The following is a 53,948-nucleotide window of genomic DNA, read 5'->3' as shown; positions in this document are numbered from 1 at the left end:
TCGCAATGCCCTGTCCGCCGCCCACTGCCGCCTGGCACCCACCGGCGCCTGAGACATCTGCTTGTTGCTGTATCCCATTGCACACCTCCGTGATCGAGGTGTTGCATCGACCGGTTGAGCCCGCCCAATATACCTCACGGGTATTCGTCGACGGGCTGACCGAATCGGGCATCGCGGGCTCGATCGGCAGCGCCGGGGACGCCCTCGATAACGCGATGATGGAATCGACCATAGGGCTCTACAAGACCGAGTTGATCGACGGGACCGATTGTGGTCCGGGCGGGACGAGGTGGAGCGGGAGACTGCCGAGTGGGTTCGCTGGTTCAATGCGGACCGGTTGCATTCGTCGATCGACTACCTGTCGCCGATCGAGTACGAGACGCGCTACCGTGAACAGCGCCCCACCGCCGCCGCCTCGGTCCTCGAGGTGGCCTGAACGAAGTCTCCACTCGATCCAGGGCGGTTCAAACACTCCGAGGCCCCACCCACGCATCCGGTACCGCGAACGGGGCCATCTCGTGGAGATGCTGCGGCTGACCACGGGCATGTTCCGAGATGACCGGAGATCCGGCGGTCCGTGCTTCGAATCCATCACGCTTGGGCGTCGTCCCCGTGCTCCCGGTCCTGGAGACAACTCGGCGGGACCACATCTGCCGCGAATTGCCGCCATCACCGGCCCGACCGGAGGACAATGGAGTTCGCCGGAAACTTCACGCGTTGCCCGGGAAGGGAAACGGTCATGTCCGAGGAATCTGTGGTCAAACGCGGTGTGGCGCAAGGGTCCGCGATGGGTGGGGCGGTTCTGCTGGTCACCGTCGGTGTCCTCGAGCTACTCCAGGGCCTGTCCGCGATCTCCAAGGACGAGGTAATCGTCACCGGAGTCGACTACACCTACCAATTCGACCTCACCGCATGGGGGTGGACCCACCTGGTTCTCGGCGCGATCGTCACCGCCGCCGGAATCGCCCTGTTCACCGGTGCCACCTGGGCGCGAGGGGGCGCCATGGTGATCTGCGCAATCTCGATCATCGTCAACTTCCTCTGGTTGCCCTACTACCCCATGTGGGCGATCACGATCATCGCCCTCAACGCCGTGGTGATCTGGGCCGTCTCGACCTGGCACCCCGACAGAGACCGAGCCGCACGGCCATATCGACCGGCGAGATGAACGGCTAGCGACAACGAACAGTGCGACAGGCATTTCCGCAACCTATGAGGACGACGATGGGACAGGGGATTCATCATGCGAATCGAGGGTTGCGGCCTCACGACACGACCTCGCGCCACGGCGATATCGACCGGGTGTGAGGCGTGGCCGCCATGACGTGGGCGCTGCCCGCGATCGCCGTGGTCCTGCTCGGCTTCGCGGGGATCTCCCGGCGCGTTGCGGGCACGCCGATCACCGCCCCGATCGTCTTCACCGTCACCGGGCTCCTGCTCGGCGTGGAGGCGGCCGGCGTGGTCGACGTGCACGCCACCGCCGAGATCGTCAAACTGCTCGCCGAGGTGACCCTGGCGTTGGTGCTGTTCTCCGACGCTGCACACGTCGACCTGGCCGAACTCCGCACCGAGATCTCCTTACCTGCGCGACTTCTCGGTATCGGTCTGCCGCTGACCATCGCGGCCGGATTCGGTGCCGCCGCGATCGTGCTCGGCGATCTCGCCTGGCCCGAGGCGTTGCTGCTCGCGGTGATCCTCGCCCCCACCGACGCCGCGCTCGGTCAGGCCGTGGTCACCCTCCCCGTGCTGCCGATGCGGATACGCCAGGGCTTGAACGTCGAAAGCGGCCTCAATGACGGTATCTGTGTGCCATTGTTCCTGATCGTGCTCGCGATCGCGCAAGCCGAAGCGGGCGCGATCGGCGATGGTGCGGCCGCCCGTCTGGTCACCGAGCAGATCGGATACGGGGTCGTCGCCGGGGTCGTGGCAGGCGTACTCGCCGCCACGGTCCTGGTGACGGCCGGTCGGCGCCACGCCCTCGACCCACTGTGGGCGCACACCGTGCCGGTGACCGCAGCACTGCTCGCCTACACCGCCGCCGTGCCGCTGGGCGGTTCCGGATTCATCGCCGCGTTCGTCGGCGGACTGACCTTCGGCGCACTCCGGCGCCGCGCCGACGTCGACGACGACGCCGGGCACATGATCGACGAGACCGGTGACCTGTTCAGCGCCGTGACCTTCATCGTCTTCGGCGCCGTGCTGCTCGGTCCCGCACTCGGGAGTCTCTCCTGGGCCGTGCTCGGGTACGCCGTCGTGAGCCTGACCGTCGTCCGGATGATCCCCGTCGCACTGTCCCTTGTCGGCACCCACCCACGCGCCCCGACCCTGGCCTTTCTCGGCTGGTTCGGGCCCCGCGGCCTCGCCACCATCGTCTTCGCCATCCTCATCGTCGAAGAACCGGGCGAGCTACCCCACGAAGAACTACTCCTGACCACCGCGGTTATCACGATCGCACTCTCCGTCCTGGCGCACGGACTCACCGCCGCCCCCCTCGCCGCCCGCTACGCCGCCTGGGCCCGGGCCCACCCCCGCCCGGAGAACCGACCCGCCCCAGACACTCGAAGGTGATTCCCGCACCCGCGGCCGCGTGATGTGTCCCCTGTAGTCCAGCGGCCCCTCTGATTGCTCACCATGCACGTGAACGAATTGATCCATTATTCGGGTCAATATGGACGGTTGTTAAATTTCATCATGTGAGAATATTCGGGTTTGGTGAAACGTTCCGCGATCGCGAACGCGATGAATGGAGTAAGAGAAGACCCCGTGAATTTTCCTGAATTGGCTGAGTGTCACCTTCGGCGGCGGCATCGGCCTCGGCTGACCGACGGAGCAATTCGGGACAGCGGTGGCCCGGCGCGCCTGGGGGCAGCCGGGCCGCCGGTCTGATCAGTATGTATGTGCTTCGACCGCGGCTGCACGCCGTCGCGAGGACTCGGGCGCACCAGCTCGCAGCCTGGGCGAAGAGAGTCGACATCGTGACCTGGTGGAGGAACAGCTGACCCGAAATGCGCTAGTGAAGCGCGGAATGATTCGACCGCCACTGATATGCACATGCGAATTCGGGTGCGATCATCGGAATTGTCACGCACCAAGGGTGGCCAGTATTTTCATATTTTGTTGAAGAGTGCGTCTCCCGCATCGTCATCGACGAGGGATATGCGCGGTTCGAGACGGCGCCCGACGTTTCATGCCCCTCAATCACGATAGGTAGGTGGGGGCGGGCCCGCGACGGGTCCGAGCGGGGCCGCTAGCCACCGGTCGTAGATGCTCGTCCACGTGCCGTCTGCACGTAGTCGGTCGAGGGTGCCGTTGACGAACCGCACCAGATCTTCCCTGCCCTTGTTGACACCGATCGCCCAGTGCTCTTCTGCCTCCAGCCGTGGCCCCACGATCTGAAGATTCCGGTCCTGGGAAGCGAGTCCGGCGAGGATCGAGTCGGAGGTGCTGGTCGCGTCGGCCTGCTTCTTCTGCATGGTGACCAGGCAGTCGTCCCAGTCGGGGACCGCGATGATCGTGGCGTCCGGCGCGACCCGTTGGACGGTGCCAAGCGACGTGGTGTCGATGAAGGTGCAGACCCGCTTTCCGGCCAGGTCCGCCGGTCCGGCGATGTCGGAACCCCGAGGGACCAGAATGCGTTGAAAGGCGCGGACATACTCGGTGGAGAAGCCGACGAGTTGTGCACGTTCACACGTGATCGAAAAGCCATGGACGACGACGTCTACGTCATTGTTCTCGAGTGCGGAGAACCGGCCGGCGGAGGTGAGCAGCCGGAACTCGATTTTGGTCGGATCGCCGAAGATGTCCCGGGCGATCTCCTTCGCCACATCGATGTCGAACCCCTGCAGGGTGCCCGTGGTCGGGTCTCGGAAGCTGAACAGATTGGTGTTCTGGTCGACGCCGACGATCAACCGGCCCCGTCCCGCGATCTCGGCGAGTGATCCCCCGGGCGGCATCTGCCCGGGCGCGGGCTGCGGGCCGGGTCGCAGGCTCGCGAGCGACCCGCACGAATCGGGGAGCGGCGGTTCAGGCGGCGGACTGTTCGTGGGCGGGATGATCTGTGCGCCTTCCGTCATCGGTCGTGCGGTGTAGGTGCCCGTGATGGGCGGGGTGAGAGGGTCGGGTGCGGCGCAGCCGGCGAGGACAGCGACGGCAAGAACGCCGACGAGGTGCCGGGCGCACCGTCTTGCCACCGGTCTCGAAAGCCTCACCTGTGTCATCAGTGGTACTCGTTCAATCGCGGCCAGATTCCCCCGCCGACGGCGAATCCGCAGGACACGCCAATAATCATGCTACCGACTGCCAGTGCCGACATCGACCGGTAGACGTCCGTCACCGCGCTGGCCTCGTCGTTGCGGAGTCGCTCGATCGCGTTCCTGAGGGACTCGTCCAGGGCGGCGAACTGCGTCGACGATGTGCCCGAGCCGGATCCGGCGGCGATCGCCGCAGCTGTCGGGTAGTCACCGCGCTCGAGGGCGCCCTCGATGTCCCGGTGCGCGGCCAGCCAGCCGTCGCGAGCCGTCACGGCGTCGCGGAGGTGTTGCTCGGCGGCGCGACCATGCGAGCTCTCCAGCTGCCGGGTGAGCTCGTCGGACAAGGTCTGGGAGTGCCGCGCGTAGTCGACTTCCGACTGGGTGTCGGACCCGCGTTGCAGGATGGCGAGAGTTTCGTCGGCGCGGGCCTGCTGCGCCAGGATGCGAGCGCGGGCAACCGCGTTGATGGGTTGCGTTCCTTCGGTTCTCGCGTGTTCACTCGCCGATGTCGACACCAGGCTTCCGGCGATCAGCCACAACAGAAGCCCGGCCATCAGCAGGGTGGCGACAGCGAGGCCGGGGTTGAACCGGCGCTTGCTCTTCCGGATGAGGTACAGCTGGGCGAGAACGAGGGCGACGAGGGCGGCCACCGTCACCGTGAAGGCGGCCGCGGGCAGCTGGGCGGTGTGCGTCTGGGTCTCGGCGACCGCCTCGGCCTGATGGACGTAGAGTCGCTCCGCCAACGGGAGGATGGTGTCCTGCATGAGCGCGGACGCATCGGCCAGATACGCCACCCCGACCGGGTTGCCGGCCCGGTCGTTCGCCTGAGCCGTGGCCACGAGGTTGAAGTACTCGGCGAGGTCGCGCACCACGTCCGACAGCAGCGCCAGCGATTCGGCGTCCTGCGACGACACCCCGTTGGTCGCCGTGACCAGCGCGTTCGACGCGTCCCCGATCGCCTGGGTGAACTGCTCCGCGCCGGTAGACGACTCGACACCACCGCCACCGGAGATGAAGGACGTGATAGCGGCGGCATCGGCGATCGACAGCGAGCTGTAGAGGGCCTGGGCGGCGTTTGCCAGGGGCTCGGTGTGGGTGCGCAGTGTCTCGACGCGCTGTTGCCGCGCGCCGACCGCCGCCGAGGTGATCGCGCCCGCCGCGATGACCGCGGCGATGAGCGCGATCCCCAGCATGGACAGCCGTCCGGGCGTGGACGCGAAGAATTCGACCCACGGGCGGCGGCGGGCTACGGGCTCGACGAGCAGGTCCTCGTCGAGCGTGGGAGCGTCGGTGACGGCGTGCTCGCCGCGGTGGAACATCCGGTCCTCCTGCACCGCCTCCGCGGTTCCGGTAAGAGCACCGATCCGGGCCGCGGGGCTGAGTTCAGTGTGCACCGACGGTGCCGATCGGCGCACCGACTCGGGACACCGACACCGTAGGAACCAGATTTCCGGTGACCGGGACGGCTGAGCCCGGTGGAACCGGGTACTCGCGCGGTATGAACAGGTGGGTGTGTCGCTCCGCGCTGTCGCTGTTGGTAGCCGGGCTCGTCGCGTTCGCGTCCGGAATGACGGCTCACTCGGCGCCGACGCCCGACAGGATCGACGAGGTGCCGGGGCGGACCGCGCTGTCGTTCATGCACACCCCGAGCGGAACCCGCATCGGGACGGCGAATCAGGGGGAAGCCAGGCCGGGATTGTCCATCGTGAAACTATATGTAGCCGACTACCTGCTCCGGCACGGCGACGGCTCGCCCGAGGAGCTCGCGCTCGGGCAGCGGATGATCCGTGACAGCGACGACAACGCCGCCTCGCAGGCGTACGCCAAGTACCCGCAGTCGATCGATGTGATCGCCGCCGAGTATCGGCTCACCAGTACCCGGGGATCCGGATTCTGGGGCGACGCGGTGACCAGCACCGCGGACACCGTGACGTTTCTCGAGGCGAAGAAGACCATCGATCCGGACAGCCAGATTCTGGAGTGGATGGCCACCGCGGCCCCCGCCGCCGCCGACGGAACCCATCAGAACTGGGGCACCGGGCGGCTGCCGTCGGTGACCGGAACCAAATGGGGCTGGTCGGACTACGGGCCCAGTGTTGTCGCTTCTGCGTCGTTCGGGCCTGATTTCTCGGTATCGGCCAACACGTACGGCACCGCCGAACAGCACACCAGCGACGTGCTCGGTGCCTTCGCGCAGGACCCGGTGTCACCCCCGCCGCAGGTGGCGCCAGATCCCATCCAGGATTTGATCGACCGTTACCTGCCCCCGGCGATTACACCACGATGATCGACAACCCGACGCGCCCGAGGGAACAGCCCCGACCCGGTTGGTGGGGTGACGGCCTGGGTAATCGGGTCTCATGTTGCCGCCAACGGACGAAACACCGAACTCCGGATCCGGTCTCCCGACAGGACACCCGCCTGGTGGTGAGGTGCCGTCCTCCGACCCGCGTCCCCACGACGCGGGTTCCGGGGTGCCGTCGGACGTGGCGAGAGGCAAGGGGATCAAGCACACCCGTACCGGGGCGACCTGGACTGGTCTGGTCATCGGCATCCTCGTCCTGGTCCTGCTTCTCGTGTTCATCCTGCAGAACCTCGACAGTGTCGTCCTGGAACTGTTCGTCTGGGAGTTCACGGTCCCGCTCGGTGTCACCCTGCTGTTCGCGGCCATCGCGGGCGCGGTGATCATGGCGCTCGTCGGCGGTGTACGAATCCTTCAGATCCGGCGGGCAGCGAACCGGCAACGGAAACTGACCACCTGACCGTTGCTCGTTTCCGTGTTCGCTCGATCGATGCGTTGACCGGTCAGGCCCTCGGCCGAGAGATTTCGAGTAGTCGACTACTCGGTTCAACTGTCGAATCTCCTCATACGGTCGGTCCTGTATCGCATTCGTGATTCGACGAAAGGACACCGAAATGGCTTGGTCGACAACCCCTCAGGGGCTTTTTCTCGCCGCTGGGCAGGGCAGCATTCTCGCCGCTGTCCTGCGAACTGCGGACGTGGCGTCGGGCCCGGCATCGGGTGAGGACGTTCCGCCTCAGGTTTCGCTTGTTCCTTCGGAAGGCCAAGCGTTGCATGAACTCTCTGTTCCCGGTGGACCGTCGGGGGACGAGATGTTCGAGTCGCTGGATCAGTGGATGGTTAGGGTCGACGCCGGCGTACCGGCACTGGTGCGACGCGCGGGTGCGTAGCCGCTGACGGAAGTGCGCTGGTTGATCCGGGTGAGGGTCACCGGCTCACGGCAGGGGACCGCTGGTCGGGCTTTCAGCGGTCCCCTCCGCGCAGGGTGGTGTGAGGTTCGAGTAGGTCGGAAAGCCATCAAAATCACCTCGAGAGCCACTTTGTCAGCACAAATGATTGACTTCGCTCCCGGCGCGCAGCACTGTCGTAGAGACACACGCCGCCCGATCAGTTCCGGAGTCGATCTTGACCAACGTCAACCCCACCGAAATCGCAGTAGCCGTCGCCGGATTCGGCTGGATGGGCCGAGTGCACACGAACGCATATCTCCGTCAGCGCCACCACTTCCCGGAAGCGCCGCCGATCCGTCTGGGCGCCGTCGCCGACGAGGTACCCGGCCGCGCCGAGGAGGCCGCCGCCCAATTCGGGTTCGGCGTAGCGCTGACCGACTGGCGTGACATCGCCGCCGACCAGAACATCGACGCAGTCAGCATCACCGCACCGAACTTCCTACACCGCGAGATCGGTGTCGCGATGGCCGAGGCGGGCAAGCACATCTGGATCGAGAAGCCGGTCGGGCTGTCATCCGAGGATGCGAAGGCAGTGGCCGCCGCCGTCGAGAAGGCGGGCGTCCAGTCGACCGTCGGATTCAACTACCGCAACGCACCCGCCGTCGCGATGGCGCACGACCTCATCGCGTCGGGCGAACTGGGCACCATCACGCACTCGCGATTCCGCTTCCTCAGCGACTACGCCGCGCATCCGGACGGGGCGCTGAGCTGGCGTTACGAGAACGCGCGCGGTGGGTCGGGCGTTCTGGGAGACCTTGCCTCGCACGGTGTCGACCTGGTCCGGTACCTGCTCGGCGACATCGACGCAGTCGTGGCCGACACCGCGATCTTCATCCCCCAGCGCGCTGTCCCGACGGGTGCCACCAGCGGGCATGCGCGCGCGACGGGCGGCAAATTGGGGCCGGTGGAGAACGACGACTTCGTCAGCGCGCTGGTTCGCCTGTCGTCCGGCGGACGGGTAACGCTGGACGCGAGTCGCGTGGCCGTCGGCGAGCAGAACAACTACGGGTTCGAAATCCACGGCACCAAGGGTGCGGTGTACTGGGACTTCCGCCGGATGAACGAACTCGGAACGAGCCTCGGGAGCAAATACCAGGACCAGTCGATCACCACGGTGTGGGTGGGCCCCGACGCAGGAGCGTATGCCCGTTTCCAGCCGGGTTCCGCGTCCTCGATGAGCTACGACGACCTCAAGGTCATCGAGGGGAACAACTTCATCGCCTCGATCGTCGACGGAAAGCCCCGGGGCGCAACGATCGCCGACGCCGTGGCCGCGGCCGAAGCTCTCGACGCCATCACGGCATCGGTCGCATCCCGTGCGTGGGTCGACGTGCGCTGATCCGATCCGCAGAGCCAGGTCCCGGAGTTACGCTTTATCGGTTAGCGGGTCAATTCCCGTAGGCGCCTTTCTCCGCGGAGGTTGGTATGAATACCACACCGTTCGGCTTGGGCTTTGCGATTCTCGCGTTGGCAATTTCGGCGGTCGCCTGTTCCTCGGTCAGTTCCTCTGACTCCGAAGACAATTGCGTGCGCGCGACAGACAGTGAACTGGATGCGCTCTTCACGAGTTGGAATGACGCACTGGAAAGCGGTGACGCGAGCAGGGTCGCCGCGTTGTACCGGCCGGATGCGGTGCTGCTGCCGACCCTGTCGGTGCCTATCGCCGACACTCCGGAGAAGATAACGGAGTATTTCGTCAACCTGATCAAGGCCGATCCCATCGCCCGCATGGAAGAAAGTTTCAAGTATTCGGATTGCAACCTCGCCTACAACGTGGGCCGCTGGGTCATCAACGCCAACGGTCAAGATGTGGCGGCCAGGGTGACGTGGGTCTATCGGTACGAAGACGGAAAGTGGCTGATTGCCAACCACCATTCGTCGGTGAACCCCTAGCCGTGACCGCCGGTCGACCGTGAGGTCGTCCGGCGGTCGCGGGGTACCACCCGTCTAGGACGCCTTGGCTTTTCGGCCTGCGACGTAGACCTCGGAGATGGACGTGTCGCGTATCCCCATCAGCAACGCGAACAGGGTCTGATCGCGGGCCAGATCGGGATCGGCGGCGCGAACGGCGTTGCGCAGCAGGCCGTCGAGCGCAGGCGTGCCGGACGGGTCGACGACGACGAAGTCGGCTTCCTTACCCACGTCGAAATTGCCGAACCGGTTCTCCATGTCCAGTGCCCGGGCGCCGCCGAGGGTGCCGACGAACAGCATCTCGGCCGGATGCATCGACACCCCGTCGTCACCGGCCTCGGTGATGTGCACCTTGAACGCGTCGCCGAGCACCCGGGGAATCAGCCATTCGTCGCCGCCGCCGAAATCGGTTCCCACCGAGATATTGACGCCCGACGCGACGGTGCGCTTCCACGGCATCGTTCCGGATCCCAGGAACAGCTGCGAGATCGGGCAGTGCGAGACGGACGTGCCGGTCTCGGCCATCCGTTCGAGCTCGACATCCTGACAGTGCACGCAGTGCGCGAGGATGGTGCGTCGGCCCAGCAGGCTCTTCCCGCCCACTTCCGAGCCGGGCAGGAACTTCCCGTCGTACGTGTCCAGGTATGAATTCACCTGATAGGTCTCTTTGGTCGAGTCGACCTCGCCGGTGCCGGGCCGATTGTTCTCGTTGAGGTGCGAGTGCACGTACACCCCGCGGTCCCGGACCTCCTCGTAGAGTTCTCCGAGATTCTTCAGGGTCTCGGGGGTCACCGACAGCGAGAACCGCGGGATGATTGCCACGTGCAGCAACGCCGTGGCGACATCGCCGGTGTCGGCGCCGTGCCATTTCTCGATCTCCTCGCGGGTGAGCCGGATCGCGTCCTCTTCGGAGGTCATCAGCGGCTGAGCGGTTTCGCCGCCGACGGTCTGAATTCCGCGGCCGCTGACGATCCGCAGACCGGCCTTCTGCGTCTCGGTGAACAACGCGTCCTGCGCATGTGGGAACGCCGACCCGAACACCATGGCGGCCGTGGTGCCCGCCGAGATGCGCCGGTTGGTGAACTCGACGGCCGCCTGCTGCGCGAACTCCGGGTCGGCGAACTTCGTCTCCGACGGGAACATGCACAGGGTCAGCCATTCCAGCAGCTGACCGCCGCCGTAGGAGTCGCCGGCGTAGGTCTGCGGGAAGTGGATGTGGGTGTCGACGAACCCCGGCAGCAGAAAGCCGGGCCTGTGGTCGTGCACGGTGCCGGACTCGTAATCCGACGGGATCTCGGCTCGGTCACCGCAGAACACGATTCGCCCGCCGTCGTCCAGCACCAGGGCGCCGTCGGGAATCGATACCAGGGCGGCCGCGGCTTCGGTCACTTTCGGTGTGCCGGCGATGTGGAAGATGTGCCCGAGATGGGTGTGCGTGGCCATGCGATGAACTCCCGTCGAGTGGTAACGGATCATGCCTTCTGCAATGAACTTCGGCGGCTGGACGAAGCCCAGCCGAGTAGCACCTGTGCGGCCGTGCCGCACCCACGATGAGATAACAGCCCGTACTCACAATGCCACCGATCAGACCCGGGTCGCGGCCGAACAGGCCAAGCGCCCGCGGCAATCACGGCCGGCTCGGTGCTACTGCGGGGGTGTGCGGTCGTCGACGAATCGACGGATGACCTTGTCCCAGCCCAATGACTCGAGAAGTTCCGCGGCGGTGGCCCGCGACGTGAGCGGCCGGAGCACGTCGATGTCGAGGTCGCCGCTGGTGCCCAGGACGTCGTCGAGGCGCAGGCAGTCGACGTACCCGTAATCCGTCCAGGGTTCGACGTGGCCGTCCCAGTCCGCGGTGTCGGCGTACGGCCCGCCGAGACGCAGCTTCCCGCTGCGGTGGATCATCACGTACCGCGGAACCACCTGCATCGTCTCGTTGGCAGTCGCCAGGGTCACCTCGGGGTCGGCGGCGGGATCTGCGCCCGCGAGCCGGCGCTCGTAGGACGCCGTCTTGACCGTTGCGACCTCGACCAGCGCCCGCACGTAGACCCATCGTGCCCGCTCGATCGAGCCCGCCCACGCCGATTCCTCGTCCGCGCAGGAGAAGACGTTCTCGGCCGGGGTTCGTATCAGCAGCCGCGTCCCCACCCGTTCGTGATCGACAACCAGGTCTCCGTCGACGACGAGTTCGTCGTCGTACTCGCGGACCCCGGTGATCGTCGCCACCGCGAGCACCTCGTCGTCCGGCGCGGTGACGAACAGTTCACGCTCGGACCGGACGCTGTCGGCATCACCGGGAAACGGGCCACGGCCTCTGGCGAACGCTTCGGGCTGGGTCAAGTCGGCGCGAAACCCGGTCTCGGTCATCCCCAACGGATGATCGCGCACCTCTCGCAGGTTGCCGAGCCGAACCCTCGACGCCACAGGTCGATCCTCCCCGTTTCATCTCCGGCGCACCGCCGGGTGATCCTATGATCATAGCTGTTGACCTGCGGTGATGCCTCATCAGCGTAACCACGGCTTCCCCAGTAGGGTCGCAGTATCGATACGACCAACCGAGGGGGACCGGTGACGGGTTCTGCGTCCGAAAAAATCGTCTCGCCCGCATCACGCGCGTTCTGGGACCGAAGTTTCGCGGGCCGTCGCGCGATGTTCGAGGAGCTTCGTCAGCGAGCGCCGATCGAGTTCCACGCGGAAACAGCCGGTCCGGGCTTCTGGTCGGTCGTCGGATACGACGACGTGGTCGCGGTCAGCCGGAACCCGGATGTCTTCTCCTCGGCCAAGGGCTTCACCATCGACGACGTCCCGGCCGAGATCCTCGAGTTCGCCATGTCGATGATCGCCATGGACGACCCCCGGCACTGGCGTCTGCGCGGCATCGTGCAATCGGCGTTCACCGCGGCGTCGGTGCGGGGCATCGCCGAGCGGGTGCGCGGCTACGCTGCGCAGATCGCCGCGGACCTTCCCCGAGATGCCGAGTTCGACTTCGTTCCCGACGTTGCGACCCGGTTGCCGGTGCAGGTGATCTGCGAGTTGCTGGGGATCCCGGAGAGCGACCGGCCGATGATCCTGGCCGCGGCGGCCGACGTCATCGCCGGAGGTGGTGATCGGGAGTTCGTCACCGCACCCGGCGGCGCGGCCGGCCTGGGCCAGATCTACGGGTACGCCCTCGAACTGGGTGAGAGATGCAAGACGGATCCCGGCGAGGATCTGACGTCCCGGCTGGTGTCGACGGTGGTCGACGGCGAGACCCTCACACCGACCGAGTTCGGTTCGTTCGTCATCCTGCTGATCACGGCCGGTTTCGAGACCACCCGGCAAGCGTTGGCCTGGGCGCTGCATCTGCTCACCGAGCACCCCGACCAGAGAGAATTGCTGCTCGCCGATTTCGCCGGCCACATCGACAACACGATCGACGAGGTGATCCGCTTCGCCTCCCCGGTGCCCTACATGCGGCGCACCGCGACCGTCGACACCGAGCTCGGCGGCGCCCACATCGCGGCGGGGGACAAGGTCGTCATGTGGTACCTGTCCGCGAACCACGACGAACGCATCTTCGACGGTCCGGGCCGGTTCGACATCACCCGGGCGAACGCCGGCAAGCATCTCGGTTTCGGTGCGAAAGACATTCACCACTGCCTGGGTATGAACCTCGCACGGCTGGAGCTGCGCGTCATGCTCGAAGAACTCCTCACCGCCCACCCCGCACTCCACGCGGTGGGTGAACCGGCGCTGCTGCTCTCCGCGTTCATCAGCGGCATCGCCGCACTGCCCGCCCGGACACGTGACGGACGGTGAGGTTCACGCAGGCCGACGCCCGGAAATCATGACGAGTGGCATCTCGGTGATGCGGGAGACGTGCTCGTCGACGAGATCGAGTCGGCTCGCGAGATCACGCGCCTCGTCGAGACTGATGGAGCGACCGGCGATCCAGGTGTGGAAGATCGCGAGATTGATGCTGCCGAGGACGCGCGGCGCCTTGTAGTTCTCGACGAACTTTTCGGCGTCCTCGAAACTTGTGCTGCGGTCCGCATCGGTGATCAGCAGCGGGCCACCCGGTTTGAGGACACGCACGCACTCGGCGAGTCCGGCCTCGCGCGACGACCAGTGCTTGATGGAGCCGTAGCTGATCACACCGTCGAATGTCTGGTCGGGGAAGTCGAGCCGCGTGGCGTCGCCGACGTCGAACCGGACCCGGTGGCCGTAGTGACGCATGCGTTTGGTGGCGCGCTTGATCTGGGCTTCCGACAGATCGAGGCCGAGAATGTGCACGTCGGGGCGCTGGTCGGCGATGTAGTTCGTGAACAGTGCCCCGCCCGATCCGACGTCCAGAATGCGGGCGTTCGGTGGGAGATGCGGCAGAAAGTACTCGTCGATGACGTGGCGTGAGCGGTAGACGGCCGGGGCCACGATGGTCTCGTACATCCAGGCGTGAGCCGGCGTGTAGATCGCGGTGATGGGGTCGAACGGTGCCATCGGCATGGTCGCGCTCCTCGTTGATATCCGTGTTCCCACGGCCCTCGAACCGTGCGGGTCGACTTCCCGTTCTCGATTCGAGATTAACGGGCGTGCGGTCTGTTTTGCACGATCACAGCGTGCGTGAGGAGGCTGATCGGGGGTGATGACGGGGTCAGTCCCGGTGCAGTCCTTTCCTGCGAGCGTGAATCCGGAAAACGCGTCACTATTCCGGACTCCGAAAATCCAAACATAGACACAGCGTCCATTTATAGATACTGTCGCCAGCATTGGCTCCTGTGATCCGGACCACACGCATCGCAGGGTGACTCGTCGAGAGGACGCAGATGGCACTGGACGTCTCCACCACGCACACGCTGACGGCCGGCAGGCGGACCCGGGGGAAGAACCTGGGTCTGCTCACGGCCTCGACCGCGATGGACAACGCCGAGAACAGCATCACCACGGTGTTGTTCCCGTTGATGCGGGAGGCGTTGGGGCTCTCGTCGTCGGCGCTCGGCGTCATCGTGGCGGTGTCCAAGGCGGTGGGCATCTTCGCCGCGGTTCCGTGGGTGTTCCTCGCCAAACGGTTCTCGCGCCGGGCCGTGCTTGCGACGTGTTCGGGCTTCTGGGGTGTGTGGGTGATCCTGGCGGGCCTGTCGAGCAGTTTCACCCAGTTCGTCATCCTGTACGGCATCGCGGCTGCAGGCTTCGCGGGCGCGGGGCCCATCGCTCTCGAGATCATGGGCGATCTCTACGACGACAGACGGCGCGGCCGGGCCACCGGGATGCTGTACGGCGGCGTAGCCATCATCACCGGCGTGAGCGCCCCGCTGTTCGGTCAGCTGTCGGGGTTCGACGACGGCTGGCGGTACGGCTACGTCCTCTCCGGCTGTATTTGCATTCTGATCGGTGTTCTCGTCGTCGTGTTTCTCGACGACACACGGCCCGGCGGGGGCGAGAACGGGGCTGGCGGCGCGGCGGTGAAAGCGGAGGAGAAGGCGCAGAACGTCGTCGCCGGTGTGCGGGAGCTGCTGCGCATCAAGACGTTCCGTTACATCCTGGTGCAGCGGCTGTTCTCGGGGCAGAACGTGATCATGAGTTTCGGCGTCGTGTTCCTGGTGGAGGAGCGGGGATTCTCGACGGCCACCGCAGCGATCGTCGCTACGCCGTTCGCGATCGGGTACCTGCTCGGAACCGTGGTCGGCGGCCGTCTCAACGACGCCGTGCACCGCCGGTGGCCCGCGAGTGGACGGGTGATGATGCTGCAGGCCAGTCAGTTGGCCTTCGCGGCAGCGGTATTCGTCGAGCTGAAGATGGCGACGTCGTCGATCGGATTCTTCGTCGCGATCTTCGCGGTGGTCGGGTTCCTGCAAGGGCAGGTGCCGGTGGTCAACCGTCCGCTGATCATGGCGGTGGTGCGCCCGGAACAACGGGCCCTGGCCTTCGCGGTGTCGGTGTCGACGGTGGAGGCGCTCGCATACGCGGGATATGCGCTGCTGGTCGGCTATCTGGGCGAAGCGATCGGGTTGCAGGGAGCGCTCCTGCTCGTGACCGTGGCGCTCACCGTCGTCAACGGGTTGTGCTCCGGCCTGCTGTACCGGCCGTACGCACGAGACAGTGCCGCGGTGCGCGACTCTCCGGTGGCGCCGTCGTCCTACGAGGGTGAGCCGTCGAAGCCGGATGCCCAGTAGCGTCCACGCAGCGACAACTCCAGCAACATTTCGGTGACGGCTTCCGGTGTGAGCGGTGGTGGATCGGATTCGAGCCACCACTGCAGCACCGTCACCTGTTCGCCCACCCACGCCCGCGACAGCACTTCCATGTCGATGCGGGGTGTGACCCCGTTCGCGTCGGATCGGGCCGAGAAGATCTGGGCGGCAAGGGCGGTCCGTTCGTCGACGAATCGGCGCAGTGCGCGCCCGTCGCCCTCGCCGCGCAGTACGACGCGGTAGGCGTCGCGTTCCTCGGCGGCGTGCCGGAACATTTCGAGCACCGGCTTGCCGGTGAACCCCACCGAGGAGTCGGACACGAGGGGCCGCAACCGCTCCTTCAGGTCCTCGCCGAGGTCGGCGACGATCTGGCCGAGCAGTTCGTCCTTGTCCGTGTAGTGCGTGTAGAACGTCGCGCGGCCGACGTCGGCACGTTCGGTGACGTCTTCCACGGTGACTGCGGAATATCCCCGTTCGAGCACGAGCGAGACGAGTGCGTCACGCAGCAGCCGCTTGGTGCGGCGCACACGCCGGTCTTCGGTGGCCACGGTGACTTCCGCCCTTCGTCTCACGTCAGCAGTCCCGTCAGCATAGTGCACCCTTGACATCGCGCCCGATGCTGGACACTATGTCCAATAACGATCAACACGTCGATCTTGGAGACTGTATGAATCTCGGTACCTACCTCACCCGGAGTGCGAAGTTCCGGCCGGACAGCGAGGCCGTGGTGTGCGGCGACAGTCGCCTGACCTACCGGGAACTCGACGACTCGACCAACCGTCTCGCCTCCGCGCTGATGCGCACCGGCCTCGGGATCGGCGACGCGGTGGCCACTTTCGCCGGCAACTGCGGAGAACTCGTCGTGACCGAGATGGCCGTGTGCAAGGCGGGATTCGTGCGCGTTCCCGTCAACGCGCGCCTGGGAGCCGACGAACTCGGCCACGTCCTGCGCGACGCGAACGTCAAGACGCTCTTCGTCGACCCCGCGCACGCCGACGTCGCGTTGAAGGTCGTCGCGGATCTGGGCCTCGACATCGCCGTCTACGACTACGGGAACAGCGCACCCGGCGCGGACCGGTACGCGGATCTCCTCGCCGACGGACTCGGCGATCCCGTCGCCGTCGACGTCACCGAAGACGCGCCCGCCGTCCTCAACTACACGTCCGGGTCCACCGGAAAACTCAAGGCCGCCGTGCAGACGTACGGAAATCGACTCGCCAACATGCGCAAACGCTTGATGAACCCGACCGGCGCGCCCACCGACACGGACCGGTATCTCGCCCCGGGACCGATCACCCACGCCTCCGGAATGATGATGCTCGGCGTGCTCGCCCGCGGCGGCGCGGTCGTCGTCCTGCCTGCCTTCGACACCGAGTTGTTCCTGCGAACCATCGAGAAGGAACGCATCACCACCACCTTCGTCGTTCCGACGATGCTGAACATGCTGATGGACCATCCGGCCGCGAACGACGTCGACCTGTCGAGCCTGCGGTGCGTCGGCGTCGGCGGCGCCCCGGTCTCACCGCAACGGCTACGCGACGCCGTCGCGATGTTCGGCCCCGTCGTCATGCAGGGATACGGTCTCGGGGAGACGACGAGTGGCATCACCGTGCTCACCTACGACGACGTCGTGCGAGGCGTCGAATCCGATCCGGAACTGCTGAAGTCGTGCGGGCGACCGGTATTCGACACCGAGGTTCGCGTGGTGGACGACGCAGGGAACGAACTGCCGGCAGGCGGGATCGGCGAGATCGTCGCGCGCGGCCCCGACTGTGTGCGCGAGTACTGGCACGAGCCGGATCTGAGCGCGGAGACGTTCGTCGACGGCTGGGTCCACACCGGGGATGTCGGGTACTTCCGTCACGACGGTTATCTGTTCATCGTCGACCGCAAGAAGGACATGATCATCTCGGGCGGGTTCAACATCTACTGCAGCGAGGTGGAAGCAGCGCTGTACGAGCACCCGGCCGTGTCCGGCGCGTGCGTCGTCGGTGTTCCCGACGAGAAGTGGGGGGAGGCAGTCAAAGCCGTCGTGGTCACGCGGACCCCGGTGACCGAGGAGGAGCTGATCGAGCACTGCGCCGAACGCCTCGCGCGAATGAAGAAGCCGCGTTCGATCGACTTCGTCGACAGCCTTCCCGTCAACCGCAACGGCAAGATCGACCGCAAGTCGGTGCGCGAATGCTACTGGGCGCAGGCCGCCCGCCACGTCAACTGAAAGCGGAGCCTCCGATGACCTTCACCCTGAACCCCACTTACGACGACAATCCTCGCCTGCACGACCTCGTCGCACGGCTGCGTGACTACCTGGACGGCGAACTCGCCGACTACGAACGCGAACTCGGCCTCACCTCCGGGAGCGTGTACACCCGCGAGACGCTCGAGCCGGTGTGGCGACGCAGCCGCGAACTCGGCTTCTACGGTGTCAGCCTGCCCGCGGACCTCGGCGGCGCGGGACTGTCGTTCACCGAACTCGCCGCCCTGAAGGAAGAAGTGGGCGCGTCACCGCGGGTCCTGTCGACCTCGGTACTCGGCGACATGGGCGGACCGCTGCGGGTGGGCAGCATCTTCCAGTACGCCACCGAGTACCAGATCGAGAAGTACCTGCTCCCCGTCACGCGCGGCGAGCGCGCGTGCTGCTTCTCGCTCACGGAGAACGACGCCGGCTCCGACGTGCGCGGCATGCTCACCACCGCCACCCCGGACGGCGACGGGTGGCGCCTGACCGGTCACAAGGTGTTCTCCACCGCCGGACCGTTCGCGGACTTCTCCATCCTCATCGCGAAGATGGCAGACGACGGCGACGGCGGCCCGCGTTACTCCGCGTTCCTCGTCGACCTGGACACCCCGGGATGCACGGTGCAGCAGGGCGAGACCCCGATGTCGGGCCAGCACATCGAGGCCGACATCGTTCTCGACGACTGCTATGTCGGACCGGAACAGTTGCTCGGTGAGGTGGGGCAGGGTCTGAAGATCGGGCTCGGTCGCGTCACGGTCAACCGGCTCCTGCATTGCCCGACGGCGCTGGGCGGTGCACGCCGAGCCCTGGAGTTGTCCGTCGGCTACGCCCGCACCAGACAGGTGCAGGGCGCGCCGCTCGGCATGCTGCAGAGCATCCAGCACCGGCTGGCGGACATGGCAACCGACTACTACGCGGCTCGGTCGATGACCTACGACGCACTCGCCGCGCTCGACCGGGGCGAGCGGCCGCGGATCGAAGCCTTCATGTGCAAGCTGTTCGTGGCGGAGAAGGCGTTCGCGATCGCCGATGCCGCCGTGCAGATCCACGGTAAATCGGGTGTCGTCCGCGGCCGCGAGGTGGAATCGCTGTTCCAGCGTCTGCGGATGTTCCGGATCCTCACCGGATCCTCCGAGATCCAGAAGAACGGCATCGCCCGATTCCTTCTGCTCCCGTGAGCGCCGACACGGAGACGGAGCCCGACTACCGATTCACGCTCGCCAACGAGCGGACCTTCCTGGCCTGGATCCGTACCGCGCTCGCTCTTCTGGCGGGCGGGGTCGCGGTCAGCCAGTTCTATCTGCCGCGAGGCGGATCCGCGTTCCACGACACGCTGGGTGCGGTCTGCATCCTGCTGGCCGCGATCGTCGCGGTCGGTGCGCTGCTGCGGTGGCGGTCCGTGCAGTCCGCGATGCGCCGCGCCGTGCCGCTACCGGCATCGCGTCTGGCCCCGGCCGTGGTCGCGGGTGTGTGTCTCGCTGCCGCGCTCGGCGTCGTCTGGGCGGCGACGTGACCGCGCCGCCACCGGGGTTGCCGGCCGAACGTACGGTGCTGGCGTGGGGCCGCACGTTACCTGCGGTCTGCCTGTGCCTCGCCGCAGTCGTGCGTTCCGCGATCGTCCACCCGCACCTCGCGCACGTCGTTGCGGTGGCCGGAGCCTGCGGCGCTGCCGCGGCGGTGGGAGTAGGCGCCGTGACGCGGCACCGCCGATACCGCCGGCGCGCCGACGACCCCCGCCCACTCGGCCTCCTGATTCCCGCCGTCGTCAGCCTCGCCGTTTTCGCGACGGCAGGCGCCGCCCTTGCCGCACCGGCCTGAAACTCGATGTTCCCCAGCACGTATCCCGATCCGACAGAGGAGATCCGCTGTGTCGCAATTGCCACTCGCAGAACTGAAATGGACGCTCGGATTCACCGACCCGGTGCAAGTCCGCCGGCAGGCGACGGCCGTCGGCGAGACCGGTCCCACGCGTCGAGTGTGGCGCGGCGACGGTCCGCGCCGGGAACTGCCGGAGCAGTTGCAGGACCTCTCACGGCTCGCCGTCGAGTCCGGAGGCGGGGGAGCGAGCACGCTGTACCAGTTCCTCGTCGACTCGCATTCGGACGGGATGATCGTGCTGCACCGCGGCGCGGTTGTCTACGAGCAGTACCTGCACGGCCTCCGTCGTCAGGACCTGCACCTGACTGCGTCGATGGCCAAGGCGTTCATCGGCCTGCTCGCCGGGATGCTCGAGGACCAGGGCTTGTTCACGCGGGACGATCAGGTCTCCACATACGTTCCCGAGTTGGCGGGAACGGCGTTCGGTGACGCTACTATTCGTCATCTGCTCGACATGACGACACAGGTGGCCTACGGGGGACGAAAGTTCCATCGTGAGGTCGAGGCACACCGGTGGTGGGCAGTCGTGGCTCCCGGGATGCGGCCCGACGGATACGACGGCCCGACCACCCTGCTCGACCGATTGAAAACGGCCCGCGCGACCGGCCCGTACGGCGAGGTCTTCCACTACGAGAACGGAAGCTGCGAGGCGATGGGCGCGCTGATCAGCCGCGTCACCGGCGCGACCGTCTCGGACCTGATGAGCGAGTTGATCTGGTCGAAGATCGGTGCCGACGAGGACGCCCGGTACATCCTCGACGCCGCCGGCGTCGAAACCGCCTGCGGAGGCTCCGCGGCCACCCTCCGGGACATCGCCAAGGTGGGGGAGATGCTTCGCTGCGGCGGCGCTCTCGGCGACCGCCAGATCGTGCCGGCGTCGGTGGTGCGTGCGATCAGCACCGTCCCCGAGGGAGCGACCGCTCAGGTGCGGTTGCCGCGAGCGTCGGCGAATTCGCCTGCCACGATGAGCTACCGGGACTACTGGTGGATCCTCAACGACCCGTTCGACTCCTTCATGGCGAGTGGAATCCACGGCCAGCGGTTGTTCGTCTCCCGCGAACTCGACCTCGTCGTCGCACATTTCGGATCGCAGATCATCTCCCCGTGCGTCGCGACACCACCGTTCCCGGAGGTGTTCACCCGGCTCGGGACGCAATTGTCGATGGCGGGTGTCTGATGTAAACGAACACCCGTGCCACGACGCCCTCGACAACTCCCGCTGACGGATTGCGCACCTGACGGACGTGCCGGGGCGGCGGACGCAATTACTCTGGGCGGACAACGGCCTCGGACGGGCACTCTGCCGAGTGCCATTCCACGGCATGACATCTGGACTGTGGTCGGAGAGCGTCAGCCGTTATGACGGGATGACGTTCCAGATGATCGGGACTTGATCGGTGGGCATGTTCTCGGCCCTGCGTTCCTGACGCTGGTCGCGCTGCCGATCGCGGGTCCGATCGTCGTTGCCGGCGGGGATGTCGCGACCGGTGTCAGGGGCGGCCACTGCGGCGACCGGGTGTTCCGCGGCCGGGGCAACCGCGCCCGCGACGCCGACGGGAAGGACGCCGAGTGCGGCTGCAGCCACCACCACTGTCGCGATCCGCTTCCGCAGCGAGCCGCGGTGGGTGTGTCGGTCGTCTTGGTGCGAATGTGTGGCGTTCATGGTCTGAATTCCTGTCCGAGTGCCGCAAACCCGACGTTCACGGCTACTCGAATGGTGTCCGCCAGGGCGCGAAACGTTACACCCTGCCGGACATTATTTTGCGGTGAGTTCTCCGCCGCTAGCGCCAGTCGCGGAACGCGGCGAGCAGGCGGTCCCGCAACGCCGGATCGAGCTCGTCCGGCGGGAGCGCGCCGAGGGTGTGCACCGTCTGCTCGATCTGCTCGAGATAGGTGGCGCAGCCCGGGCATTCGCCCAGATGGGTTTCGAATCGGACCCGGGCATCGGGATCCATGTCATCCTCGAGGTAGGCCGTGACGAGTTCGACGAGGTCCTGGCAGTCCATATCTCACGCTCCCGTTCCAAGATAGTCCTCGAGGGCCTGGCGCACGTGTGCGCGACCCCGATGCAGCAGCACCCGCTGGTTCGCCGGGGTGATCGAGAGCATCGCGGACACTTCCTCGGCGTCGTAGCCGAGGACGTCACGCAGAACGACCACGATCCGCTGGCGGTCGGGTAGGTGCTCGAGTTCGCGGCCGGCGACGTCGAGGACCTCCGCACCCAGGACCGACCCTTCGGGGGTCTCCGGCCAGCTGGTCGGAGGAGTCGCCCAGTGGTGTGGATCCTCCGGGGAGGATGCAGGCAGGAACCGGGCCGGGTCCACGGAGGCGCTGCCCGTGTAGGCGGCCAGTGCGGCGTCGACATCGTGCCGGTCCCGCACTCCCCGTTTCTTGGCGATGTTGACGAGTATCCGGAACAGCCAGGTACGGAGGGTGGAGCGGCCTTCGAATCGGTCGATGCCCTGGAGCACGGCGATCCAGGTTTCCTGTACGACGTCCTCCGCGACTTCGGCGCTGGCCACGTACCCTCGCGCCACGCGCAGCATCATCGGTGTGTGCAGGTCGACCAGTTCGGCGAATGCCGACTCGTCCCGCGCACGCAAGGCGTCGACGAGGCACTGCTCGTGCGAGGTATCGATCTCGGTCATCCGCTCCTCCTCGGTGATCGAGGCGTTCCGGAAGCGTGGCCGCGTGAGACGGCCGGACGCCATCCAACATTACTGATCTCGGCGGCAGCCGTCGATCAGGCGGCTGCCGATCTCGTGGTGGTAGGGCCGAACGGCCCTGTCTCGGCTTCGCGGTGCGGGGAAGACTCGATGCGGAGGGGTGGCGGGCCGCGGCGACGCGGTAACGGTCGCGGCGGCCCGGGTGCCCCAGGAAACGACTGCACCTGGCAACCCAGGAAGGGCGACGCATGGATTTTCGGCGAACTCCGCTGGCGCGTTCGGAGAATTATTGGGAGCAGCTGGGTTCGGTGGAAGCTCGCCACCTGGACGGTGCGGAGCGGGACGGGCTCCCGGCCCCGGACGAACAGGTCTCGCTCGTCGACCACTGTCGAGGTGCAACGCCCGACCCGGCGTGAGGAGCGTGGGTGCGGCGAGAAACGCTAGGCAACTCCGGTGCGACGTGGCACGATTTCGTGTGTGACGAGCAGTACCGCTGAGAACCAGCGCCTACGCGACCTCGCGCTGCTGCGCCGAGTCCGTGACCGGATCGATCGAGAGCACGCGCAACCGCTGGACGTCGAGTCGCTCGCCCGTGGCGTGAACATGTCGGCCGGGCACCTCAGCCGCCAGTTCCGGCTCGCGTACGGCGAGTCTCCGTATTCGTACCTGATGACGCGGCGCATCGAGCGGGCGATGGCGCTGCTGCGTCGCGGCGACCTCAGCGTCACCGAGGTCTGTTTCGCGGTCGGCTGCTCGTCGCTGGGCACCTTCAGCACGCGGTTCACCGAGCTGACCGGAGTCCCGCCCAGCACCTACCGGCGCCAGGAGGCGGACGCGACGGCGGGCATTCCGTCGTGCGTGGCGAAACAGGTCACCAGACCGATCAGGAATCGAGAAGCGCAGGTCGCTGATTCGTAATTATCGTGATCCCATGGACATCACAATTCACCAGACCTACCTCCCGCAGGACGACCCGGACGCCGCGTTGGCCTTCTATCGCGACACTCTCGGCTTCGAGGTCCGCAACGACGTCGGCTACAACGGGATGCGCTGGATCACGGTCGGCCCGGCCGACCAGCCCGGCACATCCATCGTTCTGCATCCGCCGGCCGCCGACCCCGGCATCACCGACGACGAGCGCCGAACCATCACCGAGATGATGGCCAAGGGCACCTACGCAGCGATCAACCTGGCCACCAGGAATCTCGACGGCGTCTTCGAGAAACTGCAGGCCAGCGACTCCGCGGAGGTCGTCCAGGAGCCGACCGAGCAGCCGTACGGAGTCCGTGACTGCGCCTTCCGCGATCCCGCGGGCAACATGGTTCGCATCCAGGAACTGCGCTGATCGACGCCGACGGAGACCGCGAAGGCGGCTCCGCCCAACAGAGGGAGACACGATGAGCACGGCCACGAAGGCGGGCACGACGGGGCGAGCGAAGCGACGGGAAGATTCAGGGTCGCCGGATCTGCACCTTGCCGACAGTCACGATCTCATCCGCGTCCACGGCGCGCGCGAGAACAACCTCAAGGACATCAGTGTCGAGCTCCCGAAGCGCCGGCTGACGGTGTTCACCGGTGTCTCCGGCTCGGGCAAGAGCTCGCTGGTGTTCGCCACGATCGCCGCGGAGTCGCAGCGGATGATCAACGAGACCTACAGCGCCTTCGTGCAGGGCTTCATGCCGTCACTGGCGCGACCCGACGTCGACGTTCTCGACGGGCTGACGACGGCGATCATCGTCGACCAGGAGCGGATGGGCTCGAACCCCCGCTCCACCGTCGGCACCGCCACCGACGCCAACGCGATGCTCCGCATCCTGTTCAGCCGGCTCGGGAAGCCGCACATCGGCTCACCCCAGGCGTTCTCCTTCAATGTCGCGTCGATCTCCGGCGCGGGCGCGGTCACCATCGAGCGCGGTGGCCAGCAGACGAAGGAGCGGCGGAGCTTCAGCATCACCGGCGGCATGTGTCCGCGATGCGAAGGCCGGGGCGCGGTCACCGACTTCGACCTGACGGCGCTGTACGACGACAGCAAGTCGCTGAACGAGGGGGCGCTGACGATCCCCGGCTACAGCATGGAGGGCTGGTACGGCCGCATCTTCCGGGGCTGCGGCTACTTCGACCCGGACAAGCCGATCGCGAAGTTCACCAAGAAGCAGTTGCAGGACCTGCTCTACAAGGAGCCGACCAAGATCAAGGTCGAGGGCGTCAACGTGACGTACGAGGGTCTGATCCCGAAGATCCAGAAGTCGTTCCTGGCCAAGGACGTCGACGCCATGCAGCCGCACATCCGCGCGTTCGTGGAGCGGGCGATCACTTTCGCCACCTGCCCCGACTGCGACGGCACCCGACTCAGCGAGGGGGCGCGGTCGTCGAAGATCAAGGGGAAGAACATCGCCGACGTCTGCACGATGCAGATCAGCGACCTCGCCGACTGGGTCCGGGGTCTGGACGAACCGCCGGCGACAGGAGGACGACGGAGCATCGCAGCGACGAAGGAGCGAGGAGCGGACGGAGGACGGGTCGCCGTGGAAACGGTGGCGCCGCTGCTCAGCGGGCTGCAACATCTCCTCGACTCGTTCACGGAGATCGGGTTGGGGTACCTCTCACTCGACCGGCCGTCGGGCACCCTGTCCGGAGGAGAGGCGCAGCGCACGAAGATGATCAGGCATCTCGGTTCGTCGCTCACCGACGTCACCTACGTCTTCGACGAGCCGACCATCGGCCTGCACCCGCACGACATCCAGAGGATGAACGGCCTGCTGCTGCAGTTGCGCGACAAGGGCAACACGGTGCTGGTCGTGGAGCACAAGCCGGAGGCGATCGCGATCGCCGACCACGTCGTCGACCTCGGCCCGCGCGCCGGCACCGAGGGTGGTCAGGTGGTGTTCGAGGGCACCGTCGAGGGTCTGCGGTCCAGTGACACGCTCACCGGGCGGCACCTGGACGACCGCGCGTCGCTGAAGCAGTCGGTGCGCACACCGTCGGGCGCGCTCGAGGTGCGAGGCGCAGACAGCCACAACCTGCGCGGCGTCGACGTCGACATTCCACTCGGCATGCTGGTGGTCGTGACCGGTGTGGCGGGTTCGGGCAAGAGCTCGCTGATCCACGGTTCGGTGTCCGGGCGGGACGGCGTGGTGTCGATCGACCAGGGCGCGATCAAAGGCTCCCGGCGAAGCAACCCGGCCACCTACACCGGATTGCTCGAGCCGATCCGCAAGGCGTTCGCGAAGGCCAACGGCGTGAAGCCGGCACTTTTCAGCTCCAATTCCGAGGGTGCCTGCCCCACGTGCAACGGCGCCGGTGTCATCTACACCGACCTGGGCGTGATGGCCACCGTCGAATCCCCGTGCGAGGAGTGCGAGGGGAAGCGCTTCCAGGCCGAGGTGCTCGAGTACACGCTGGGCGGCCGGAATATCGCCGAAGTGCTCGCGATGCCGGTGGCCGAGGCCGAGGAGTTCTTCGGTTCCGGCGAGGCACGGATCCCGGCGGCTCACAAGATTCTGCAGCGGCTCGCCGACGTCGGGCTCGGCTACCTCAGCCTCGGACAGCCGCTGACCACACTGTCCGGCGGCGAACGGCAGCGGCTCAAGCTGGCCACCGCGATGGCCGACAAGGGCGACACCTACGTCCTCGACGAGCCGACCACCGGCCTGCACCTCGCCGACGTCGAACAGCTGCTCGGACTGCTCGACCGGCTCGTCGACTCCGGTAAATCGGTCATCGTCATCGAGCATCACCAGGCGGTCATGGCGCACGCCGACTGGATCATCGACCTCGGTCCGGGCGCCGGCCACGACGGCGGCCGGATCGTGTTCGAGGGCAGGCCGGAGGATCTGGTGTCCGCTCGCTCCACCCTCACCGGCGAGCACCTCGCGGCCTACGTCGGCACCTGATCGAGGCGAGCGTCGAGGTCGGCCCCCGGTTGCCACGGCAGCCGGGGGTTTCCTCGTTCGGTGGTCACACCTGGTCGCAGCGCAACTGTGACGCCCGCCACCCGGATTGTGCCGAACCGAGACGTGCTGTGCCGATCTGAGACGTCGCCACCCGCCACCCGGTCATAACGTCACGTTCGATCAGTGACCACAGACACGACAGGAGAGTGGGATGTCCGATCTCAACGCCGCGCTCGGCAAGGTTCTCGACAGCGTGACCGAGGATGATGCGCCGCGCGTGCCCGGAGTGGTGGCGATGGTGACCGATCGCGACCGCACGGTGTTCGAGGGTTCCGCCGGGGTGCGGTCCCTGGCCGATCGCGAGCCGATGACCGCCGACACCGTCTTCGCGATCTTCTCCACCACGAAGGCGATCACCGGGACCACTGTGCTGCAGTGCGCCGAGGAGGGTCTGCTCGACCTCGACGCGCCGGCCCGCGAATACGTTCCGGAGCTCGGTGACATTCAGGTCATCGAGGGATTCGACGCCCACGGCGATCCGGTGCTGAGGGCGCCGAAGCGGGACATCACCACGCGGATGCTGTTGTTGCACACCGCCGGGTTCGGGTACGACTTCTTCGACGAGACCTACAACCGGTTGGGTGTGGAGCACGACCAGCCCGGCGTGATCACCGCGACCCGGGCGTCGCTGACCACACCGTTGCTCTTCGACCCGGGCGAGAAGTGGCAGTACGGGACGAACATCGACTGGGCCGGTCAGGTGGTCGAGGCGATCCGCGGCAAGCGGCTCGGCGAGGTGATGGCCGAGCGGGTGTTCGCGCCCCTGGACATGCACGACACAGCCTTCGCCCTGACCGGATCGATGGCGGCCCGGCGCGCGACCATCCACCAGCGGGAGGAGGACGGCCGGCTCACTCCGTTGGATCTGGTGCTGCCGCAGGATCCCGAGATTCACATGGGCGGGCACGGCCTGTACTCCACCGTGGGCGACTACCTGAAGTTCCTGCGGATGTGGCTGAACGACGGAGACGCGCCCGGTGGGCGAGTCCTGCGGGCCGACACCGTGCAGGCGGCCGTGTGCAACGGCCTCGAGGGACAAGAGGTCGGGATGCTGCCGGCTGTGATACCCGCCCTCACCAACGACGCCGAATTCTTTCCCGGACAGCGAAAGTCGTGGGCGTACACGTTCATGGTGAACGAAGAGGACGCGCCCACCGGCCGGCCGCGGGGGTCGCTCGGGTGGGCCGGGCTCGCCAACTCGTACTACTGGATCGATCGCCGCAACGGAATCGCCGGGTACTGGGCCACCCAGATTCTGCCGTTCGCCGACCCCGTGTCGTTCGGCGGCTACCTGGACTTCGAGACGACGGCGTACCGTCACGCCGCGGTCGGCTCACCCGTCTAGGGCAACCGGTCGTTGCTCGTCAGCGGAGGTCGGCGAGCTTACGCCCCAGCACCGTCCGCTCGCGCTCGTTGCCGCACAGCCGGACGGCCGCCTCGAATTCGGTGCGCGCCTCGTCGGTGCGGCCGAGGCGGGTGAGCAGTTCGCCGCGAACGCTCGGCAGCAGGTGCGAGTTCGACAGCGCCTGGGTGGCCACCAGCTCGTCCACGATCGGCAGCGCCGCGGCCGGTCCCTGGGCCATGGACACCGCCACCGCCCGGTTGAGGTCCACCACCGGTGACGGCGCGAGGCGGCCGAGTGCCTCGTAGATGAGGACGATCCGCTCCCAGTTCGTCGCGTCGACCGACGGCGCGACGGCGTGGCATTCGGCGATCGCCGCCTGCAAGCCGTAGGCGCCCAGGCCCCGGCCGACCTGTTCCGCGCGGACGAGGGCGGCGCGTCCCCGCCGGATCGCGGTCCGGTCCCAGCGGCGGCGGTCCTGGTGCTCGAGCAGCACCGGCTCGCCGTCCGACCCGGTGCGGGCCGGGAACCGCGCGGAGGTCAGTTCGAGCAGCGCCAGCAGGCCGTGGACCTCGGGCTCGTCGGGCACCAGCCGGGTCAGCACACGAGCGAGGCGCTGCGCCTCGCTCGCGAGGTCGAGGCGGATCAGATCGTCACCGGAGCTGGCCGAAGACCCTTCGGTGAAGATCAGATAGATCACGCTGAGCACCGAGCCGAGTCGCTCGGTCCGCTCTCCGGCGAGCGGCACCTCGAACGGCACCCGGGCCGCCCCGAGGGTCTTCTTCGCCCGGGTGATCCGGGCCTGCACGGTCGCGGTCGGGACGAGGAACACCTTGGCGATCTCGTCGCTCGTCAGACCGCCGACCACCCGCAGGGTGAGCGCGACCCTCGCCTCCCGCGACAGCACGGGGTGGCAGGAGATGAACATCAACGCCAGCATGTCGTCGTCGATCTGGTCCGGATCCCACAGCACGTCCCCGGTGCCCTTGGCCGGATCGGTGGGCGCGCTCCCCGAGACGGCCCCGCCCTCGCCCAGGTCGTGAGCGAGGACGGCGTACCTCTCGTCGAGGGCGGAGCGTCGGCGGAACGCGTCGATCGCCCGGCGGCGGCCGACGGTGAGCAACCACCCCGCAGGGTTGTGGGGAATGCCGTCGCGCGGCCAGCTCACGAGCGCCTCGGCCAGCGCCTCCTGGGCGAGGTCCTCGGCCAGCGCGAAATCGCCGGTGTACCGCGCGAGCGCACCGACGATCCGCGCCGACTCGATCCGCCAGACGGCGGCGACGGCCTCACGCCCGGTGTGACCGTCACCCGTCGACCCGCTCAGAGCTGACCGGTCGCTTCGCGCCACGCCCGCTCCTTCTGGATCCACACGTTGTCCTGCGGGAACTCGTCGATCGTCGCGACCCGGCGGATCTCCGCCTTGGAACCGGGACCGGCCATCGGGGCACGCTTGGCCCACTCGACGGCCTCCTCCTTCGATGCCACGTTGAGCATCCAGAAGCCGCCGAACAACTCCTTCGTCTCGCCGTAGGGGCCGTCGGTCACCACAGGTGTCTCGGACGAGTAGTCGACCACCACACCCGACTCGGGGTCGGGGTCCAGTCCCTCGGCCGCGAGCAGCACACCGGCGCGGATCATCTCGTCGTTGAACTTGCCCATCGAGTCCATGATCTCGGTGAAATCAGCGTCCTGGAACGCCGCGAAGGTCTCGTCGGTGGCGCGCATGATCAGCATGTACTTCATGGTTCCGTCTCCTTGGATGTCGGGGTCCCTCTTGGACCTTCTCACCTCAGGTCGAACGGGGAGTGACATGGATCGACACACTCGCCGATTTTTTTCCGAACCTATCTGGCCCGTCCAGCTCTGCGCCGGTCGGTTTCCGTGGTGCCACCCCATATTCCGTGGGTCTCGCGGTGATCGGTTGCGTGTGCGCGGCATTGCCGGGCGACGACGCACCCGTCGCAGATCTGTTTGGCGCGTCGTTCGCGCCTGACCCGGGCGCCGCGTCGTTCGCCGTCCGGAGCGAAGAAGACGGAGGGCTCGGTGGTGCGGCAGTGGGCGCGGTACCGCCATCCCCAGCGTTCGGCGGCGGTCGTCGGCGGGTCGTCGTGAACTGTCGTGTGGTCGATCATCGGGTGTCCCGGGATGGATTCGGGCGGTGGACGGTCGGCACCGTCAACCGCTGTGGCTGCACCGACTCAGTGCAGGTGGCTGCCGCCGTTGATGTCGACGGTGGTGCCGGTGAGGTACGCGGCGTCCTGCGAGGACAGGAAGGTGATGACGGCGGCGACCTCGGTGGTGGTCGCGACCCGGCCGAGTGGGATGTCGCGGCAGAGTGCGGCTTCCTGTTCGGCGGTGCTGCCCACGCGGATGCTGGTGTCGACCGCACCGGGGGTGACGGCGTTGACGGTGACTCCGCTGTCGCCGAGTTCACGTGCGAGGGACTTGGTGAAACCGAGGATCGCGGCCTTGGCGGACGAGTAGGGCACCTTCCCGAAGACCCCGCCACCACGCTGGGCGGAGACGGATGACATGTTCACCACACGTCCCCAGCCGTTGTCGATCATGGCCGGCAGGAACGCGCGGGTGACGAGGTAGGTGCCGGTGGCGTTGACCGCCATCACCTTGTTCCACAGTTCCAGGGTGGTCTCGAGGAACGGCACCGGCGACGTGATGCCGGCGATGTTCGCGAGCGCACCCACGGCGGGGAGGTTGCCGCCGGCGACTTCGGCGGCGACGGCGTCGTGTGCCCGCTGAACCGAGTTCTCGTCGGCGACGTCGATGTCGTGACCGAAGGCCGGGACACCGAACTCGTTCCCGATCTCGGCGGCGACCTTCGCGGACTTTTCCCCGTCGAGGTCGAGAACGACGATCGCCCAGCCCTCTTCGGCGTAGCGGCGGGCGGTGGTGAGACCGATCCCGCGCTCGGAGGTGGCGCCGGTGACGACGGCGGTGCGCTGGATGGACGACATGATCGCTCCTCTTGTTGCTGGAATCGCGCGTGCCGTCCGGTGCGGTGGAGAGCAGGGGAGGCGGTCGACGACGCGGTAGGTGACTGCCACCACAGTAAGCCGATCGACTGTTAACAGTCAACCGTCGGCGGGTAACGGTTGACATATTGACGTGTCTCGGATCACACTGGTGAAACCGCACTGTTGACAGTCAACAAATCAGCGGCAATCGTTGGAACCGGCAGCTCGAAGAGGAGTCCCCATGAGTACCGAAACACTCAGGATGCGAGGTCCTGTCCATGGCACGAAGGACGCCAAGCGCGTAGCAATCGGCTCCTCGGTGGGTGCCGTCATCGAGACGTACGACTTCATCGGTTTCGGCACGGCCGCCGCGCTGTACTTCGGTACCGCCTTCTTCCCGGGCGCCGACCCGGTCACCGGAACACTCGCCGCGTTCGCGACGCTGGGTGTCGGCTTTGCTGCGCGCCCGCTCGGCGGGGTGCTCGGTGGACATCTCGGGGACAAGCTGGGCCGCAAGCCCGTGCTGGTGGCATCACTGATCGCGATGGGTCTCGCGACCTTCGCGATCGGCCTGCTGCCCACCTATTCGCAGGTCGGGCTCATCGCGCCGGTGTTGCTGGTTCTCGTCCGCGTCGTCCAGGGCCTCGCCTTCGGCGCCGAATGGGGCGGCGCGATCCTGATGAGCTACGAGCACGCCCCCTGGAAGTCCAAGGGCAAATTCACCGGCATCGTGCAGGCCGGCTTCCCCGTCGGGTTGCTGCTGGCGAACCTGGTGTTCCTGTTCAGCGTGCACCTCGGCGGCGACTGGGCCTGGCGGGTACCGTTTCTCGCCAGCATCGTCCTGGTGATGGTCGGTCTGGTCATCAGGTCGAAGGTGCCCGAGTCCCCGGTCTTCGAGGACGTCAAGAACGAGGGTGACATCGTCAAGTCCCCGGTGCTCGAATCCATCAAGTACGACTGGCGAAACATTCTGCGCGGCATCGCTCTGCGAGTAGCCGAGACAGCCGGGTACGCGGTGTCGATCACCTACATGATCTCCTACCTGCACAACCAGGGTCTCGCCGGGAAGTCCGAAACCCTTGTCGCCCTGTGCATCGCGTCCGCGATCGGCATCTTCGCCACAGTCGCCTGGGCGCGACTCACCGACCGCATCGGACGACGCCCCGTCTACATCGCGTCCTGCGCCTTCGCGGCACTGTTCGGAATCCCGATGTTCCTTCTGGTCAACACCGGCCTGTTCATCCTGGTCATCGCCACCATCGTGATCGCCTACGCGGTCTGCCAGAACTCGATGGCGGGAGCGCAGGGGGCGTGGTTCCCCGAACTGTTCGACGCCTCGCGCCGAGCCTCGGGAGCGTCCCTCGCCTACCAGATCTCGGCGATGGTCTCCGGCTTCACCCCCTTCGTCACGACGCTGCTGTTCGTCTCCTTCGGCTGGTGGGGTCCGGCGCTGCTGTTCAGCACGTACGCCCTGATCGGACTGTGGGCGGCGTTGATCACCAGGGAGACCTGGGGACCCACCGAACGGCGCCTCGCCGCCGAGGCTGCGGCGCGCACCGATTCCAAAAGCACCGACGCGCCGACGTCGACCACGCACACGATCCGCAAGGAAAAGGAACTCCTGTGACCATCACAACCGCCACCACCGCGGCCGAAGCCACGGCCAGTGACGTGTCGCGCATCGCGACCGTCGAACAGTTCGCCTACCGCATGCGGCACAACGTCATCGACATGGGTGAGGAACAGGGCCAGGGATACGTCGGGCAAGCGCTCGGGGCCGCCGACATCTTCGCCACCGTCTACGCCGACCAACTGCGCTACCGCGCCGACGATCCCACATGGGAAGGACGAGACCGGTTCCTGCTGTCCACCGGCCACTACGCCATCGGCCTCTACGCCGCACTCGCCGAGGCCGGAATCATCGACCGCAGCGAACTGGAAACCTACGGCTCCGACGACTCACGCCTCCCGATGTCGGCAATGTCCACGTACACCCCCGGCATGGAAATCTCCGGCGGCTCCCTCGGCCACGGCCTGACCATCGCGGTCGGGATGGCCCTCGGGCTGCGTCACCAGCACTCCACCGCCCGCGTCTTCAACTTCCTGTCCGACGGCGAACTCGACGAGGGTTCGACGTGGGAGGCGGCGATGGGCGCCCATCACCACCGGCTCGGCAATCTCACCGCGATGGTCGACATCAACGCCCTCCAAGCCGACGGTGCGACCTCGACGGTGCTGAGCACCGAACCCGTGCACGACAAGTGGGCGGCCTGCGGGTGGCACGTCGAACGCGTCGACGGCAACGACGTCACCGCACTGGTGCGCGCATTCGACAACGCCGCCGCCGAATCCGACGGCAGACCGTCGATCATTCTCTGCGACACCCGCGTCGGGAAGGGTGTGCCCCTGCTCGAGTCCCGGGAGAAGGCGCACTTCATGCGCATCGACGAACACGAGTGGCAGATCTGCCGCGACCAACTCACCGCCGGCTTCGACCACAAGGACGCCTGACATGACTACCGCCAGTAAGCCGAAGCTCAAGACTTCGGCCATGATCGCCTCGTTCGTCGACGACGGCCAGAAGACCACGTCCGCGCCGTTCGGGCACGCCCTGGTGAAGGCTGCCCGGGAGAACGACAAGATCGTCGGCCTGTCCGCCGACCTCGCCAAGTACACCGACATGCACATCTTCGCGCAGGAGTTCCCCGACCGGTTCTTCCAGATGGGGATGGCCGAGCAGCTCCTGCTCGGAGCCGCCGCCGGAATGGCCGAGACCGGCCTGGTGCCGTTCGCATCCACGTATTCGGTGTTCGCTGCGCGCCGCGCCTACGACTTCCTGTGCCTCGACATCGCCGAACCGAACCTCAACGTCAACATCATCGGTGGCCTCCCCGGACTGACCACCGGCTACGGGCCCAGCCATCAGGCCACCGAGGACATCGCCATCTTCCGGGGCATCCCCAACCTCACCATCGTCGACCCGTGCGACTCGATCGACATCGAACAGGCCGTCCCGCAGCTCGCCGCCTCCGACGGTCCCACCTACCTGCGGCTGCTGCGGGGGAAGGTCGCGACCGTGCTCGACGAGTACGACTACACGTTCGAACTCGGCAAGGCCAAGGTGCTCCGCGGCGGCAACGACGTCGTGTTCGTCACCAGTGGGCTGATGACGATGCGCGCGCTGCAGGCCGCCGACCGACTCGCCGCGCACAACGTCGACGTGGCGGTCGTGCACACGCCGACGATCAAACCGTTCGACGCCGAGACCGTCCTCGCGGAGGTGAACACCGACCGCCTGGTGGTCACCCTGGAGAACCACACCGTGATCGGCGGTCTGTTCGAGACGGTGGCCGCCGCGGTCGTCACGGCCGGACTCGGCAAGCGCGTCGTGCCGATCGCACTGCCGGATCAGTTCCTCGACGCCGGTGCCCTGCCCACGCTGCACGAGCGGTACGGCCTGAGCACGGACCGGATCGTCGCCAAGGTTCTCGGCGAACTGGCATGACCAGCGCGTACGGCCCACGCCGCAGGCCGGGCGGCGCGGGCCGTACGATGGCTGTCAACAGGTTGCTGTCAACAGACCGCTGTCGACAGTTGATCGCTGACCCCACGGAGGCACCCATGGCCGGACAACCCGCCGCACTGCTCGGGCTGGAGAAGACCAGCCTCCGTCAGCAAGCCGTCGCCGCCCTGCGGGTCGCGATCACCAGCGGGGAACTCGCGCCGAGCAGCCCGCTCGTGGAGACCGAACTGTCCGAGATGCTGCAGATCAGCCGCGGCACGCTCCGCGAGGCGATGCGGCAACTCCAGCAGGAGGGATTGATCTCCGCAGGTGCGCGGGGCCGGCTGTACGTCCGGCACCTCGATTCCAAGGAGATCCGAGACATCTTCGCCGTCCGCGCCGCACTCGAGGCACTTGCCGTCCGGGAACTCGCCGGCCTGGCCGACCGCACCACCGTCATCGCGGAACTGCGCGCCGCCCTCGACGTCATGGACACCGCCGTCCTCGAAGCCCGCATCGAGGCCGACCTGAACTTTCACCGCACCATGTGCTCTCTCACCGGCAACGACACACTCCTGCACTCGTGGATCTCCCTCGAAGGATCCATCCGGATGTCGATCATGTTCGCCGGCCTGGACCGCGCCGTCGGCAACATGGACGTCGGTCGCCACAGCGCCATCGTCGACGCCATCGAGACCGGCGACGCCGACGAAGCGGCCAAAGCGATTCAGACACACATGGACTGGGCCTCAGCGAATCTGGTGTCCTGACCCCAGGTGAGTGGGAAAGAGTGCGGGCACACGCTTTGCCGCTCACGTACCCGGGACAGGCCGCGGGGTCACCCGCCGACGACGCAGGCGGCCTCGGTGGCGTCGAGCGTGATCCACGACCTTCGGCGGGCGTCGATCGGTGTGCCGGCGAGGATGCGGGCACGGCGGTGTTCGGGTTCGAGCAGCACTGTCGCGAGGGTGGCCCAGCGGGTTCGGTACGAGCGCATCAGCACGACGTACAGTGCTGCGGAGACGATCAACCCGACCGGCAGCGACAGGTCCACGCCACCGACCGCGTTCGCGATCGGCCCGGTGTAGACGGGCGCGGCGACGCAGAGCGCGGCCGCGGCGATGCCGGTGAAGACGGCGGCCGTTCCCGCCCAGTTGATCCCACCGCTGTACCAGTAGGGGCTGCTGCTGGTTTCGTTGCCGAGCTCGATTCCGTCGTAGCGGTTGCGGCGCCACAGGACGTCGGCCACGTACACGGCCATGACGGGACCCATCACGGTCACGACGAGCTGCATCATGTTGCTGACGGTGTCGAGAAAGTTGGAGACGAGCAGGGCGTACAGCGTCATGGCCACACCCATCGAGCCGTCGAGCAGGACGCTGCGCGAGCGGCGCAGGCGCAGGCCCACCGACTGCAGGGCGAGCCCGGAGCTGTAGGCGGTCATCGCGTTGTTGGCGGGCACCGAACCGATGCCCCTGTTCGCCTCGGTGCCCGGAACGGACGGCACCTGGCCGGGCGCCGGGCAGCGGGTGATGTACACGTCGCGGCTGCAGGACGGTTCCCCGACAGCGGTCACCGGGACCTTCATCGACGCCACCCGGCCCTGGAATGGCAGCGGCACGCGGCCGACCGTGATCATCGCGCCCGGCACGGTCGGGCAGGGTGATCAGTGCGCCCCGTCGCACGCGTTCTCCACAGGGCTGAACGTGACCACGGCCCCGTTCTCGTTGTCCGCCAACCAGGAAGCGCTGTCGGCCAACGTGTGGAGCGCGATGGGAGCGCGCGTCTTCGTCACCGACTACATCGGCCTCGGCACCCCCGGAGTCCACACCTACGTCAACCGGCTCGAAGAAGCCCACGCCGTTCTCGACGCCGCGCGCGCCGCGAACGCACTCGGCGGCAGCGGTCCGACGACGCCACTGGCCCTGTGGGGATACTCCCAGGGCGGTGGAGCCGCCGCGGCCGCCGCGGAGCTCCAGTCCTCCTTCGCCCCGGAACTGAACGTCAAGGGCACCTGGGCGGGCGGACCGCCGGCCGACCTCCTCACCGTGCTCGGCCAGATCGACGGCAACCTCATCGGCGGTGCCATCGGGTTCGCGATCAACGGCTTCGTCGCACGCCATCCCGAGTTGCAGAAACCACTGCACGAACGCATCACTCCCGAGGGCCAGGCAATGCTGAACACGCTGAGCACCGAGTGCATCGGTGACGTCATCGCCAACCAGCCGTTCCTGCGCACCAGCACGTACACGAACGACCACAAATCCTTGCTCGACAACCTACGCGACATCCCCGAAGCCGCCCCCGTCTTCGACGCGCAGCGCCTCGGCACCCTCACCCCGAGCAGCCCGGTGCTCGTCACCAGCGGTCGCAACGACGACACCGTGCCCTACGAGCAGGCCCGCCAACTCGCCACCGACTGGTGCGACCGAGGCGCACAGGTCACCTTCCGCACCAACGACCTACCGCCCATCGCACCGGGCACCACCATCCCCAACCACTTCGGCCCCGAACTCATCGACGGCTACGACACCAACGGCGCCATGTCCTACATCGTCGACCGGTTGAACGACACCCCGATCGCCGAGGGCTGCAGAGTGAACTGACACCGGTGGGTCTTCGATCGCGAAGACGACGCGACGCCAGGGTGGTTACGGCACGAGGCCGCGACCACCCTGGCGCTCACCGAGGGTGTGTCAGAGCGACGCGTCGGCGACAGCGCGGGAGTGCTCCAACTCGTCGGGGACGGAGAGTTCCGCCGCGAGGGCGTCGGGATCGGGGGCACCGGGCCCGAAGTGGGCGTACTTTTCGATGTGCTGGTCCAGGGACAGCGGGCTCGGGGTGCCGTAGGTGAAATACGACTCCCACGGCAGCTTGGCGCCTCCGACGGCCAGTCCGGTGTCGATGTCGGACATCTGCCAGGTCTTGGTCTCGGCGTCCGGGTCCAAGTGCAGGTAGCCGGCCTCGCCGAACAGCTCGATGCGGTTGCCGCCCGGTTCGAAGACGTACAGGAACTGGCTCTGCGTGATGCCGTGCTTGTCGGGGCCGGCTTCGATCTGAATGTCGTAGTCGCGGAACATCTCCACGGCGTCGATGTTGTGCTGCCCGGTGCCGTAGAAGAACGCGAGGTGGTGCAGCTTGCCGTGCCCGCCGGTCATGTCGCGCATGCAGGCGACCTCGTGACCGAGCAGGTTCGAGCTCATCCACGCCCCGATCTCGACGTTGCCGTCGACGACCCGCTCGGTGGTCCGGAATCCGAGGTGCCGTTCGAAGGAGTCCTTCACCGCGGTCACGTCGGACGACATCAGGTTGAGGTGGTCGATGCGCTTGACGGGGATACCCTGCAGCGGCTTCTTGGACGGCCGGGTGAGGATCTTGCTCCGCAGTTCCGGGGGAGCGACGTACTTCTCGGCTTCCCACAACAGCTGCAGATTGTGTCCGTCGGGTGACTGGTACTCGAAGGTCTTGCCGTACCCGAACTGGTCTTCGCTCCACGTGCCGTCGACGTTGCCGTCTGTCAGTGACTTGGCCCGTCGCTCGAGCGCTTCGGGAGAACTCGTCCGCATCGCGGCGTGGCCCATCCCGGCCTCGGGTGCTTCGGTGATCTTCAGGCTCCACTGATACGGGTCCTCGTATCCGCGCAGGTACACCGACTGCCCTTCCCTGTGGGTCACGTACATCCCGAGGAACTTCGTGAAGAAGTCCAGCGTCTCCTGCGGCTTGGGGCTGAACAGTTCGGCACGGGCGAGGTGCGCGATGTCGAAACGAGCGTCACTCATGGCTTCTCCTGGTTTCCGACGTCCGGGCCTGCTGCACCGGTTGTGGTCGATGTCACGAGCGTGGCGGACGGGGTCCGGGGCGGTCAGCGCTTTTCGTGATAGCCGAACAGCGGTCGCGTGATGGCGCTCGCTGTCCGGCACAGCCGAATCGCCGGTCCCGGACCTGCGAATTCTTCCTAGCGTCGACCGCATCACCCCGCCTGCCCAGGGAAGGCCTAGAAGATGAGTCGATTGAAAGCCGCGATCGTCGGATCCGGGAACATCGGTACGGATCTGATGTACAAGCTGCTGCGGTCCGAGCACGTCGAACCCGTGTGCATGGTGGGCATCGACCCCGACAGCGAGGGATTGGCCCGGGCCCGCCAGGAGGGCCTCGAAGCCTCCGCCGGCGGACTCGACTGGCTCCTGGCCCAGCCGGAACTGCCGGACTTCGTGTTCGAGGCGACGTCGGCGAAGATCCACGCCGCCGCGGCGCCGCGCTACGCCGACGCCGGAATCACCGCCATCGACCTCACCCCGGCCTCGGTCGGCCCGTACGTCGTCCCCGCGGTCAACCTCGACGCGCACCTGAGCGCACCCAACGTGAACATGGTCAGCTGCGCCGGCCAGGCCACCATTCCGATCCTCTACGCCATCAACGAGGTCGCCGACGCCTCCTACGGCGAGATCGTCGCCGCCATCGCCTCCCACAGTGCCGGCCCCGGCACCCGGCAGAACCTCAGCGAATTCAGCGAGAAGACCGGCCGCGCCCTCGCCCAGGTCGCCGGCGCCGACCGTGCCAAGGCGATCTCGGTGATCAACCCGGCCGAACCGCCGATGAACATGCGCGACACCGTCTACGCCAAGGTCCGCAACCCCGACCCGGCCGCCATCGAACGCGCCGTGGTCGACATGGTCGCCAAGGTCCAGCGGTACGTCCCCGGCTACTCGCTACGCCTGGTCGACGTCGACGGCGACCTGGTCACCGTGATGCTCGAGGTCGTCGGCGCCGGCGACTTCCTGCCCACCTACGCCGGCAACCTCGACATCATCACCGCCGCCGCCGTCCAGGTGGCCGACGTCATGGCCCAGCAGAACCTCGTCCAGGGAGCAGCACAGTGAGTAAGAAGATCACGATCGTCGACACGACCCTGCGGGACGGCATGTCGTCCGTGTCGCACCGGTTCACCCCGCAGAACGTCGCCGACATCGCGCGCGGCCTCGACAAGGCCGGCGTGCCGACCATCGAGGTCGCGCACGGCATCGGACTCGGCGCCTCCTCGATCCAGTACGGGTTCGCCGCCGCCACCGACCCCGACTACGTGCGCGCCGCGGTCGACGCCGTCGAGAACGCCGACATCGCCGCCCTCTACGTGCCCGGCATCGCGACCCTCGCCGAACTGCAGCAGGCCATCGACGCCGGCATCAAAACGGTCCGCGTCGCGGTGCACTGCACCGAGGCCGACTGCGGGCAGCAGCCGGTCGAGTGGGCCAAGGAGCAGGGCCTGACGGTGATGACGTTCCTGATGATGAGCCACAAGCTCGACCCCCAACCCCTCGCCGAGCAGGCCGCCAAACTCGACTCCTACGGTGCCGACGTCGTCTACGTCGTCGACTCCGCCGGTGCCATGGTTCCCCGGCACGCCGGTGACCGGGTCGCCGCTCTGCGGCAGGCCATCACCGCCGACATCGGGTTCCACGCCCACAACAACCTCGGTGTCGGGATCGCCAACGCGCTGACCGCCGCGGAGAACGGGGCCACGTTCATCGACGGGTCCCTGCGCGGTCTCGGCGCCAGCGCCGGCAACGCGCAGACCGAGGTCCTCGCCGCCGCGTTCGAACGCGCCGGCTGGGACACCGGGGTCGACCTTTTCCCGCTCATCGACACCGCCGAACACATCGTCGCACCGCTGATGAAGGAACCGCAGATCGTCGACGAGACCGCACTGGTCCTCGGCTACGCCGGTGTGTACTCCACGTTCTTCCACCCCACCAAGCGGGCCGCGAAGAAGTTCGGGGTGCCCGCCCGCGACATCCTCATGGAACTCGGTCGTCGCGGTGTCATCGGTGGTCAGGAAGACATGATCATCGACGTCGCCTCCGAACTCGCAGGCCGCACCTACGAGACCCCGGCCCCGGCCGGGGTCTGACAGGCAAGGAGCACCATGACCACGACGGAATCCGTACCCGGGGTGACCGAGGTTCGTCACCTCATCGGTGGCGACTGGGTGGCCGCCTCGGACGGGGCGACCTTCGAAACCCGTGATCCGCACGACGGTTCACTGCTCGGGACGGTCCCCCGCGGAACCGCCGACGACGGCGAGGCCGCGATCACCGCGGCCCGCACCGCATTCGATGACGGTCCGTGGCCGCGGATGTCGCCGAAGGAGCGTGCGAAGATCCTGCACGCAGTAGCCGACAAGGTCGACGAACACCGTGAGGAACTCGCGCTGATCGAGACCCGTGACGGCGGCAAGAGCATCAACCAGTCCCTGCACGCCGAGATCCCGCGGGTGGCACACAATCTGCGGTTCTTCGCCGACTATGTGTCGATGGCCGCCAACGAGGCCTACCCGGACGGCGACCTGCTCTCCTACGTTTTGTACCCACCCGCCGGGGTGGTGTCGGCGATCAGCCCGTGGAACGCGCCGCTGATGCTCGCGACGTGGAAGATCGCCCCCGCATTGGCCTTCGGCAACACCACCGTTCTCAAACCCGCACCGCAGACGCCGCTCACCGCGCACCGGTTCGCGCAACTCGCCTTAGAGGCCGGCCTTCCCGAAGGCGTGCTCAACGTGGTCCACGGATTCGGGGGCGAGGCCGTCGCCGGTCCGCTCACCGCGGACCCGAGGGTCGACCGGATCACGTTCACCGGTTCGAGCGCCACCGGCGTGCGGATCCTCCAGGCCGCCGCGGTGAACCACACCCCGGTCTCGGCGGAGATGGGCGGCAAGTCCGCGAACATCGTCTTCGACGACGCCGACCTCGACGTCGCTGTTCCGATGGCGATCCGGGCGATCTTCGGTGGCAACGGGCAGGTGTGCCTGTCCGGCTCCCGCCTGCTGGTGCAGAACTCGATCATGGACGAATTCCTCGACCGGTTCACCGAGGAGGCGAAGAAACTCACCGTCGGCGACCCGAAAGACCCGTCGAATTTCCTCGGCCCGCTGATCGAGCAAAGACACCTCGAGAAGGTGCACGGCTACGTCGAACTGGCCCAGGAGGAGGGCGGCAAGGTCGTCACCGGTGGGTCGCGGCTCACCGACGATGCGCGGGCGAAAGGCTTCTACTACCCGCCCACGGTGATCACCGGGCTCACCAACGACTCGCGCACCGCGCGTGAGGAGATCTTCGGGCCCGTCGAGACCGTCCTCGGGTTCGACACCGAGGACGAGGCGCTGCGCATCGCGAACGACTCGCCGTACGGGTTGGCAGGGATTCTGTTCACCGACAACCTCAACCGTGCGCACCGCATGGCCGCACGGTGGAAGGCCGGCACGGTGTGGATCAACACCTTCTTCGAGCGCGACCTCCGACTGCCGTTCGGTGGCGAAGGCAGCAGCGGCCTCGGACGCGAGGGCGGCCAGTACTCCCGCGAATTCTTCACCGAGCCCCGAGCGGTCACCATCCGCCTGCGGAGCTGATCGAACTCGTCCACCAGTGGCCGGGGCGGTACCCACCGTCCCGGCCTTCGTCTTCCCGAACCGAGGAGAACTGTGCTGTGACTACACCCGACCTTTGTGTCGTCGTCGGTGCGACCGGTGCGATGGGCACCGAAATCACCCTGCGATTGGCCCGCCGCGGGCTGCGAGTGCTGGCCGTCGCCCGCAGAGGCGACGAACTCGAGAAGCTCGCGATCTCCGACGACCTGATCACGCCGTGCGTGGCCGACATCGCCGACGACACTGCAATCGACACGATCTCTGCGTGTATCGACTCGCCCGTTCGGATGGCGCTGTTCGCCGCCGGCCTCCCGGTGCGGGGTTCCGTCGACACGATTCCACCAGGCGACCTGGCCGTGGCGACGAACATCAAGGTGGGCGGACTCGTCCGCCTCCTGCACGCCGTCCGCGACCATCTCGTCGACGGCTCCCGCTTCGTCACCATCGCCGGCTCCCTCGGTCTCGAACCGGGTCCGCTCGATGCGGCGCCCGGCACGGCGAACGCTGCGGTCTTCAACCTCATGCGCCAACTCAGTGCCCTCTACGGGCCGAAGGGTGTCACCACCCACACGATCGCTCCCGGACCGGTGGACACTCCGAGGCTGCGTGCCTTCGTCGAAACCGAATCCGCCGAAACCGGGCAGGATCCGGAGAAGATCTGGAACCGCTACCGCGCCAAGACCAGCCTCGGTCGGCTGCCGACGCTCCAGGAGATCGGCTGGATCGTCGAGACCCTGCTCGCTCCGGAGGCCGCGGTGCTGCACGGCTCGGTGATCAACGTCGATGCCGGAACCCGCCACGGAATCCACTGACCGACTCCCGAAAAGGATTGTCACCTATGCCTGTCGCCCACTTCCACCTCGTCGACGGCGCCTACACCGCCGAGCAGCACCGAGAACTGCTCACCGCCGCGAGTCGGTGCTACTCCGAGGTTCTCGACTCACCGATGGACCGCGTAAGGGCGTTCATCGTGCGATACCGGCCCGACGATGTCGCTGTCGCGGGAACCACCGTTACAGACGGCGCGCCCGCGGCGCCCTATTTCACGGCGATCGTGCTCGCCGGACGCCCCGCCTCGCAACGTCAGGAACTTGCGGCGCGGTTCACCGATCTGATCGTCGACATCCTCGGTGCGCAGCGTGCGCTCGTGCGCGGACAGATCATCGAAGTCGACCCGGCGAACTGGGCGATCGCGGGGACCGCGGCCGCCACGACTCGTGCCGGTGAGATCGCGGCTCGTGCCCAGGCCGTGCCCTGAGCTGCACCACACATACGTATGGCGGCCGCGACATTCGTCGCGGCCGCCAGCCGTCGGCACTCGGTTCAGAACCCCCAGGGCTCGTCGCGCCCGAGGAGTTCCAGCGACCGGAAACTGCCGGTGTAGAAGACGAGCGGGTGCCCGTCGTCGTACCAGAGTTGCTCGACCCGGCCCACGTGCAGCGTGTGGTCGCCCGCGGGGTGCGAGGCGACCACGGTGCACGCGAGATGCACCAGAGCGCCTTCGAGGAGCGGCACGCCCCTGCGCCACACGAACCGAACCCGATCCGGTTCGTGTGCCGCGCCCGCGAAGTGCAACGACACAGGTTCCTGGTCTCCGGCGAGAATCGAAACGCCGTACGTCCCGGTCTCTCTGATCTTCGTGTCCATCTTCGCGCGTGTGGAGATGGACACGAGCACCAGCGGTGGGTCCAGCGACACCGAGGTGAACGCATTGGCGGTCATCCCATGCACCGAGTCCTCGTCTTCGCATTCGGCGGTGGTCACGATGGTGACACCGCTGGCGAACCGTCCCAGCGCCTTCCGCAGGTGTAGCGGCGTCACCTCGGGATCGAGTTCGCCCACTGTCTCGGTCATGGCTGCGCTCCTCGTCGTCGGTTCCACTCAGCCCCGGACGATCCTCAGATCGTCGTTGCCGATCAGGTCGGGCCGGGTCCAGCCGTCCACGTCGTACTCGGACATGCACTGTTCGGCGAATCCCTTGAGCGCCAGATCCTGTCCGGTCGCCTGGTAGGCGAACAACGTCTGGAAGCGGACGGCCTCGTGATCGCCGCCGTAATTGCGCTCGTAGAGTTCGTGCCGCCCACCGAACTCGGTGCCGACGGCGTCCCACAGCAACTTGAGCAACTGGACGCGGTCGATCGCGGCGACGCCGTTCGATCCGCGGACATACTGGTCGAGGTAGGGACGCATGGCCGGGTTCGCCCAGTCGCTCGCATGGGAGTTCAGGTAGATCAGCCCGCTGCCCAGCACCTGCTGGATGATCTCCTTGACCCGCGGGTACCCCACACCCATGAAGGTGCGATAGGCGAGGCCGTAGTTCAGGTTCGGCTGGACGGCGCCGTTCACCCACTGTTCGGGTGACTTGGCCATCGCGTCGGACAGCCCCCAGAACATGTCGCGCCAGTTGAGGATCTCCCCGATCTGCATCTGCACACCGCGGAATCCCGCGGAGCCGGTCATTTCCACACCCTTCATCACACAGCCGGCGATGAAGTCGAGCTTCACCGCGAGCCGAGCGCATCCGTGGAACATGAAGCGGGAGAGAAATCCCGACTTCATGACGAAGCCGTTCGCGGTGTCGGTGTCGTAGGCGAAGACGTTCTCCCACGGCACCAGCACCCGGTCGAACACCATGATCGCGTCGTTCTCGTCGAACCTGCTCGACAACGGATAGTCGAACGGCGTGCCCATCACCGCAGCGTTCATCTCGTAGGAGGTGCGGCAGAACAACTTCAGTCCTGGCGAATCCATCGGCACCGTGAAGATCAGGCCGTATTCCTTCTTGCGCAGCGGCAGTCCGTAGTGGGCGATGAAATTCGCGTTAGTGATCGCCGATCCCGTCGCGACGACCTTCGCGCCGGACACGATCAGACCCGCATCGGTCTCCTCGACCACGTGCACGCACACGTCGGCGGTTTCGTCGGCCGGCTTGTCGCGGTCGATCGGCGGATTGACGATGGCGTGGTTGAGGTAGAGCATCCGCTCCTGCGCGTGCTTGTACCAGCGCAGGGCGTTGTCGCGGTACGGGCCGTAGAAGTCGGCGTTGGCTCCCAGCGTGCCGAGGAACGAGGCCTTGTAGTCGGGCGACCGGCCCAGCCAGCCGTACACCTCACGCTGCCAGGCCACGATCGCGTCACGGGCGAGCACCAGGTCGTCCGCACTACGAGCGGTCTTGAAGAAGGGGTGCGTGAAGCCGCCGTTTCCGGTATCGGTGGGCACCGCCAGCACGCCCTTCGCCTCCGGCTGGTGCAGTGCGTCGTACATCCGCGCCACCGACCGCGCCGAGTTACGGAAAGCCGGATGGGTGGTGACGTCGTCGACGCGCTCCCCGCGGAAGTAGACCTCGCGGCCGTCGCGCAGCGACTCGAGGTACTCGTCGCCCGTCATGGGCCGGACGTCGTTCGGAACTCCGACGCGATCGTCGACGAATGCTGATGTGGTCATGGAGTCACTCCTGGTCTCGTTGGGCAGGAACCTGTTTCGGAAGGCGAGGACGTCGGCGCGCCTCGGTCACCGCTGTCGGTGTCGTACTCGACGGGGTGGGGTATATTGACCCGAACGCCAAGTTCCTGTGATCTGGAACACTATTAGGCGGAGGTGTGGTGGAACATGGCTGAGCGCGAACAATCGAATGACTCCGCGCGCACCGACGTGCCCGCGATCGTCTCTCTGCGAACACGGGAGCTCGATACCGGGGAGGGCCGTATGCAGTGGGCGAGCACGCTGGAGCGGCTCTACTGCGAGACGGACGTGGCGTGGCCGGAGCCTCGGCGTCACTTCGACGCGGAGTGGGGCGGGCGACCGTTCGGTGATCTGCATGTCAGCACGATCCGGGCCGACGCGCACACCGTCGTCCGATCGCCGGCAATGATCCAGTCCGATTCGGGGGAGGGGTATTTGGTCTGCCTCGTCACGGACGGAAGCGTGGAGGTCCGGCAGTCCGGCCGGGCCACGGTGGTGGAGCCGGGTTCCTTCGCGCTCCTCGACTGCGCCGCACCGTTCGTGTTCCACTCACCCGCCCCGTTCCGACAGGTCGTGGTTCGATCCCCCCGCGAGGTGCTCACGTCGCGCCTTCCGGGACGAATCGTCGAACACGGCACGGCGCGCTCGATTCACGGCGACACCGGGGCTGGCGGACTGGTCGGTCGGTTGTTCGTCGATATCGCGGACATGGACGCGCCGATGTCGCAAGGTGCTGCCGTGTCGTTCGCATCCTCCGCCGTCGACATGTTTGCCACGGCCCTGACCGAGGGCCTATTGGCGACCAGCGCTGCAGACCTGCACCGCACGGAGGACCTCACGCGGGTTCAGCGGGTGATCGAACAGAATCTCCACGACGCCGACATCACGCTGTCGGACATCGCCGCGGCAGCGGGTATGTCGCTGCGCACCGTGCACAAGCTGTTCAATGCGGAGGGCACCACGACGCGGGCCTGGCTGTACCAGGCCCGCCTCGAGGCTGCGCGAAAGTACCTGCTCACCACGGATCTGTCCGTCGCCGACGTCAGCGAGTGCGCCGGCTTCCGCGACGTGTCCCATTTCAGCCGGTTGTTCCGCAGCACCTTCGGCTCGAGCCCCGGCCTGTACCGGAAGGAGCACGCGCGCAGAGGTTCGTGATGCGCTGCGCCAACAAGTACGGTCAGGGAAGAACGGTGTCCTCGTTGCTGAAGAGCATCGTGACACCACCGGTGGCGAAGTTCGCGAGATCTCCGGCGGCCGTCTGCCCAGCTGGTGACGAGAGAGCCTGCGCGGCGGCATCCTTGGAGTCGAAGAACAACTCGGCGAGCGCGTATCCCGCGGGAGTAGTGCCGTCGAAGGTCTCACACTTGCCGGCGGCGAATCGGACGACCCCGGGCACCTGCCGGACCAGCGGCAGGTGTTTTGTGGCGTAGTACTCGTCGAATTCCGCCGGGTCGGTCGGCGGGTTGTAAATGATGCTCACTCGGTACATGAAATTCCTGTTCTCGGCGTAGTAGGTCGGGTTGGGGGACAGTGGGATCACACGGCCTCGGCCGCCGGCCGCGGAGCGTTCACGGTGAACTCCTCCTTGAAGATCAACCGCGGCGACATGCGGCGGCGTTTCAAGGCCTTGACGGCGGCGACGACCATCGCGGGCGGTCCGCACAGGTATCCGCTGTGGCCACGGCAACTGGCGAAGTCACCCAGCACGGCGTCGGTGACCATTCCCGTTGCCCCGTCCCAGTTCTCCTCACTGAGGACCGGGTGATAGTGGAATCGGGAATCGGTCGCCTCCATCGCGCGGAAGCACTCGACGTCGTAGAGGTCGGCTTCCCGGCGACCACCGTGGTAGAGGTGAATCGCCGGTAGCAGATCGTGATCCAGTGCATGCCGGACAATCGATTTGAGCGGTGCGAGCCCGGTGCCTCCGCCGATCAGGATGGCCGGCTCCTCCCGGGCTTCGACGACACCGAACTGGCCGAGCGGTCCACGCAGATCGATGCGGTCACCCACCGCGAGTGAGTCGAAGATCCAGCCCTCGGTGGCGAGGCCGCCCGCCGTATTCCGGACGTGGAACTCGAGCAGCCGTTGCTCGGACGGCGGGTTCGCCATCGAATACTGGCGCGCGACACCGGAGCCCGGCACGATCAGTTCGGCGTACTGACCGGCGTCGAACTCCATCGGCTCGTCGAGTTCGACGACGAGCCTGCGGGTCTGCCGAGCGATGTCGGACAGTTCCCGTACTGTGCCTGTGTAGTCGCGGAGGGGGTGCATCGGCCGGCCGGGGTCGGCGTCGTTCACGGGGGCGATGGCCAGGTCTCCGTGCGGTTTCGACTGGCAGGCCAGCGCGAGTCCCGACGAGCGTTCGTCGGCGGAGAGGATGGTCTCGTCGGCGGCGCCGTGGTCGACCTCCCCGGAGAGAACCCGAATCTTGCACGTGCCACAGGTCCCCTGTGAACAGGCGTGCGGAAGCCAGCGATTCGCCCGCAATGCGGCTTCCAGGACCGACGTGCCGGGTGCGACCGGGAACGCCCCGTCCTGCCCCGACACCGTCACCATACGGTCCATCGGTCAGACCTCCCAGGTGACGTGCAGGCCCTGCGGTCCGCGGAACGTCCATCCCCAGAACTGCGGGGCGCGGTCGGGATCGGGCTCGATGTTCGGGATCGTCTCGAACAGTTCCTCGAGTGCGATCCGCACGATCGCGGTACCGAGATACGTTCCGGCGCAAGCATGGTTTCCCGCTCCGAACGCCAGATGCGGCATGATGGGCCGGTCGATCTCGTAGGCCTCCGCGTTCTCCCAGACGGACTCGTCTCGATTGGCCGAACCGTATGCCAGCATGACCGGTGTTCCCGTCGGCAGGTCGATGCCGCCGATGGTGACATCGCGGCCCGCGACCTTCACCGCGGCACTCCAGATCGGGGCCACCCAGCGCGCGCCCTCGTTGACGGCGCGCGGAATGAGGGTGGGGTCGTCGATGACGCGTTCGAGCTGGTCGGGGTGCTGGAATAGCCCTGCCAGGGTGGTCGTCATGACGTGCCCGGGCTCCTGAAGGGCGCCGAGCAGGAACACGTAGATGTTCGGGTAGATCTCGGACCGGTCGCGGACCTGGCCGTCGGGCGTCCCGTCGTGCAGCCAGTGCGAGATCAGGGTGTGGTCGGGATGTTCGGTCCAGTGGTCGAGCATCGGGCCGACAGCGGCGACGATCTCGGCCTTCACCTGGTCACCGGCCTCGAACGGCCCGGGATTGGCGAAGTTTCCGTTCTCGTCGACTTCCGCGTTCCCGTACGACTGCGCCAGCGTCTGGAACCAGCGCACCAATGTCTCCGAAGGGATTTCGGTGAGACCCATCAGGTCCCCAACCGAACGCACACTGATCGGCGCGAAGTAGGCCTCCTGGATGTCTGCGGCACCCAGATCCTCGATCCCTTCCAGGAGGCTGCGCGCCTGCGGCCGGACCAGCGCTTCTACATAGGAGTCCACTGCACTGGGCCGCAATTGGGGATCGATCCATTCGCGAATTTTCTCGTGCTGTTCACCGTTGGCGGCGAGTACGGTACCTTTCCCGAAGGTTCGTCCACCCGAGGGCGCGATCACCGTGGACCAGGTCTCGGAATCCTGCGCGATCTGCAGGCAGAGGTCGCGCGACGACACGACGTGCATCCCTACCGCGGGCACGAACGCAATCGGGGCCTCGCGCCGGAGCCGGTCGTAGATCGGGTTCGGATCGCGGTCGAGTTCCTCCATGGTGATCGATTCGATCCACGTGGTGCTGGTGGTCATGACGCTGTCTCCTCTGAAGTGGTTCGCAAGATTCGAAGTGGGCGCGGCCCGGAGCCTTTCGGGGATCGTCCGCGCGGGGAGTGCCTGTGATCTGGAACACTAGGAGGCGGAGGTGCGATCGAACATGACCGACAGTGCACAGAAGGATGACTCCGCCTGCACCGACAGCGCCGCGTCGATGGTGCTGAGTACGCGCGAGCTGGAGTCGACCGAAGGGCGAGTGCGCTGGGCGGACACCCTCGACTCCACCTACTGCGAGATGGACGTCGACTGGCCCGACAGACACGCCCGGTTCGCCGCGGAATTGACGGTGCGGCCCTTCGGGGACCTGACCGTGAGTGTGGTGCACGCAGACCCGCACACGGTCGTGCGCACGCCCGAGATGATCCGGTCCGACCCCAACGACGACTACCTGCTGTGTCTGATCACTCGGGGGACGGCCACCCTCCAGCAGCATTCGCGGAGTGCGACCCTCGAGCAGGGAGCATTCGGGATCCTCGACTCGGCCGCACCCTTCGTCGTGGACGGCCGGACGGAATTCGAGCAGGTCGTCCTGCGTGCACCCCGCCAACTATTGATCTCCCGGCTTTCCGCCGAGGCCATGGAGGGCGTCGCCGGGCTGGGGATCTCCGGGCAGACCGGGATGGGCGGCCTCGTCTCCCGTTTTCTCGTCGACATAGCAACGACCGACGCCCGGTTGTCGGTGGGGTCTTCGGCATCGGTGGCCGCGTCCGCGGTCGATCTGCTCACCTCTGCCCTCACCGAGCAGGCGCGCCCAGTGACCGCGACGAAACGGGTCCACCACGACGACCTCCGGACGGTGCAGCAGACGATGACGCGGTACCTGCACGACCCCGACCACTCGACGGCCGAGATCGGTGTCGAACTCGGAATGTCCCTGCGCTACATCCACAAACTGTTCAGCTTGACCGGCACCACCCCACGCACATGGCTGTACCAATTGCGCCTCGACCGCGCCCGAGGGCAGCTCCTCGACACCGACTCGACCGTCGCCGAGATCAGCGACCGTGTCGGTTTCCGCGACGTCTCACACTTCAGCCGCGCATTCCGCAAGCGGTTCGGCGTCAGCCCCGCGCATTTCCGTGAACAGCACAACGGCAAAGGCGATTCACGTACGGACCGTTAGGTTTTCTTCGCTCTAGCCGGTGTGGTCGCGCCCGAAGATCTGACGCGCCAGCACCCACCGTTGGATCTCGTTGGCTCCCTCGTAGATCTCGCCGATCTTGCTGTCGCGGTAGATGGCCTCCACCGGACCCTCGGTGTCGTCGGCGCCGAGCGACCGGACGAAGCCGAGTCCGCCGAAGGCCTGCACGGCATCTCGGGCGATCCGCGCGGCCAGGTCCGTGCCCCGCAGTTTCGCCATCGCCGCCTCGGGTTCGGGGAATCGCTCGCCGGCGTCGAGCCGCAGTGCCGCTTTGAGATACAGGCTGCGGGCGGACTCCAGATCCGCGGCGTAGTCGGCCATCACGAACTGCCAGTGCTGTTTCGAGGCGAGCGAACCCCCGAAGGCGTGCCGCGACTTCAGATGGGCGACAGTCCGATCGAATGCGGCCTGCGCCATGCCGACGCCCGCGGCACCGATCCCGATGCGCCCGTAGGTGAGGGTCTGCAGCGCGATGCGCAGTCCACCCCCGACCCGTCCGAGCACCGAATCCGGCCCGAGGCGGACGTCGTCGAGATTAACATCGGCGGTGATCTGCCCGCGGTTCCCCAGTTTTCGGTCGGGGGTTCCGATCGTGACGCCCGACGCGTTGGTGGGCACGATGAAGGTCGTGAGGTCGTCACCGGTGCGTGCGAGCACCACCACCACACAGGCGACGACGGAGTTGGTGATCCACCGTTTCCGGCCGCGGAGGATCCAGCCGTCACCGTCCGGGGTCGCTTCGGTGGACACGGCGTCGGGGGACAGGTCGCTGGACGCACCCGGTTCGCTGGTCGCGAAAGCACCCACGATCTCCCCCTCGACGAGGGGCCGCAGCCAGCGGCGTCGCTGCTCGTCGGTGCCCTGGTCGAGCGCGGTGCCCGCCAGGATGCAGTGCACGTCGTAGATGGCCGCGACGCTGTTGGAGTAATACGCCAATTCCTCCACCGCGGCTGCGGTCGCGGTGGCGCGATGCGACAGACCGTCGCCGCCGACGTCGGACGGGAACGGGATCCGGAACAGTCCCTCCGCCGCCATCGATTCGAACGCGTCACGTGGGAAGCCGTCGAGCCGCTCGTCGCCGCCGGCGATGCGATGCGCGACGGGCTCGATCGCCCGGGTGGCGAAGTCGCGCACCCGCAGACGAAGGTCGCGAACCTCGTTCGGGGACAACAGGTCGTGATACAACTCGTCGGACATGCGCGCGACGGCGGGCGAGGCGGGCGCTGCCTCCGCGACGAGGGTGACGGGACTGTTCGGGGGCATCGGATCTCCTGAGACGGACGGCATGCGTGCCTTCCCTGTGTAACCCGGGTCTGGTTTTCGCCTCGACGTCGAATCGCAATGCCCGACTCCTCAGGTGCCGACGTCGGCGGTCGTTCCGGATACCCGGATGTTCGCCGCTTCCTCCCGCTCGGCGAGCGTGACGTCGCCGGCCGCGAAGTGTGTCTTCGGTGTCTCGCGCAGGATCACACGGACGTTCGCGACGGGCGTCCCCACCGCCCGGTGAGCGGCGTGGGTGAGCTCGTGGATCAGCAGGCGCAGTTCCTCGGGGCTGCGGCCCTCGGCGATGGTGACCTCGATGATCGGCATCAGCGACCTCCCGCCACGGTGATCGTGCCCAGATTCGTGAAGTGCGCCGCAATCCGCGCGCCCGGCTCCACCGGCACCGCGTCGGTCATCCCTCCCGTGAGCACCACCCAGCCGGCCTCGATGGCGTGGCCCCGTTCGGCGAGCGTGTTGGCGGCGAACGCCAGCGCTTCGGCCGGATGTCCGTGTACCGCAGCACCGGTCGCGGAATCGACGATTTCGCCGTCGACCTCGAGCAGGCACGCCTCGAGCGCAAGGTCGAGATCTTCGGGCCGCCGGCTGATCGGCCCGGTGACGTAGCGTCCGGACGAGTTGTTGTCGGCCACCGCGTCCATCATCGAGAACTTGTAGCCCGAGAACCGGCTGTCGATGATCTCGATCGCGCCCACGACGTGATCCACGGCGGCCAAGGCGGTCGCTGCGCTGATGCCCGGACCTTCGAGTCGGCGTCCCATGACGAACGCGATCTCCGGTTCGGCCCGCGCGTGGATCAGGCGGTCGCGGGGCACGGTCTCCCCGATCGGGAGGATCATCCGGTCGGTCAGCCACGCGGTCGACGGTGCGTCGACACCGACCTGACGTTGCTTGGCCTTCGAGGTGACCCCCAGTTTCACGCCGGTGACCTTCTCACCGCGCGCCACCCGGATGCCGAGGGCGATGTCCTGCGCGGCGTAGGCCGTTGCGAGGTCGAGGCTCTCCCACTCAGCTTTGATGGACGTCTGGGCCGTGGCACGATCTTCCGCCTGTAAAAGTCGCTCCGCCACGAGTGCTGCGCTCCATGCGTCGGTACCCATCACTGTTCCTCCTTGGTGCCGAGGACGGCCGTCACACTGCCGAGCCCGCTGATCTGCGCGACGATCGAATCGCCCGGATTCACGGGAAATGCCTTGGTCATCGAGCCGGGAAGCACGACATGGCCCGGTTCGAGTGTCACGCCCATCGGGCCGACAGTGTTCGCCAGCCACACGAGCGCGTTGAGCGGCGAGCCGAGAACGGCACCGCCCGCGCCGGTCGCGACGAGTTCACCGCCGATGTGGAGGGTGCATCCCGCCAGTCGCAGGTCCACCGCGTCGAGCGCGACCGGTCGGCTGCCCAGGATGACGCCGCCCGACGACGCGTTGTCGGCGATGGTGTCGAAGATGCCGATCTTCCAGTCCCGGATCCGCGAGTCGACGATTTCCAGTGCGGGAAGGACGAAGTCGACCGCCCGGACCGCCTCGGCGACGGTGACACCCGGTCCGGACAGAGGCCGGCCCAGCACGAACGCGATCTCGGGCTCGATCCGCGGCTGGAGGAACCGCCCCGCCGGTATGGGCTGGTGCTCGAGATGGAACATGCTCGCGGTCAGATGTCCGAAGTCGGGTTGGTTCACCCCCATCTGCCGCTGAATGGCCCGCGACGCGAGGCCCACCTTGTGCCCCTTGACGACGTCGCCGCCGAGCGTCCACTCCTCGACCTGCACTTGCTGAATGCGATAAGCGAGTTCGATCGACGCGTCGGGATGCTCCGGGGTCAGCGGGTCGATCGGTTCGCCCGTCCGGTACACCTCCAGCAACCGGTCGGCGGCCTTACGTGCGACGGTATCCATGGCACCTCTGCTCTGTGTCATTCGGTTCGGACTTCGGGCGACGGGACGTCAGGAGGCCAGCGCCGGCCGGCCCGATTCGGGAACGTCCCTGGTCGTGGTGGGTGTGGCGTGGTTCGTGTTCGCGACCGCGTGCGAGACGTCGCGGGCTGCCGCCATGACGGCACGGGTGAACTCGACGCGGCGGGGCACGAAACGGCTGACCGGGATGCTCATGCTCACCGCGGCCACCACGGAACCCATGTCGTCACGCACCGGCGCGGCGACGCAGTGGACCTCCGAGACGGCTTCACCGAGGTCGTAGGCGTGGCCGGCAGACCGCGCCACCGACAACGCGTCGAGCAGCGCCCCGGCATTTGTGATCGTCGACGGCGTGTGCCTGCGCAACTGGCGACCGGACAGGTACCGGTGCAGTTCGTTCTCCTCGAGGCTCGCCAGGAGGACCTTGCCCACCGCTGTGCAATGTGCTTCGAGACGGGCGCCGACGCGTGCACCCTGCACGGTGATGTTGTGCGTACCGACCACTTTGTCGACGTACAGCACGTGCCACCGTTCCATCACCGCGAGGTGACTGGTTTCGCCGTACCGCTCGACGAGGTTCTCGATGACCGGCGCGGCGCAGGACCGCACGTCGACGGTGCCCCGCAGGGTTTCGCCGAGTTCGATCACCCGCCACCCGATCCGGTAGCGACCACGCGTGCGGCACTGGAGCAGTCCGGTGTCGACGAGACTCGACAGCAAGGCGTGCGCACTCGATCGGGGGACGTCGATGGCAGCGGCGACCTCGGAGACCCCCCATTCCGGTTGCGCTGCG

The 53,948-nt window shown here is 67.0% G+C and carries 53 protein-coding genes and 3 pseudogenes (1 of these 56 running past the window's edge); 30 read left to right on the top strand and 26 right to left on the bottom strand.

From position 1 onward, the window contains the following. A partial coding sequence (locus HGB39_RS38230; protein ID WP_210753078.1) for a hypothetical protein occupies positions 1–232 on the bottom strand: 232 nt, incomplete at its 3' end. Here HGB39_RS38230 and HGB39_RS30175 point away from each other — a divergent pair. The 3 genes and pseudogenes from HGB39_RS30175 to HGB39_RS30165 all read left to right on the top strand — a co-directional run. Next, positions 123–436, top strand: a pseudogene (locus HGB39_RS30175) (integrase core domain-containing protein); the annotation flags it as partial. The gene HGB39_RS38230 and the pseudogene HGB39_RS30175 sit on opposite strands and share 110 nt — an antisense overlap. Positions 437–739: 303 nt before the next feature. After that, positions 740–1,168 carry a DUF7144 family membrane protein gene (locus HGB39_RS30170; RefSeq protein ID WP_043789517.1) on the top strand — a complete coding sequence of 143 codons (429 nt, stop codon included), beginning with the start codon at positions 740–742 and terminating at the stop codon, positions 1,166–1,168. 152 nt (positions 1,169–1,320) lie between these two features. After that, positions 1,321–2,568 carry a cation:proton antiporter domain-containing protein gene (locus HGB39_RS30165; RefSeq protein WP_043789543.1) on the top strand — a complete coding sequence of 416 codons (1,248 nt, stop codon included), beginning with the start codon at positions 1,321–1,323 and terminating at the stop codon, positions 2,566–2,568. A gap of 626 nt (positions 2,569–3,194) precedes the next feature. Here the strand turns inward: HGB39_RS30165 and HGB39_RS30160 are convergent. Beyond that, on the bottom strand, positions 3,195–4,217 hold the full coding sequence (locus HGB39_RS30160) for a glutamate ABC transporter substrate-binding protein (protein WP_043789521.1): 1,023 nt from the start codon (positions 4,215–4,217) through the stop codon (positions 3,195–3,197). Next, positions 4,217–5,665 (bottom strand): GlnX family signal transduction membrane protein, encoded by a 1,449-nt coding sequence (locus tag HGB39_RS30155; RefSeq protein ID WP_005566134.1) that lies wholly within the window; start codon positions 5,663–5,665, stop codon positions 4,217–4,219. Before HGB39_RS30155 ends, HGB39_RS30160 begins: the two co-directional genes overlap by 1 nt. A gap of 83 nt (positions 5,666–5,748) precedes the next feature. Between HGB39_RS30155 and HGB39_RS30150 the strand changes: the two genes are divergently transcribed. The 4 genes from HGB39_RS30150 to HGB39_RS30130 all read left to right on the top strand — a co-directional run bounded on the left by HGB39_RS30150 (position 5,749) and on the right by HGB39_RS30130 (position 9,395). Further along, positions 5,749–6,537: a hypothetical protein gene (locus tag HGB39_RS30150; protein WP_005566135.1), complete on the top strand. Its 789-nt coding sequence runs from the start codon at positions 5,749–5,751 to the stop codon at positions 6,535–6,537. A gap of 73 nt (positions 6,538–6,610) precedes the next feature. Then, the gene (locus HGB39_RS30145) at positions 6,611–7,012 is read left to right on the top strand and encodes a LapA family protein (RefSeq protein ID WP_037205170.1); all 402 of its coding nucleotides are present in this window, start codon (positions 6,611–6,613) and stop codon (positions 7,010–7,012) included. 665 nt (positions 7,013–7,677) lie between these two features. Then, positions 7,678–8,841, top strand: a complete 1,164-nt coding sequence (locus tag HGB39_RS30135) for a Gfo/Idh/MocA family protein (RefSeq protein WP_005566137.1) — start codon at positions 7,678–7,680, stop codon at positions 8,839–8,841. 86 nt (positions 8,842–8,927) lie between these two features. After that, positions 8,928–9,395: a DUF4440 domain-containing protein gene (locus HGB39_RS30130; protein WP_043789524.1), complete on the top strand. Its 468-nt coding sequence runs from the start codon at positions 8,928–8,930 to the stop codon at positions 9,393–9,395. Between the two features lie 54 nt (positions 9,396–9,449). Here HGB39_RS30130 and HGB39_RS30125 read toward each other — a convergent pair whose 3' ends face one another. Together HGB39_RS30125 and HGB39_RS30120 are read right to left on the bottom strand one after the other, a co-directional pair. Next, positions 9,450–10,856 carry a guanine deaminase gene (locus HGB39_RS30125; RefSeq protein WP_005566142.1) on the bottom strand — a complete coding sequence of 469 codons (1,407 nt, stop codon included), beginning with the start codon at positions 10,854–10,856 and terminating at the stop codon, positions 9,450–9,452. Positions 10,857–11,057: 201 nt separating this feature from the next. Continuing rightward, positions 11,058–11,837, bottom strand: a complete 780-nt coding sequence (locus HGB39_RS30120) for a hypothetical protein (protein ID WP_005566143.1) — start codon at positions 11,835–11,837, stop codon at positions 11,058–11,060. A 144-nt stretch (positions 11,838–11,981) separates the two neighbouring features. On the opposite strand from HGB39_RS30120, the gene HGB39_RS30115 reads away from it, so the two are divergent. Then, positions 11,982–13,211 carry a cytochrome P450 gene (locus tag HGB39_RS30115; RefSeq protein ID WP_043789527.1) on the top strand — a complete coding sequence of 410 codons (1,230 nt, stop codon included), beginning with the start codon at positions 11,982–11,984 and terminating at the stop codon, positions 13,209–13,211. A gap of 3 nt (positions 13,212–13,214) precedes the next feature. Here HGB39_RS30115 and HGB39_RS30110 read toward each other — a convergent pair whose 3' ends face one another. Then, complete coding sequence (locus HGB39_RS30110) at positions 13,215–13,895, bottom strand: class I SAM-dependent methyltransferase (RefSeq protein ID WP_005260767.1); 681 nt, start codon at positions 13,893–13,895, stop codon at positions 13,215–13,217. A gap of 320 nt (positions 13,896–14,215) precedes the next feature. Here HGB39_RS30110 and HGB39_RS30105 point away from each other — a divergent pair, with 320 nt between their 5' ends. Beyond that, a complete protein-coding gene (locus HGB39_RS30105; protein ID WP_005566146.1) occupies positions 14,216–15,562 on the top strand; it encodes an MFS transporter in 1,347 nt (448 codons plus the stop codon). Here the strand turns inward: HGB39_RS30105 and HGB39_RS30100 are convergent. Further along, positions 15,526–16,128 (bottom strand): TetR/AcrR family transcriptional regulator, encoded by a 603-nt coding sequence (locus HGB39_RS30100; protein ID WP_005566148.1) that lies wholly within the window; start codon positions 16,126–16,128, stop codon positions 15,526–15,528. The two genes, HGB39_RS30105 and HGB39_RS30100, sit on opposite strands and share 37 nt — an antisense overlap. 119 nt (positions 16,129–16,247) lie before the next feature. Between HGB39_RS30100 and HGB39_RS30095 the strand changes: the two genes are divergently transcribed. Genes HGB39_RS30095 through HGB39_RS30075 form a run of 5 tightly spaced genes read left to right on the top strand, consistent with a single transcriptional unit; the run spans position 16,248 to position 20,874 of the window. Continuing rightward, positions 16,248–17,798, top strand: coding sequence for an acyl-CoA synthetase (locus HGB39_RS30095; RefSeq protein WP_005566149.1), 1,551 nt, complete (start codon positions 16,248–16,250; stop codon positions 17,796–17,798). A gap of 14 nt (positions 17,799–17,812) precedes the next feature. Then, positions 17,813–18,997 (top strand): acyl-CoA dehydrogenase family protein, encoded by a 1,185-nt coding sequence (locus HGB39_RS30090; RefSeq protein WP_005260763.1) that lies wholly within the window; start codon positions 17,813–17,815, stop codon positions 18,995–18,997. Then, positions 18,994–19,332 carry a YidH family protein gene (locus HGB39_RS30085; RefSeq protein ID WP_005260762.1) on the top strand — a complete coding sequence of 113 codons (339 nt, stop codon included), beginning with the start codon at positions 18,994–18,996 and terminating at the stop codon, positions 19,330–19,332. The genes HGB39_RS30090 and HGB39_RS30085 overlap by 4 nt, the downstream gene beginning before the upstream one ends. Beyond that, the gene (locus HGB39_RS30080) at positions 19,329–19,637 is read left to right on the top strand and encodes a DUF202 domain-containing protein (protein WP_052023971.1); all 309 of its coding nucleotides are present in this window, start codon (positions 19,329–19,331) and stop codon (positions 19,635–19,637) included. Before HGB39_RS30085 ends, HGB39_RS30080 begins: the two co-directional genes overlap by 4 nt. A gap of 49 nt (positions 19,638–19,686) precedes the next feature. After that, positions 19,687–20,874, top strand: a complete 1,188-nt coding sequence (locus HGB39_RS30075; RefSeq protein WP_005566151.1) for a serine hydrolase domain-containing protein — start codon at positions 19,687–19,689, stop codon at positions 20,872–20,874. A gap of 180 nt (positions 20,875–21,054) precedes the next feature. Here HGB39_RS30075 and HGB39_RS30070 read toward each other — a convergent pair whose 3' ends face one another. The 3 genes from HGB39_RS30070 to HGB39_RS30060 all read right to left on the bottom strand — a co-directional run bounded on the left by HGB39_RS30070 (position 21,055) and on the right by HGB39_RS30060 (position 22,408). Next, positions 21,055–21,360 carry a hypothetical protein gene (locus HGB39_RS30070; protein WP_005566153.1) on the bottom strand — a complete coding sequence of 102 codons (306 nt, stop codon included), beginning with the start codon at positions 21,358–21,360 and terminating at the stop codon, positions 21,055–21,057. 118 nt (positions 21,361–21,478) lie between these two features. Beyond that, positions 21,479–21,703 (bottom strand): anti-sigma factor family protein, encoded by a 225-nt coding sequence (locus tag HGB39_RS30065; RefSeq protein ID WP_005260758.1) that lies wholly within the window; start codon positions 21,701–21,703, stop codon positions 21,479–21,481. A gap of 3 nt (positions 21,704–21,706) precedes the next feature. Then, positions 21,707–22,408 (bottom strand): RNA polymerase sigma factor, encoded by a 702-nt coding sequence (locus tag HGB39_RS30060; RefSeq protein WP_005566155.1) that lies wholly within the window; start codon positions 22,406–22,408, stop codon positions 21,707–21,709. A 432-nt stretch (positions 22,409–22,840) separates the two neighbouring features. Here HGB39_RS30060 and HGB39_RS30055 point away from each other — a divergent pair, with 432 nt between their 5' ends. The 4 genes from HGB39_RS30055 (at position 22,841) to acmB (ending at position 27,661) form a co-directional block, all read left to right on the top strand. Then, complete coding sequence (locus tag HGB39_RS30055; protein WP_005260757.1) at positions 22,841–23,281, top strand: helix-turn-helix transcriptional regulator; 441 nt, start codon at positions 22,841–22,843, stop codon at positions 23,279–23,281. A gap of 13 nt (positions 23,282–23,294) precedes the next feature. Beyond that, positions 23,295–23,708: a VOC family protein gene (locus tag HGB39_RS30050; protein ID WP_005260756.1), complete on the top strand. Its 414-nt coding sequence runs from the start codon at positions 23,295–23,297 to the stop codon at positions 23,706–23,708. Positions 23,709–23,760: 52 nt separating this feature from the next. Further along, complete coding sequence (locus tag HGB39_RS30045) at positions 23,761–26,256, top strand: ATP-binding cassette domain-containing protein (RefSeq protein WP_064080224.1); 2,496 nt, start codon at positions 23,761–23,763, stop codon at positions 26,254–26,256. A gap of 211 nt (positions 26,257–26,467) precedes the next feature. Then, the gene (acmB, locus tag HGB39_RS30040) at positions 26,468–27,661 is read left to right on the top strand and encodes a methyl acetate hydrolase AcmB (protein ID WP_005566158.1); all 1,194 of its coding nucleotides are present in this window, start codon (positions 26,468–26,470) and stop codon (positions 27,659–27,661) included. A gap of 19 nt (positions 27,662–27,680) precedes the next feature. Here acmB and HGB39_RS30035 read toward each other — a convergent pair whose 3' ends face one another. The 4 genes from HGB39_RS30035 to HGB39_RS30020 form a co-directional block, all read right to left on the bottom strand. Beyond that, positions 27,681–29,006 (bottom strand): RNA polymerase sigma factor, encoded by a 1,326-nt coding sequence (locus HGB39_RS30035; RefSeq protein WP_064080225.1) that lies wholly within the window; start codon positions 29,004–29,006, stop codon positions 27,681–27,683. Then, on the bottom strand, positions 28,979–29,401 hold the full coding sequence (locus HGB39_RS30030) for a YciI family protein (RefSeq protein ID WP_005237862.1): 423 nt from the start codon (positions 29,399–29,401) through the stop codon (positions 28,979–28,981). Before HGB39_RS30030 ends, HGB39_RS30035 begins: the two co-directional genes overlap by 28 nt. A gap of 101 nt (positions 29,402–29,502) precedes the next feature. Next, positions 29,503–29,790 (bottom strand): WhiB family transcriptional regulator, encoded by a 288-nt coding sequence (locus tag HGB39_RS30025; RefSeq protein WP_005571538.1) that lies wholly within the window; start codon positions 29,788–29,790, stop codon positions 29,503–29,505. A gap of 66 nt (positions 29,791–29,856) precedes the next feature. After that, a complete protein-coding gene (locus HGB39_RS30020; protein WP_005260751.1) occupies positions 29,857–30,630 on the bottom strand; it encodes an SDR family NAD(P)-dependent oxidoreductase in 774 nt (257 codons plus the stop codon). Positions 30,631–30,871: 241 nt separating this feature from the next. Between HGB39_RS30020 and HGB39_RS30015 the strand changes: the two genes are divergently transcribed. The 4 genes from HGB39_RS30015 to HGB39_RS30000 all read left to right on the top strand — a co-directional run bounded on the left by HGB39_RS30015 (position 30,872) and on the right by HGB39_RS30000 (position 34,902). Then, on the top strand, positions 30,872–32,257 hold the full coding sequence (locus HGB39_RS30015; protein ID WP_005571539.1) for an MFS transporter: 1,386 nt from the start codon (positions 30,872–30,874) through the stop codon (positions 32,255–32,257). Further along, entirely contained in the window at positions 32,254–33,141 is an 888-nt protein-coding gene (locus HGB39_RS30010; RefSeq protein WP_005571540.1) for a transketolase, read from the top strand. The genes HGB39_RS30015 and HGB39_RS30010 overlap by 4 nt, the downstream gene beginning before the upstream one ends. 1 nt (position 33,142) lies before the next feature. Continuing rightward, positions 33,143–34,135 (top strand): transketolase family protein, encoded by a 993-nt coding sequence (locus HGB39_RS30005; RefSeq protein ID WP_043792541.1) that lies wholly within the window; start codon positions 33,143–33,145, stop codon positions 34,133–34,135. Positions 34,136–34,251: 116 nt separating this feature from the next. Beyond that, a complete protein-coding gene (locus tag HGB39_RS30000; protein ID WP_005237856.1) occupies positions 34,252–34,902 on the top strand; it encodes a GntR family transcriptional regulator in 651 nt (216 codons plus the stop codon). 68 nt (positions 34,903–34,970) lie between these two features. Here the strand turns inward: HGB39_RS30000 and HGB39_RS29995 are convergent. Next, positions 34,971–35,603: pseudogene (locus tag HGB39_RS29995) on the bottom strand (cytosine permease); the annotation flags it as partial. Between HGB39_RS29995 and HGB39_RS29990 the strand changes: the two are divergent. Continuing rightward, a pseudogene (locus HGB39_RS29990) lies at positions 35,593–36,738 on the top strand (lipase family protein); the annotation flags it as partial. The pseudogenes HGB39_RS29995 and HGB39_RS29990 sit on opposite strands and share 11 nt — an antisense overlap. Positions 36,739–36,828: 90 nt before the next feature. Here the strand turns inward: HGB39_RS29990 and HGB39_RS29985 are convergent. Then, positions 36,829–37,911 carry a VOC family protein gene (locus HGB39_RS29985; RefSeq protein ID WP_005571545.1) on the bottom strand — a complete coding sequence of 361 codons (1,083 nt, stop codon included), beginning with the start codon at positions 37,909–37,911 and terminating at the stop codon, positions 36,829–36,831. 222 nt (positions 37,912–38,133) lie between these two features. On the opposite strand from HGB39_RS29985, the gene HGB39_RS29980 reads away from it, so the two are divergent. The 5 genes from HGB39_RS29980 (at position 38,134) to HGB39_RS29960 (ending at position 42,810) form a co-directional block, all read left to right on the top strand. Beyond that, positions 38,134–39,012 (top strand): acetaldehyde dehydrogenase (acetylating), encoded by an 879-nt coding sequence (locus HGB39_RS29980; protein WP_011596410.1) that lies wholly within the window; start codon positions 38,134–38,136, stop codon positions 39,010–39,012. Then, positions 39,009–40,040 (top strand): 4-hydroxy-2-oxovalerate aldolase, encoded by a 1,032-nt coding sequence (gene dmpG, locus HGB39_RS29975; protein ID WP_005260743.1) that lies wholly within the window; start codon positions 39,009–39,011, stop codon positions 40,038–40,040. The genes HGB39_RS29980 and dmpG overlap by 4 nt, the downstream gene beginning before the upstream one ends. 15 nt (positions 40,041–40,055) lie before the next feature. Further along, complete coding sequence (locus HGB39_RS29970) at positions 40,056–41,534, top strand: aldehyde dehydrogenase (protein WP_005572674.1); 1,479 nt, start codon at positions 40,056–40,058, stop codon at positions 41,532–41,534. Positions 41,535–41,611: 77 nt separating this feature from the next. Beyond that, on the top strand, positions 41,612–42,364 hold the full coding sequence (locus HGB39_RS29965; RefSeq protein WP_007296210.1) for an SDR family NAD(P)-dependent oxidoreductase: 753 nt from the start codon (positions 41,612–41,614) through the stop codon (positions 42,362–42,364). A 26-nt stretch (positions 42,365–42,390) separates the two neighbouring features. Continuing rightward, entirely contained in the window at positions 42,391–42,810 is a 420-nt protein-coding gene (locus HGB39_RS29960) for a tautomerase family protein (protein WP_007296209.1), read from the top strand. 65 nt (positions 42,811–42,875) lie between these two features. Here the strand turns inward: HGB39_RS29960 and nphA are convergent, their stop codons facing one another. Both nphA and HGB39_RS29950 read right to left on the bottom strand, forming a co-directional pair. Further along, positions 42,876–43,406 carry an NADH-dependent flavin reductase gene (nphA, locus tag HGB39_RS29955; protein ID WP_005572670.1) on the bottom strand — a complete coding sequence of 177 codons (531 nt, stop codon included), beginning with the start codon at positions 43,404–43,406 and terminating at the stop codon, positions 42,876–42,878. 27 nt (positions 43,407–43,433) lie between these two features. After that, the gene (locus tag HGB39_RS29950; protein ID WP_005572668.1) at positions 43,434–44,996 is read right to left on the bottom strand and encodes a 4-hydroxyphenylacetate 3-hydroxylase family protein; all 1,563 of its coding nucleotides are present in this window, start codon (positions 44,994–44,996) and stop codon (positions 43,434–43,436) included. Between the two features lie 165 nt (positions 44,997–45,161). Here HGB39_RS29950 and HGB39_RS29945 point away from each other — a divergent pair, with 165 nt between their 5' ends. Continuing rightward, a complete protein-coding gene (locus tag HGB39_RS29945) occupies positions 45,162–46,169 on the top strand; it encodes an AraC family transcriptional regulator (protein ID WP_043793351.1) in 1,008 nt (335 codons plus the stop codon). A 22-nt stretch (positions 46,170–46,191) separates the two neighbouring features. Here the strand turns inward: HGB39_RS29945 and HGB39_RS29940 are convergent, their stop codons facing one another. The 3 genes from HGB39_RS29940 to HGB39_RS29930 are packed head-to-tail and all read right to left on the bottom strand — an operon-like array spanning position 46,192 to position 48,797. Beyond that, positions 46,192–46,554 carry an EthD family reductase gene (locus tag HGB39_RS29940; RefSeq protein WP_005572664.1) on the bottom strand — a complete coding sequence of 121 codons (363 nt, stop codon included), beginning with the start codon at positions 46,552–46,554 and terminating at the stop codon, positions 46,192–46,194. Then, entirely contained in the window at positions 46,551–47,579 is a 1,029-nt protein-coding gene (locus tag HGB39_RS29935) for an NADH:ubiquinone reductase (Na(+)-transporting) subunit F (protein WP_043793349.1), read from the bottom strand. Before HGB39_RS29935 ends, HGB39_RS29940 begins: the two co-directional genes overlap by 4 nt. Positions 47,580–47,582: 3 nt before the next feature. After that, on the bottom strand, positions 47,583–48,797 hold the full coding sequence (locus HGB39_RS29930) for a cytochrome P450 (RefSeq protein WP_005260734.1): 1,215 nt from the start codon (positions 48,795–48,797) through the stop codon (positions 47,583–47,585). Between the two features lie 124 nt (positions 48,798–48,921). On the opposite strand from HGB39_RS29930, the gene HGB39_RS29925 reads away from it, so the two are divergent. After that, positions 48,922–49,944 (top strand): AraC family transcriptional regulator, encoded by a 1,023-nt coding sequence (locus HGB39_RS29925; RefSeq protein WP_054246735.1) that lies wholly within the window; start codon positions 48,922–48,924, stop codon positions 49,942–49,944. A gap of 12 nt (positions 49,945–49,956) precedes the next feature. Here the strand turns inward: HGB39_RS29925 and HGB39_RS29920 are convergent, their stop codons facing one another. The 5 genes from HGB39_RS29920 to HGB39_RS29900 all read right to left on the bottom strand — a co-directional run. Then, positions 49,957–51,225, bottom strand: a complete 1,269-nt coding sequence (locus HGB39_RS29920) for an acyl-CoA dehydrogenase family protein (protein ID WP_005572661.1) — start codon at positions 51,223–51,225, stop codon at positions 49,957–49,959. A 90-nt stretch (positions 51,226–51,315) separates the two neighbouring features. Then, on the bottom strand, positions 51,316–51,552 hold the full coding sequence (locus HGB39_RS29915) for a tautomerase family protein (protein ID WP_064080226.1): 237 nt from the start codon (positions 51,550–51,552) through the stop codon (positions 51,316–51,318). Further along, complete coding sequence (locus HGB39_RS29910; RefSeq protein WP_005572659.1) at positions 51,552–52,343, bottom strand: 2-keto-4-pentenoate hydratase; 792 nt, start codon at positions 52,341–52,343, stop codon at positions 51,552–51,554. The genes HGB39_RS29915 and HGB39_RS29910 overlap by 1 nt, the downstream gene beginning before the upstream one ends. Next, entirely contained in the window at positions 52,343–53,137 is a 795-nt protein-coding gene (locus tag HGB39_RS29905; protein WP_054246730.1) for a 2-keto-4-pentenoate hydratase, read from the bottom strand. The genes HGB39_RS29910 and HGB39_RS29905 overlap by 1 nt, the downstream gene beginning before the upstream one ends. Before the next feature lie 48 nt (positions 53,138–53,185). Further along, positions 53,186–53,948: the 3' portion of an IclR family transcriptional regulator gene (locus HGB39_RS29900; protein WP_064080227.1), read on the bottom strand. The gene runs 53 nt beyond the window's last position; 763 of the gene's 816 nt are visible here — the last part of the coding sequence; its start codon lies beyond the right edge, outside the window — the gene reads right to left on this strand; it ends in the stop codon at positions 53,186–53,188.

The sequence above is a fragment of the Rhodococcus opacus genome (assembly GCF_012396235.1).
Taxonomy (GTDB): domain Bacteria; phylum Actinomycetota; class Actinomycetes; order Mycobacteriales; family Mycobacteriaceae; genus Rhodococcus_F; species Rhodococcus_F opacus.
The sequence above is the reverse complement of the archived record's forward strand: the minus strand, read 5'-3'. Positions and strand labels throughout refer to the sequence as shown.

Excerpts from the sequence above, each read along its gene's own strand:
- HGB39_RS30170 (WP_043789517.1), top strand. The coding sequence starts at position 740 with ATGTCCGAGGAATCTGTGGTCAAACGCGGTGTGGCGCAAGGGTCCGCG.
- HGB39_RS30165 (WP_043789543.1), top strand. The coding sequence starts at position 1,321 with ATGACGTGGGCGCTGCCCGCGATCGCCGTGGTCCTGCTCGGCTTCGCG.
- HGB39_RS30160 (WP_043789521.1), bottom strand. The coding sequence starts at position 4,217 with ATGACACAGGTGAGGCTTTCGAGACCGGTGGCAAGACGGTGCGCCCGG.
- HGB39_RS30150 (WP_005566135.1), top strand. The coding sequence starts at position 5,749 with ATGAACAGGTGGGTGTGTCGCTCCGCGCTGTCGCTGTTGGTAGCCGGG.
- HGB39_RS30145 (WP_037205170.1), top strand. The coding sequence starts at position 6,611 with ATGTTGCCGCCAACGGACGAAACACCGAACTCCGGATCCGGTCTCCCG.
- HGB39_RS30130 (WP_043789524.1), top strand. The coding sequence starts at position 8,928 with ATGAATACCACACCGTTCGGCTTGGGCTTTGCGATTCTCGCGTTGGCA.
- HGB39_RS30125 (WP_005566142.1), bottom strand. The coding sequence starts at position 10,856 with ATGGCCACGCACACCCATCTCGGGCACATCTTCCACATCGCCGGCACA.
- HGB39_RS30110 (WP_005260767.1), bottom strand. The coding sequence starts at position 13,895 with ATGCCGATGGCACCGTTCGACCCCATCACCGCGATCTACACGCCGGCT.
- HGB39_RS30105 (WP_005566146.1), top strand. The coding sequence starts at position 14,216 with ATGGCACTGGACGTCTCCACCACGCACACGCTGACGGCCGGCAGGCGG.
- HGB39_RS30095 (WP_005566149.1), top strand. The coding sequence starts at position 16,248 with ATGAATCTCGGTACCTACCTCACCCGGAGTGCGAAGTTCCGGCCGGAC.
- HGB39_RS30090 (WP_005260763.1), top strand. The coding sequence starts at position 17,813 with ATGACCTTCACCCTGAACCCCACTTACGACGACAATCCTCGCCTGCAC.
- HGB39_RS30070 (WP_005566153.1), bottom strand. The coding sequence starts at position 21,360 with ATGAACGCCACACATTCGCACCAAGACGACCGACACACCCACCGCGGC.
- HGB39_RS30065 (WP_005260758.1), bottom strand. The coding sequence starts at position 21,703 with ATGGACTGCCAGGACCTCGTCGAACTCGTCACGGCCTACCTCGAGGAT.
- HGB39_RS30060 (WP_005566155.1), bottom strand. The coding sequence starts at position 22,408 with ATGGCGTCCGGCCGTCTCACGCGGCCACGCTTCCGGAACGCCTCGATC.
- HGB39_RS30050 (WP_005260756.1), top strand. The coding sequence starts at position 23,295 with ATGGACATCACAATTCACCAGACCTACCTCCCGCAGGACGACCCGGAC.
- HGB39_RS30045 (WP_064080224.1), top strand. The coding sequence starts at position 23,761 with ATGAGCACGGCCACGAAGGCGGGCACGACGGGGCGAGCGAAGCGACGG.
- acmB (WP_005566158.1), top strand. The coding sequence starts at position 26,468 with ATGTCCGATCTCAACGCCGCGCTCGGCAAGGTTCTCGACAGCGTGACC.
- HGB39_RS30030 (WP_005237862.1), bottom strand. The coding sequence starts at position 29,401 with ATGAAGTACATGCTGATCATGCGCGCCACCGACGAGACCTTCGCGGCG.
- HGB39_RS30025 (WP_005571538.1), bottom strand. The coding sequence starts at position 29,790 with ATGATCGACCACACGACAGTTCACGACGACCCGCCGACGACCGCCGCC.
- HGB39_RS30020 (WP_005260751.1), bottom strand. The coding sequence starts at position 30,630 with ATGTCGTCCATCCAGCGCACCGCCGTCGTCACCGGCGCCACCTCCGAG.
- HGB39_RS30015 (WP_005571539.1), top strand. The coding sequence starts at position 30,872 with ATGAGTACCGAAACACTCAGGATGCGAGGTCCTGTCCATGGCACGAAG.
- HGB39_RS30005 (WP_043792541.1), top strand. The coding sequence starts at position 33,143 with ATGACTACCGCCAGTAAGCCGAAGCTCAAGACTTCGGCCATGATCGCC.
- HGB39_RS30000 (WP_005237856.1), top strand. The coding sequence starts at position 34,252 with ATGGCCGGACAACCCGCCGCACTGCTCGGGCTGGAGAAGACCAGCCTC.
- HGB39_RS29985 (WP_005571545.1), bottom strand. The coding sequence starts at position 37,911 with ATGAGTGACGCTCGTTTCGACATCGCGCACCTCGCCCGTGCCGAACTG.
- HGB39_RS29980 (WP_011596410.1), top strand. The coding sequence starts at position 38,134 with ATGAGTCGATTGAAAGCCGCGATCGTCGGATCCGGGAACATCGGTACG.
- HGB39_RS29970 (WP_005572674.1), top strand. The coding sequence starts at position 40,056 with ATGACCACGACGGAATCCGTACCCGGGGTGACCGAGGTTCGTCACCTC.
- HGB39_RS29960 (WP_007296209.1), top strand. The coding sequence starts at position 42,391 with ATGCCTGTCGCCCACTTCCACCTCGTCGACGGCGCCTACACCGCCGAG.
- nphA (WP_005572670.1), bottom strand. The coding sequence starts at position 43,406 with ATGACCGAGACAGTGGGCGAACTCGATCCCGAGGTGACGCCGCTACAC.
- HGB39_RS29950 (WP_005572668.1), bottom strand. The coding sequence starts at position 44,996 with ATGACCACATCAGCATTCGTCGACGATCGCGTCGGAGTTCCGAACGAC.
- HGB39_RS29945 (WP_043793351.1), top strand. The coding sequence starts at position 45,162 with ATGGCTGAGCGCGAACAATCGAATGACTCCGCGCGCACCGACGTGCCC.
- HGB39_RS29935 (WP_043793349.1), bottom strand. The coding sequence starts at position 47,579 with ATGGACCGTATGGTGACGGTGTCGGGGCAGGACGGGGCGTTCCCGGTC.
- HGB39_RS29930 (WP_005260734.1), bottom strand. The coding sequence starts at position 48,797 with ATGACCACCAGCACCACGTGGATCGAATCGATCACCATGGAGGAACTC.
- HGB39_RS29925 (WP_054246735.1), top strand. The coding sequence starts at position 48,922 with ATGACCGACAGTGCACAGAAGGATGACTCCGCCTGCACCGACAGCGCC.
- HGB39_RS29920 (WP_005572661.1), bottom strand. The coding sequence starts at position 51,225 with ATGCCCCCGAACAGTCCCGTCACCCTCGTCGCGGAGGCAGCGCCCGCC.
- HGB39_RS29915 (WP_064080226.1), bottom strand. The coding sequence starts at position 51,552 with ATGCCGATCATCGAGGTCACCATCGCCGAGGGCCGCAGCCCCGAGGAA.
- HGB39_RS29910 (WP_005572659.1), bottom strand. The coding sequence starts at position 52,343 with ATGGGTACCGACGCATGGAGCGCAGCACTCGTGGCGGAGCGACTTTTA.
- HGB39_RS29905 (WP_054246730.1), bottom strand. The coding sequence starts at position 53,137 with ATGGATACCGTCGCACGTAAGGCCGCCGACCGGTTGCTGGAGGTGTAC.